Below are 57,671 nucleotides of genomic sequence, written 5' to 3' on the forward strand. Positions count from 1 at the left end.
ACCATCGCCAACCCGTCGGCCGGCAACTGGCCGCAGATGTCGGCCGCCGCAGCGGCCTCCGTCGCAGCCTTGGACTTTGCAGCATTCACGCCAGACGGACGCGGGGGCCGAGGATCGGCGTCTCCCATCGGGCACCTCCCAGAACGACACTTTGGGTTGTTGGTGATCGTTCGTTTTTTTAGAAGATTAGGCCAATTGAGCAGCAACGGCAACCGCGCGGCTTGATCCAGGACAAGGACTTGGGCCGGGCTGTCGTCCGATCATCCGCGCGGATCTGCTCACCGGCCTGTCCCGGGGGGCTGGCCCGCGCCCGCTCCGGATCGAAAAGGGAAAGATTTCGCATGCTCCGCCGCATCGCTCTTGTCGCCGTTCTCGCCTGCCTGGCACCGAGCGCCCGCGCGCTCGACGGAAATCCGGCCGCCGGGAAAAGCATCTTCCAGCGCATCTGCCAGAACTGCCACTCTGCCGAGATCGGCGTCAACAAGGTCGGCCCGAGCCTCTGGAACATCGTTGGACGGCAGCCAGCGGCTGTGCCGGACTACGCCTATTCGGAGAGCATGAAAAAGAACAATGCGCCCTGGACCGCGACGGCACTGGATGCCTATATCGCCGATCCTCGCGGGGACGTTCACGGCGTCAAGATGTATTTCAAAGGATTGGCGGACGCGAAGGAGCGGGCCGACGTCGTCGCCTATCTCTCGACTCTGAAATAGCGTAGCCGGGGAAGCTGGCGATTTTGCCGACGCTGCAGGCCGCGCCGTTGGAAAAGAGCCGTTCGCCGATTCCGACTGGCATCGTTGGCGCGCTGGCCCAGGGCATCATCGCTATGAGCGGGTTGGGTGTCGGGCCAGCGTTTCTGCAAGCGGTTTTGAGGCTGCGGGTACCAGGCATGTCACGATGAGCTTGGATCACCCTTCTTTCGAAGCGAAAGCTTCAGGGCGACGCCCCCAATTCTCGAATCCTCGATCCACAGTCGGCCATCATAGAGGCTGGTCAGGTCGCGGGCGATCGCCAGACCGAGCCCAGTGCCGGGCTTCGCGTCGTCAAGTCTCGTGCCCACGTCGAACACGCGCATTCGGTGTTCCACTGGAATGCCGGGCCCGTCGTCCTCAACCGTGATCAAGACGGTGCTGTCGAGATCCTCGATCGAAATCACGACGCGGTCACGTGCCCATTTTGCCGCATTGTCGAGCAGGTTGCCGATGAGTTCGGTCAGATCGTTGGTGTCGCAGGCAACGACGACGTCCGCTGCTCCTTCGACTTCGAACCGCCGGTCGTGCCCTGGGCTGAATCGCGAATAGGTATTGATGACGCTCCTCAAGACGTCTGCGACGACCGCAAACGCACCTGCATTCGCGATCGTGGAGGCCTTTGCGCGCGCCGTCTGGTAGTCGATGAGCAGCGCCATTCGCGAGCACTGCTCCGACAGAATCTGAGCGTGGATCTCCTGACCGGATGCTTTCAGCCGTGCTGCCTCCTCGTCGAGAATTGCCAGAGGTGTCTTCAGCGCGTGTGCAAAACTTCCTGCGAGTACGCGAGCGCGATCGACCATGTTGAGATTTGCCGCAATCATTCCGTTCAGCTCGGTGACGAGCGGCATGATTTCCTCCGGCAGGTCCTCAGGCAGCCTTGAGGTCTTGCCGCTACGCACGTCCACGATGGCGCGACTCATGCGCTGGAGCGGCCGCAGGCCGTAAGCGACCTGAGCGTAGGCGGTGCCAACCATGGCGAGGGCCATGATACCAAGCGTCGCTGTCAGCGTCAGATTGAGGTGCTGCATCTCGTCACTAATCAGTCGCTCGTCTGCACCGACACGGATTTCGACGGGTTGCCCGAGGCGAGACGGCTCGCTGATGTTTCGGACCATGCGCATCGGCCCGGTCGGTCCCTCCACACTAAGCGCCGTGGAGGAGGGCAGGGAACCCTCGCGACTCTGGTCGGGCGTGAATGAAAGGAAAAGGTCATCCTGCAACGACGGCGAGCGCGCGCTTTCGCCGTTCTGCAGGATGACCTGCCAATACATTCCGGAACGGGCAGGGGAGAAACGCGGATCGCTCAGATCGCGGGCGATGAACAGCCGCTGCGTGGCGTCGAGTTCCACGAGATCGGCGAGCTCGCGGGCGTGATCCAGCAGGTCATGATCGAAGTGGGCCTCGACGACACGGCGAATGACGATCGAGAGCCCGAGCCCGCTGGCGAACAAGACGATGGAAATCCAGATCGCGGCGACCGCGAGCATCCGGGCTCGGAAGTTGCGGCTGAACATTGCTCTACCCGAAGCGATATCCCATGCCTCTGACGGTGCGAATGCAGTCACGCCCCAGCTTTCTCCTGAGCCGGGCAATGTAGACTTCGACCGTATTGGAGTCGCGATGGTCGCTGCTCGGATAGATGTGCTCCAGCAGCTCGGTCTGCGACACGATATGATCGGCGCGGCGCATGAGGAGTTCGAGAACGCGCAACTCGAGTGCAGTCAGGTCGACGATCTCCCCGTCCTTCTTGACCAGGCCGGCCGCCGCGTTGAACTCGATCTGCCGGAGGCGGAGCACGGCGTCCGGTCTGCTGGAGACCCGACGGAGCAGCGATTTGACCCGCGCGACGAGCTCCTGCGCCTTGAAGGGCTTTTCGAGATAGTCGTCCGCGCCTGCGTTCAGGCCGTTGACACGCTCGACCCAGCCGCTGCGGGCGGACAGGATCAGCACCGGCAGCGTGTGCCCGGTATGACGCCAGCGTTGCAGCACGTCGAGGCCCGAAATGCACGGCAGTCCGAGGTCGAGCACCGCGGCATCATAGGGCTGGCTGTTGCCCAGCATCCAGCCCTGCTTGCCATCGGTGGCGAGATCCGCCTCGAAACCGGCATCGGCCAGGCTTTCCCTGATGCGCTCCGCGTAGATGGGCTCGTCCTCTATGAGCAGAATGCGCATTGCCATTCCTCCGGTTGCCGAACGGGTTCCGACGATGCGGACACGCTGATCGGGCCTCGAACGCTATGGATTGATCCCGAGCTCTCTGGCTGCGTCAGCGATGCGCGTGCGCTCCGGGACGTCCTCCGCAAAGACCGACAATGCGCGTTGCAGCGACTGTTTCGCCGCCTCGACATCGCCCAGTACCACCCGCGAGCGGATCAACTTGATCCAGCCTTCTGCATCGCGCGGTGATTGCTCGAGTCGGCTCGCAAGGCCATCCACCATGCCCCGGATCATGAGGTTGCGGTCCTGTGTGGACATGCTTTCCGCCTTGCGAATGTCCTCGGCGCGGGGGCCGCGCGGCTCCGCCGGCTCGGTCGCGGAGGTCTTGCCGGAGCGCAGGAGTTCCTGCATGCGCTCGGCGGACAGGTTCGGTCGGGCAGGCGATGGCGAGCCGTCATCCTCTCCGAGCTCGCGACGAAGCGCGCCGAGCCGCTGCTTGAGATCGGGCAGCCACGGCTCGTTCGGATCGGCCTCCGATACGATCGCCGTCCAGTCGGCCATCGCACCCCGTTTGTCTCCCTCCTGTTCTTTCACGACGCCGATGAAGAAGCGGGCGCGCGCGTCCTTGGGATCCAGTTTGAGTGCTTCGTCGAAGTCCGCGCGGGCTGCGGACGTGACGGTGCCGTCCGCGGCCCGCACCAGCGCTTCGCCGCGTGCGCTGCGGTATTCTGCCGAGCCTGGCCGCAGCTCCATTGCGCGCGCATAGGCCTGTGCCGCCTCTGCAAAGCGCTCGATGTTGAACAGCGACCAGCCCAGCAGCCGCCATCCGTCGGCATCCTTGGGATTCCGCTCCAGTCTGGTCTGGACACGCTGGATCATCTCTTCGACCGGCGGCAGTCCGCTGCTCTGCTGCGGTCGGTCGCGACCGTCCTGGCCGGTCATCTGCTCCAGCGAGGCAATGGCCTGGGTGCCGGCGTCGGATCGCGCCTCGCCAACCGACCTCGCCGTGGTGCTGCTGGCGGTCTGGCCCGGTCCGGCCGCGGGGACATCCGGATTTCCGACAACCGCATACAGACCGACGGAGCCGAACACCACCGTCAGCGTGACGACACTGAGCGCAAATTTTCGTTCGGAGCTGGTGAGGGAGGGCGCCGATGGCTGTTCGGCGGCGGCTGCGGCGAGAATGCGCCGCTTGATCTCGCTGGCCGCGTTCTCGCCATCCGACTTGTCGATCAGGCCGCGTGCGGTTTCGTTCTCGATCTCGCGGAGCTGGTCGTGGTGGACGGCAAGTCCCTGAGCCGAAGCCAACCGTCTCCGCTCGTAGCTGCGGATGAATGGCGTCGATATGAGCACGGCGGCCACGGAAATCATCGCCGTCAGGATCAGCCACAGCATCATGAAAGGCTCCGTCGATCGAGGATCGCCTCGATGGCTTCGAGTTCGTCGGCGCTGAGCGGAGCGACGTGCTCCGCCTCGGGCGCACTCGCATTGGCTGCCGCCCGGCGCACGTAGCGGCCGAAGCCGACGACGGCCGTGAGCAGGGCGAGCAGGGGACCGATCCACAGCGCGATGGTATTCCACTGCAAGGGAGGCTTGAGCAGGACGAAGTTGCCGTAGCGTGCGACCAGGAAGTCCACCGCCTGCCGGTCGCTGTCGCCGGCCTGCAGGCGATCGCGCAGCAGCACCCTCAGGTCATGCGCCAATGGAGCGTTCGAGTCGTCAATGCTCTGATTTTGACAAACGACGCAGCGCAGCTCCTGGCCCAGCGCGCGCGCGCGCGCCTCCAGTCCCTCGTCGCGCAACATTTCGTCGGGAAGCACCGCACGAGATGGTGACGATGTCGCCGTCAGCACGAGCGAGCTGACGAGCAGCGCTTCGGCCGCGCGCTTGATCCGCCGGCAGTTCATGACTCGCTCCTGAGTGCCTTCAGCAGAGGTTCGAAATCGTCACGCCATACATCTTCGGTCAGCGGGCCGGGATAGCGGAAGCGGATGCGGCCGGCCCGATCGATCACGAAGGTTTCGGGAACGCCGGTCACGCCAAGATCGATGCCGGCCCGGCCGGACTCATCGGAGCCGACACGGGCATAGGGACTGCCATGCTTGGCAAGCCAACGTTTGCCGTCGTTCCGATCGTCCTTCCAGTTCAGCCCATAGATCGGGATCGCGGAGCTCTCTGCGAGCTTGAGCAGCATGGGATGCTCGACGCGGCATCCGGGGCACCAGGATGCGAAAACGTTGAGCAGGACCACGTCGCCCTGCAGGTCGGTATTGGCAAGACCGCCGCTCTTGCCGTCGAGCGACGCGAGCTGGAAACGCGGCGTCGGCTTGTCGATCAGGGTCGAGGGCATTCGCTGCGGATCGTTGGTCAGGCTGAAAGCCAGTCCAGCGGCCAGTGCGGCGAAAGCCACGAGAGGTATGAGATAGGGGAGGCGCGGCATATCTCGTCCTATTCAGCAGGAACGGCAGTCGGTACGGCCCGCATCGCCCGTCGCGGAGCACCGACACGAAATCTCCGGTCGGCCAGCGAGATGAAGCCGCCGCAAGCCATCATCAGTGCGCCGATCCACACCAGCGGCACCAGAGGGTGATAGTAGCAGCGCACCGCCCACGCGCCCTTGTCGTCGGGATCACCGAGCGTCACGTAGACGTTCCAGATCAGGTTGGTTCGAATGCCGGCGGCGGTCGTCTGCTGCTGTCTGACGGGATAGAAGCGGCGCTCGCTGGAAAGCTGCGTGAACGGCTTGCCGTTCCGCGTGATGTCGAACGTGCCACGCTCGGCTTCGTAGTTGGGGCCTGGAAATTTTCCGATCGAGCGCAGCTTGATGTCGTAGCCCGCGAGCTGCAGGCTCTGGCCCGGCCGCAGCATCTGCACCTTCTCGCTGGCCCACGCGGTCATCCCGGTAATGCCTGCGACGGTGACGCCCATTCCCGCATGGGCCAGCACCAGGCCGTAGACCGCGAGCGGGGTGGTGCGCGCGAGGTTGAGCGAGGTCGCCAAGGGAGTCGTCATGCCGAGGCGGACGCGATGAGCCAGCACCATCAGCGAGCCGATCACGAGCCAGACGGCGATGCCGAAGAAGAACGCAACCAGGAAACGCTGTCCGAACGTCGCGATGAGGATCGCGACGGCAATGAATGCCGCAAGTCCCCCGGCCAGGCGGAGTCGTTGCAGGGCCGCAACGAGGAGATCGCGCTTCCATTTCAGAACCGGGCCGATCACCATGGCAAGCAGCAGCGGAACCATGATCGGAACGAACGTCAAGTTGTAGTAGGGAGGACCGACGGAGATCTTGTCGTTTCCGAGCATGTCGACGAGGAGCGGGTAGAACGTGCCGAGAAACACGGTGGCCGCGGCTGCCGTGAGCAGCACATTGTTGAGGACGAGGCCGCTCTCGCGGCTGACGGCTGCGAACAGCGCACCGTGCTTCAGGCTTGGGGCTCGGATCGCATACAGCGTCAACGCCCCGCCGGTCGCCACCAGGATGAGCGCCAGGATGAATGCGCCACGCGACGGGTCCTGTGCGAAGGCATGAACGCTGGTGAGCACGCCGGACCTCACCAGGAAAGTCCCGATCAGGCTCAATGAGAAGGTCACGATCCCCAGCAGGATCGTCCAGCTCTGGAGGGCGCTCCGACGTTCGACCACCAGGGCGGAATGCAGGAGCGCAGTCCCCGCAAGCCACGGCATGAAGGAGGCGTTCTCGACGGGGTCCCAGAACCACCAGCCGCCCCAGCCGAGCGTGTAGTACGCCCATGCGCTGCCCAGCGTGATTCCAATCGTGAGAAAGCACCAGGCCGCGAGCACCCACGGTCGGACCCAGCGGGCCCAGCTGGCATCGACCTTTCCCTCGATCAGCGCGGCGACCGAGAACGAGAACGCCATCGAGAAGCCGACGTAACCCAGATACAGAAACGGTGGATGAAAGGCGAGGCCAGGATCCTGCAAAATCGGATTCAGTCCGTTGCCTTCGAGGGGAGCATCGACCAGCCGCGCGAACGGATTCGACGTCGAGACGATGAACGCCAGAAAGCCGAGGCCGATCATGCCGTGCACGCCGAGAACGTTGCTCTGCAGCCGCTCCGGAAGGTTCGTTCCGAACAATGCAACTGCCGCGCCGAACAAGGAGAGGATCAGGACCCACAGCAGCATGGATCCCTCATGGTTTCCCCAGACTCCGGAGACCTTGTAGAGCAGCGGCTTCAGCGTGTGCGAATTCGCTGCGACGACCTGGACTGAAAAGTCGGAATGGACGAACAGCGACGTCAGGCATGCGAATGCGATCGCGACGAACAGAAACTGGGTCAAGGCAGCGTGACGAACGAAGCCGGCGATCATCGCGGATTGGCGGCGCAGCGCTGCGAACGGAACGATCGACTGCACCAGCGATACGAGGAGCGCGAGAATGAGCGCAAACGATCCGACCTCCGCTGTCATGTGGTATCTCCGACTGCAGCGGATATTCCTGCAGCTAACTATCAAGTGTCTGTGATGCGCCGACAATCAATGCGCCGAATGAGGCATCATTCGTACGGAATGATGATGATCCATCGACGTGCATCGTAGTGTAACTGCAACTCATTCGCACTCACGGCCGGAGAACGGTATCATCGGGGCGTCTTGGTACTTAGTGTTATATTCATTGAGATATAGCGTGCGAATCATCTGCCGCGCCGTCGAGCAGCGAACGCGACGTCGACCGCATGATAGGCAGGGTGGCGAAACGAAATCGTCCGCTATTCCAGAAGCTTGGCGATATCGCCGTGACCGCTGGCAGCGGCGATGTCGGTGGCACGTTCGCGGCGCTTGTTCCTCAACTGCTTTTCGGCACCGGCGGCGAGAAGGCTGTGCGCAATGCCGATATTCCCCTCATGGGCCGCCATCATCAGCGCGCTCATGCCCTGGCCGTTGCGCATGTTCGGGTCGGCCTTGCGCCTGAGAAGCTCACTGACGACATCCGCAAGCCCGGCGCGCGCAGCGAGGATGAGAGCGGTATTTCCGCCTCTTGTCGCGCGTTTCGGGTCGGCCCCATGGTCCAACAGAAGCAGCGAGGCCGCGGCGCTGCGGCCTTCGATGGCATTCAGCAACGGCGTCTTGTCGTCGGTGTCAGCGCGGTTGACGTCCGCACCTGCGCGGATCAGTTGTCCGATCGCGTGCGTATTGCCATTGCCGGCCGCGTGCCAGAGTGCGGTGCGGCCCTGCCCATCGGCGGCGTTGAGGTCGGATCTCTGAACGAGTTGCCGATCGAGCGGGCCATTTGGGCACGACGCGACCGCGATCATGAGTGGGGTCCGGCCGTCTGCCAACGCGGGCAGATTGCCGGAGGCGCCGTCGAGGAGCGCAGCGATAGCGGCGCCGTTGCAGCGGCTGAGCGCCATCAGTAGTGCGGTCGCGCCATCTGCACGCGCTGCAGACGGGTCGGCCGCCTTGGTCAGCAGCAGTCTGATGATGTCTCCATGATCCTTGTCCGCTGCCAGCATCAATGGCGTGTCGCCGCGCCGGTTGCCGGTGTTCGGATTGGCTCCCGAGGCGAGCAGGAGCTCCACCAGCCGAAGATGCCCGGCGGCCGCGGCGATCGCCAGAGGCGTATCGCCGTCCTCGTTGACCGCGTTGACGTCAGCCTTCGCAGCGATGAGCTGGCGCATCGGATCGAACTGGCCGCGCAGGGCGGCGTCGATGATAGCCGGATGGCCGTTTCGCATGGCGGCCTGCGCATCGAGCGTCGGGGGCGGCCTGCGCGCAGCTTCGCGCGCCGGCTCCCCGGCGCGCGGGCGCGCATTTCGGTTGACCATGTCGGCCAGCAACTGCTCGGCGGGCTGATAGCCGGCCGCCGCCGACTTGCGTAGCCAGTCCCGCGCCCGGTCGGGATCGGCCGGCGTTCCACGGCCCGCAAGCCACATCGCTGCGACATTATACTGCGCCTTGACATGTCCCTTCCTTGCGCTTGCCTCCATCCATTTGAACGCCAGCGTGTCGTCTGCTCTGGTGCCGAGACCGGCGCGGTAAAGTGATGCAAGTCGGTACTGCGCCTCCGGATTGCCGGCGCTGGCGGCGCGCTCGAGCAGCTTCAGTGCGTCCTCGGGATGTCCGGCGCGGATCGCGGCATCGGCCGCCTGGCTCGCGGATGCTTCGGAGCTCACGCCGGCCGGCGTTTCGCCGGCCGGGGCGACCGACGGCACGGTCGAGCCGACAAGACAGATCAGGGGGATGATGACGTAAGAGGACTTAAGCCGTGCCATATTTCGTCTCGACCTCGATACCCATGCTCTTCAGGAATGCGGTGGGCAGAATGCCGCCGACGCACACGATGACGGCATCGTTTCGGATCGTGCTCGTGCTGCCATTGGCATCGATCTCGACGTCGTCATCGCCGATCCGTTTGACTGACGAATTGTAGATGACGCGGAGCCGGCCCGATTGCGCGGCTGCTTCCGTCCGTTGACGGTTCTTCAGCTTGGCGCGACCGAACGACTCGCTGCGATGCGACAGGGTCACCGTCGTTCCAGGCTCATCGGCGATGGAGCATGCGGCTTCCAATGCAGCGTCGCCGCCGCCGACGACGAGCACGTGCTGGCCGCGATACTGCTCGGGGTCGACCAGTCGATAGACGACCTTGGTCTGCTCTTCGCCTGGAGCCTCCAGCTTGCGCGGCGTTCCGCGGCGCCCGATCGCCAGGAGCACGGCATGCGTTCTGTAGCTGCCGCGGTTCGTCCTGACGTCGAAGCCTTCTCCGACTCGCGTGACGGCCTCGACGCGTTCGCCGACGTTCACCTTGAGGCGGGATTTGCGCACGATGCTCATGAAGAAGGCGATCAACTGCTCCTTGCTGAGCTCTCTGAAGTTGAACTTGCCCGCGAGCGGCAGCGTGAAAGGTGCCGTCATCACCAGCTTGCCGCGGGGAAAGTGCGCGACGGTGCCGCCGAGCGAGTCCTGCTCGAGCGTGACGAAGCGCAGCCGATGCTGCAGGCAGGCGAGACTGGCGGAGAGACCGGCCGGACCGCAGCCGACGACCACCACGTCGAGCATATCGGACTTGCCGATGTTCTTGACCTTGCGGACGGAGTCGATCGCCTGGCGTCCCTGCTCGATGGCGTTGCGGACCAGCCCCATCCCGCCGAGCTCCCCGGCGATGAAAATGCCGGGCACGTTGGTCTGGAACGCTTCATCCACGTTCGGAATGTCGATGCCGCGCGTTTCGGTGCCGAACACCAGCGTGATGGCGTTCACGGGGCACACCGCCTTGCAGGCGCCGTGTCCGATGCAATGCGAAGGCTCGACCAGCGACGCCTTGCCGCCGATCAGGCCGAGAATGTCGCCCTCCGGACACGCCCTGACGCATGAGCCACAGCCGATGCACGAGGCAGGATCGATGATCGGATGGAGCGATGCCGGCTCGAGAAGACCGGCGTCCTTGGCGGCCGAGAGCTTCGCGACGCTCTTTATTTCCTTCCGCTTGCGCACGGCCATGTAAGTGGCCCAGACGCCGAGCATTGGCGCGGCGTAGACAATCAGGAGATCGATCGCCATGTCGTCTCTCTCTTTCTTACGAACTAACAGCGGAAGATAGAGAGTCGCCGACCGCGAACTCCGCGTGAAAAGGTCGGATGCGGTGCTAGATGCAAATTCCTCTCAAGAGATGCCGACATAGAAATTCCAGAATGATCTGACGTCTTGGAGACCAGGATTGGATCATTCGTTGAACAGATGCCGTCGGCGGAAATATGGCTCGCACTGATTTCGGACTAATGACGTCGGTGTCGGAAGACGGAGAGGGTTGTTGCAAGTGGTTATCACTAAGTTCTCTCTCGACTGAGATCCGGGGCTCCGCGAACGGGTCTGGCTTCCGCCGATCCGGCATTCGGGATTCACAGGAAACGTCGAGGTCATGAGCAGAGCAGCGGTCGCTCGCGCGAGCGGCAATCCTCTTCGAGGAACCATTCCGGTCGTCATCACGGTCATCGTCCTCGGAGCGATTGCCGTCGGGTGGCTGCAGAAGGAGGAGGAGTATATTACGCCGGGCTCCGGCACCGGATACTGGCTCGGGATCTACGGCAGCGTCGCCATGCTGTCGCTGCTGGCCTATTCGATGCGTAAGCGCTTCAAGTCGCTGCGCGGCATCGGCTCGGTGCCGTTCTGGTTCAGGACCCACATGCTGCTCGGGGTCATTGGTCCCGTGCTCATCCTATTCCATGCGAATTTCCAACTGGGGGCGCTCAACAGCAACGTGGCATTCTTCACCATGCTGATCGTGGCGATCAGCGGCGTGATCGGCCGTTACATCTATGGCAAGATCCATATGGGCCTCCATGGCGGGAGAGCGCGTGTCAAGGAGCTGCTCGCCGAGGCCGAGGCAATGCGAACGGAGCTCGGTGAGGAGATGCAGGCCGTCTCGTTCGTGTCGCGGGAGCTGGCTGCCTTCAGCAAGGGGCTCGACAACAAGGTGCCGCGAACTGCGTTGGGCAGCCTGCGGACCGGCGCGGTCATCGCAGCGCGGACGAGACGGCTGCGCGCCAATGTGGTTGCGGAAGCGCGCCGGCTCATTCGCGCCGAAGCCAAGCGCGCGCGATGGTCGTGGTCCGAGCGACGGCGTCGCGAGAAGCGAATCGAGGAGGTGGTGCGGCGTTACGCCGCCGCAGTGCGCAAGGCCGCTGAGCTGACGTTCTTCGAACGATTGTTTTCGCTGTGGCATGTGCTTCATCTGCCGCTGTTTTTTCTCATGCTGCTGGCGGGCGTCGTTCATGTCTGGGCCGTCCATCACTATTGACGGAGTTGCGTGATGCGGTGGCGTGTTGCGGTCGTTGTCGCCGTCCTGGCCGGCGTTGCCATGCTATCGGCCGGAGTTCGAGCACAGACGTTGCTGGAAAAGCTGGTCATGCCCGGCCCGCTGGCCGAGAAGCATGCCAAGCTCGAGAGCGAGTGCGGAAAGTGCCACGAAGCCTATACCCGGAAGGCACAGTCGGGCCTCTGCCTCGATTGCCACAAGGAGATTGCCGTCGATCGCAGGCAGCGTGAGCGCCTGCACGGACGCGACCAGGCGGCGCTGAGCCAGGAGTGCAGGCAGTGTCACACCGACCACAAGGGGCGTGGAACCGACATCGTCCAACTCGACAAGGAAACCTTCAACCACGACGTGACGAACTACCGGCTGGTCGATGCGCACAAGACCGTGCCTTGTGCGGGATGTCACGTCGCGAAGGTGAAGTTCCGCAACACGCCCTCGACCTGCTTCGAGTGTCACAAGGCGCTCGATCCGCATCGCGGCCGGCTTGGTGAACGCTGCGAGAACTGCCACACGGCGGTGAAATGGCGCGCGACCAAGGAGTTCGACCACACGAAGACCCGGTTTCCCCTCGTGGGCGCCCACAAGTCGGTCGCTTGTGCGACGTGCCACTCCGGCGAGCAATACAAGGATCTGCAGACGTCGTGCGGCTCATGCCACCGTCTTCAGGACGTCCATGGCGGCCGCTTCGGCGACAAGTGCGAGACGTGTCACGATCAGGAGAAATGGAAGACGGTCCGCTTCAATCACGACAAGACCCGCTTCCCGCTGCGAAATGCGCATGCCAAGGTGAAGTGTGAGAGCTGCCATACGGGTGATCTCTATCGGGACAAACTCGCGACGTCATGCGTGTCCTGTCACCGCAAGCAGGATCCGCATCAGGGCAAGCTCGGCGAACGCTGCGAGACGTGCCATAGCGATGCGGGCTGGCGGAAGAAGCTCACCTTCGATCACGAGATTACGCGTTTTCCGTTGATAGGTCTGCACAAGTCGGTGCCTTGCGAGGAGTGCCACCGGACGCCGACCTACAAGAATACGCCGATGGCCTGCGAAAGCTGCCACAAGGATTTCCACCAGGGGAAGCTTGGAGGGCGGTGCGCCAGCTGTCACAATCCGAATGGGTGGCGGCTTTGGCGTTTCGATCACGCGCGGCAGACACGATTCCCGCTGGTCGGTGTCCACCAGAAGATCACGTGCGAGGCCTGTCACAAGGCCAAGTCGCCGCCGGATCTGAAGTTGCCGATGGATTGCTTCAGCTGTCATCGCAGCTCGGACGTGCACAATGGCACCTTCGGTCAGACGTGCGAGCGCTGCCATGTCGCAACGGGATGGCGCAACGTTCAGATCAGGAACTGATTCGAACGGCTGCGTTGGCCGCACACGGCGTCTGAGATCGTGTCGAGCTGACATCGGCTCGCAGCGGCTATCAGTTCGCATGCAGATCAATGGCTTGCGTGATGAGCTTGCGGGACCATTGCGCGCGCGCGACGTCAGAAACCTTAACCTCCATTCAGCTTGAGTTCAGCTTGGCCCAGTTTTGGGCCAGCTTTGCGCGTCTCTGGAAGCCCTGTCGTAGGCGTAGCGAAGGCTGCGTGATCTGGCCGATGACTCCGTCGTCGCCCGATCGATGCAGCGCTCGATCAAGGGAGCACGGAGCGTTCCGAGTATTCGGTGGCTGGGGAAGACGTGCCGCCGGGCCGTAGGGGAAATCCGCAAGGGTGTCTTGGATTTGTCGGGGCGACCGCCGAGCAGCGGACGCTCAACGGTCTCGGCTGGATTGGGGTCGGCCGGTCTCCGTCGGATGTCCGGCTGGCGATCGAGTCGAGAGTGAAGAGCGGAGTTGGAGTTGAGCAGCTGCTACAGCAAGCTGGGGCTGGTGGCGCGAGCCTCGCACCGTATGGTGCAGTGGCTGCTCGCCTGTATGCTGCTCGCTCTCGTGTTGGCAGGGCATGCTGCCGCGCAGAGCTCATTCGACCATGCCTCGACAGGTTTTCCGCTGACCGGAAGCCATGTCGGGGTGGAGTGCTCGTCCTGTCACGTCGGCGGGCGGTTCAAGGGCACGCAGACGCAGTGCGCCAGTTGCCACAACGGCGCGCAGACGGCGGGCATGTCGGTCAACCACCCGATGTCCACGAGGCGATGTGAGAGCTGCCACCAGACCTCGACATGGAAGGACGTTCGGGCGATCGATCATACCCAGGCGAAGGCGTCATGTACGACCTGCCATAACGGCGTGATGGCACGAGGCAAGTCGAAGAATCACATCACGACGACGGCGCCATGCGATGTGTGCCACAGGTCGACGGCGAGCTTTCGCATCAGAATGAAGATGGACCACGCCGGCATTGTCGCCGGTTGCGCCAACTGCCACAACGGGACGACGGCGCGCGGCAAGTCCAGCAACCATCTCCAGACCAATCTGCCGTGCGAGTCCTGTCACACCAGCACGGCGAGCTTCGGCGGCGCGGCGTTCAAGCACGCGGCGACCGACACCAACTGCGCGACCTGCCACAACGGCAAGACGGCACAGGGCATGACCACGCCGCCGCACATCCCGACCGGGACGCTGCAGTGCTCGAACTGTCACAGCAACACCGCGGCGAGCTTCGCCACCTACACCATGAACCACGCCGCGGTGGCGACGGCGCGCTGCGACAGCTGTCACAACGGCAGCTACACCGGCCAGGGCACCAAGGGTGCCATGGGCACCGCGTCGTACCCGAACCACGTCGCCACCGGTGGCGCCGACTGCGTCAGCTGTCACAGCAAGGCGGCCAGCGGCGGATATGTGAGCTGGGGCGGCGCGGCGTTCAAGCATGCGGCGACCGACACCAACTGCGCGACCTGCCACAACGGCAAGACCGCGATGGGCATGACCACGCCGCCGCACATCCCGACCGGCACGCTGCAGTGCTCGAACTGTCACAGCAACACCGCGGCGAGCTTCGCCACCTACACCATGAACCACGCCGCGGTGGCGACGGCGCGCTGCGACAGCTGTCACAACGGCAGCTACACCGGCCAGGGCACCAAGGGCGCCATGGGCACCGCGTCGTACCCGAACCACGTCGCCACCGGTGGCGCCGACTGCGTCAGCTGTCACGCCAAGGCGGCCTCGGGCGGCTTCACCAGCTGGGGCGGCGCGGCGTTCAAGCACGCCGCGACCGACACCAACTGCGCGACCTGCCACAACGGCAAGACGGCACAGGGCATGACCACGCCGCCGCACATCCCGACCGGCACGCTGCAGTGCTCGAACTGCCACAGCAACACCGCGGCGAGCTTCGCCACCTACACCATGAACCACGCCGCGGTGGCGACGGCGCGCTGCGACAGCTGTCACAACGGCAGCTACACCGGCCAGGGCACCAAGGGCGCCATGGGCACCGCGTCGTACCCGAACCACGTCGCCACCGGCGGCGCCGACTGCGTCAGCTGTCACGCCAAGGCGGCCTCGGGCGGCTTCACCAGCTGGGGCGGCGCGGCGTTCAAGCATGCGGCGACCGACACCAACTGCGCGACCTGCCACAACGGCAAGACCGCGCAGGGCATGACGACGCCGCCGCACATCCCGACCGGGACGCTGCAGTGCTCGAACTGTCACAGCAACACCGCGGCGAGCTTCGCGACCTACACCATGAACCACGCCGCGGTGGCGACCGCGCGCTGCGACAGCTGTCACAACGGCTCCTTCACCGGCCAGGGCACCAAGGGCGCCATGGGCACCGCGTCGTATCCGAACCACGTCGCCACCGGTGGCGCCGACTGCGTCAGCTGTCACAGCAAGGCGGCCAGCGGCGGATATGTGAGCTGGGGCGGCGCGGCGTTCACCCACTCTGCGGCCAACACCAATTGCTCCGCCTGCCACAATGGTTCGAGCGCGAAAGGCCTGACCACCCCGCCGCATATTCCGGTGACGGGCGTGCAGTGCTCGAACTGCCACAGCAACACGGCGGCGAGCTTCGCGACCTACACGATGAGCCATGCTGCCGTGCATGCCACGCGCTGCGACAGCTGTCACAACGGCTCGTATCGCAGCCAGGGCCGCAGAGGTGCGCAGGGGCCGGATCACAGCGCCAAGACGCAGGATTGCGGATGCTGCCACGTGCGCGCCGCCGCCAACTTCTCCACCTGGGACGACGACCCGCAGAAGCCGGCAGCAGGCTGCTCCACGACGGCGCGGTCGGTGGTTCCGGCTCAGGCCCCGGCCGTCAAGGCGGTGACGCCGGCCTCGACCGCCAACCGGACGATGACGGCAGCAACGAATCCCGATGCAGCACCCGGTACGAGCGCCGCACCGGCTGCATCTCAGGCCGCTGCTGCGGCCGGCGCTGCCGCCAAGCCCGCTGCGCCATCCAGTTCGACGCTCCTGTTCAGCAGCAAGCCGCTGGCGAACACGGCTGCGACGTCGACGGCCCCGACAGCGGGGTCCGAAGCAGGGGCCTCCGCCAGTTCGTCCGGTTCCTCCAAGCCCGACAGTTCGGTCAAAGCTGGCGGCGCGACGACGTCCGTGCCGCAACCGTTGAGCACGCCGTCCCGAATGACATCCGCGACATCACCACTCTCGCCGAACGATCCCCGCGGCAGGCTCTTGCCGACCGATACTGGTAGCGACTCGCCGGAAGCGAAGAATGCCGGTCGGCTTCCGTCGCTGCTGCCGACGTTCAATCCAAGGGCAGGGCTTGCCGGATCGAGCACCACGGAGGCCGGCTCCAGATTCAATCACATGACGGCGCAAGGGCCATGCGCATCCTGCCATAACGGAATGACCGCGCCTGGCAAGCCGCCGAAGCACGTCGCAACCGCTGCGCCATGTGAGACCTGTCACAAGAGCACGACGACGTTCAGCGGCGCCCGGTTCAGCCACACCGGCACGACGGCGGCCTGCGCGAGCTGCCACAACGGCATGGCCGCGACGGGCAAGCCGCAGAAGCACGTCACGACGAATGCGCCGTGCGAGACCTGCCACAAGAGCACGACGACGTTCAGCGGCGCCCGGTTCAGCCACACCGGCACGACGGCGGCCTGCGCGAGCTGCCACAACGGCATGGCCGCGACGGGCAAGCCGCAGAAGCACGTCACGACGAATGCGCCGTGCGAGACCTGCCACAAGAGCACGACGACGTTCAGCGGCGCCCGGTTCAGCCACACCGGCACGACGGCGGCCTGCGCGAGCTGCCACAACGGCATGGCCGCGACCGGCAAGCCGCAGAAGCACGTCGCGACCAGCGCGCCGTGCGAGACCTGCCACAAGAGCACGACGACGTTCAGCGGCGCCCGGTTCAGCCACACCGGCACGATGGCGGCCTGTGCGAGCTGTCACAACGGCATGGCCGCGACCGGCAAGCCGCAGAAGCACGTGGTCACCAGCGCGCCATGCGAGAGCTGCCACAAGAACACCGTGTCGTTCTCGGGCGCGCGGATGGATCACACCAGCCTGACTGCGCCGTGCGCCAGTTGTCACAACGGCTCCAATGCTACCGGCAAGTCGCCGAAGCACTTCGTGACCAACGTCCCCTGCGAGAGCTGCCACCGGACGATGAGCTGGAGCTCGGTCAATTACCGGCATATGTCGGCAAGCTATCCGAACCATAGCGCCGCCATTGGCTGCACCGCCTGCCACAGCGGCAATTCGCAAGCCGTCGTGTTCAAGTTCGCGGCCTACAAGCCCGACTGCGCCGCCTGCCACGCCAGTGATTTCCGCCCGCAGCAGCACGCCAAGCTCGTGAAGCCGGCGCCGATGGACTACACCGTCGCCGAGCTCAAGGACTGCACCGGCGCATGCCATATCTATGCTGACAAATCGCAGACCACCATCATCACCCGCCGCCAGCGGCAGCACCGGGTCAATGGAGGCGGCTGGTGATGCGCGGCTGCTTCGGACAAGCAGCGGCGGCGAGGTCGGCGGGATGGCTGATCAGTCTGCTGGCCGGCTTGCTCGCAATCCTGCTCGACGGAGCCTTTGGCGTTGCACCGGCCCAGCCGGTCATCGATCAGTTCGTCGCCAATGCAACTGCCACGACGATCGGAAACTGCAGCCTTCTGCGGGTCAACTTTCACGTTCGTGTCCGCTACACCGGGCATTTCCCGCTCGACCAGGGCAGCCAGCTCAGCGTCTCGCTGCAATTGGTCGATCGGGACGCAATCATGGCGCGCCGCCTGGTCAGGCGCGAAGGCGTGCGTGTCGACAACGCCCAGGGCTCCGGCATCCAGGACGTCTATCTGACGCTCGATCAGAACAGAGGACCAATCCTCGTCGTCCAGTTTGCCGGCGAGTTCACCTATCAGATCGTCCAATCCGGCAGCTTCGAGCAGGTGGCGATCGTGGTGGCCCGAAAGGGCCCGGTGTCGGCGTGCAAGGTGAAAGCCCTGGTGCCGAGCGTAGCCGCTCCGGATGCGCCGAAACCGGTTGCGATCCCCGGCGCGGCGGCGTCGGTCCGCAACGACAATCGCACGATGCAGCAGGCGTCCGCGGCGGACATCCGGTTTGCGGAGGCCTCGATGGACGAGGCTCGCGCGTCGATCAAGAAAGGCAATTTCAGCGCCGCGATCGATCTCCTGCGAAAGGTGCTGAAACTCCCCGAGAACGGCTCGAGCGCCGAGGCGCAGGAGCTGCTCGGCGTGGCGCGGCAGAAGGCCGGCCAGACCGCTGCCGCGCAGGCGGAGTATGAAGACTATCTGCGCCGCTATCCGAGCGGCGAGGGCGCCGAGCGGGTGAGGCAGCGGCTCGCTGCGCTTCTCACCGCGACCGGCAGCGCACCGGCGCGGCCGCGCGACATGTCTTCTGTCACGCCCGAGGGCGGAGACATGGGGACAGGCATGCCGACCAAGGCGGCAGGGCCGAACGGCGACACCCGCTGGTCGATGTCGGGCAGCCTCTCGACCACCTTCATCACGAACGACACGACCAGCGCCGTCAAGGACAGGGCGATTGCGCCGAACCCGAATGCGGATCCCGACGCGCACCGGGTGCATCAGAACACGCTGCTGACCAATTTCGACTTTCTCGGCACCGCCGACAACGATCGCATCAGGACCAAGTTCAGGCTGGCCTTCACCCATGAGCGCCAGTTCGATACCGGAAACGACAAATACGGCGTCTCGACCGCCCAGGTTGACTACACGCTGAAGGAGGCCGACGTGACGCTGCGCGTCGGACGGCAGTCCCGCAACACCGGCGGCGTGATCGGCCGCTTCGACGGCGCGGTGCTGAGCTGGCAGAAGAGCCCCGGGCTGCGCCTGAACGTGCTCGCAGGCTCGCCGAACTGGAGCCGTTTCGACGCACCGTTCAAGGATGGCAAGACGCTCTATGGCGCGAGCATCGACTTCGGCAAGATCCTGGGCGGCCTCGAGACTACGGTCTATCTGATCACGCAATACGACCGCAACATCGTCGACCGCCAGGCCATCGGCGCCGAATTCCGCTATTTCGACACCAACAAGTCGCTGCTCGGCCTGATCGACTACGACACGCATTTCCGTGCGCTCAATGCGGCCGTGTTCTCCGGAACCTATACGTTCGAGGACAAGTCGGTCGTCAACGCCTCGTTCGATTATCGAAGGGTGCCATTTCTCTCGACCTGGAATGCGCTGCAGGGGCAGCCGTTCCTCACGCTCTACGACATGATGAAGTTCAATACGGCCGGCGAGATCAGGCAGCTCGCGATCGACCGCACGCCGACGTTCCAGTCGGCGATGGTGAGCTATTCGCGGCCCCTGAACGAGACCTGGCAGGTCGCGGCCGATGCCACGGTGACCAATCTGACCGGCACGCTGCCCTCCGGAGGCGTCGACGGCACGCCGGCGAGCGGCCTCGAATATTATCTGTCGGCTCAACTGACCGGGAACGGCATCATCAAGCCGGGCGATCTGTTCATGGGCGCGCTGCGGTACGCGAGCCTGGCGGATTCGAAGTTCTACGTGCTCGATCTCGCCACGCGCTATCCGATCACGCCCGATCTCGCCATCAGCCCGCGGCTGCGGGCGGGGTACAGGTCCGGGACGAAGACCGACTTGAAGGAGTACACGATTCTGCCGTCGCTGCTGGTCAGCTATCTCTGGTCGAAGGAGATCAGCCTGGAAACGGAGATCGGCTACCGGTTCGTCGACAGCACGCTGGCCAACGTTAAGACGACGACCAAGGACTTGTTCGCGACGGTCACGTTGCGGCGCGATTTCAACGCCGACGGTGTCACGAAGTGCAACGCCTCGATTGTCAGTTGCGCCTGGGCCAGGCCTGCGGCGCTGCAGGGCGGCCAGGGGGCGGGCTCGGGCGATATGCCGCTGCGGTCGCGCGCGTCGATCCTGCCGTCCTACATGCTGGAGACCGGAGTGCGCTACTGGTTCAGCTCCGGGCAGAATCGATACCGCTATTTCGCCGATCAGGCTGCGACGCTTCAGGTCTCCCGGCTCGCCTATGGCGGCATGACCGGGCACAGCGGCGAGATGTTCTTCAGGGTCGATGCGCTCGACGGCCCGTTCACCAACATGTTTCTGAAGGGCTATTTCGGAGCGGGCAAGATCAGCTCGGGCACGCTCGTCGACGAGGACTTTGCGCCCTTCGTCAATCCGTCGTCCAAGACCGTCAGCAGCGTGGGCGGGCGGCTGCAATACGCAAATCTCGATGTCGGTTTCAACCTGCTGGAGACGGACCGCTTCCGGCTCGGCGCCTTCGTCGGCTATCAATATTGGACAGAAACGGTCGACGCGCGGGGCTGCACCCAGGTGGGTGGCAATCCGACGATCTGCAGTCCGGCTCTTGGGGCAGGCGTGAAGGTGGTGACCGAGCAGGATCGCTGGCATAGCGGACGGGCCGGTGTCTCACTCGACACGCGGCTGTCGGACCGGCTGAGCTGGCAGGCAGAGGCCGCCTATGTCTGGACTTCGCAGAATGCGATCGACACGCACTATTTCACCTTCGGGCGCGATCCCGCCTCGGGACAAGGATCCGGATTCCAGGCCGAGACCGTGCTGAACTACCAGTTGACCGACAATTTCCGCATCGGCATCGGTGGGCGCTGGTGGCATCTCAGCACCAATGCGGTCGATTCGTTCAATCAGGTGCTGCGATATACGACGGAGCGTTATGGCGTGTTTCTCCAGGGCTCCTACCAGTTCAATCGGGCAAGATAGTCTGCTGGAGTCGTCCAATCATGAACTACCAGATGCGGCCGTTCGGCCTTCTCCCTGAATATGACGCGATGTTCCGCGGTGCATTGGATCGACTGCATCAGGAACGACGCTACCGTGTCTTTGCGGACCTCGAACGCCTGGCGGGGCGCTATCCGTATGCGATCTGGCATTCGGAGGAAGGCAAGCGTGAGGTCGTGATCTGGTGCTCCAACGACTATCTGGGCATGAGCCAGCACCCGAATGTCATAGGAGCCATGATCGATGCCGCAGCGCGCATGGGCACAGGCGCGGGCGGCACCCGTAACATCGCGGGAACGAACCATCCGCTCGTCGCCCTCGAGCAGGAGCTGGCTGATCTCCACGGCAAGGAAGCCGCGCTGGTGTTTACCTCCGGCTACGTCTCCAACGAGGCGGGGATATCGACGATCGCCAAGCTGCTGCCTGGGTGTTTGCTGCTTTCCGACGAGCTGAACCACAACTCCATGATCGAGGGGGTTCGCAAGGCCGGTGCTGAGAAGCAGATCTGGCAGCACAATGATCCTGAGCATCTCGAACGGCTGCTGCGGGCGGCAGATCCCGAAAGGCCCAAGCTCATCGTGTGCGAGAGCCTGTACTCGATGGACGGGGATGTCGCGCCTCTGCATCGAATTTGTGACTTGGCCGAGCGCTACGGCGCTCTGACCTATGTCGACGAGGTGCACGCGGTCGGGATGTATGGCCCGCGCGGCGGCGGCATAGCTGAGCGCGACGGGGTCATGGAAAGGATCGACATTGTTGAGGGCACGCTGGCAAAGGCCTATGGCTGTCTCGGCGGCTATCTTGCGGCTGGGGCGAACCTGATCGATGCGGTGCGCTCCTACGCCCCCGGTTTCATCTTCACGACGGCATTGCCGCCTCCGGTCTGCGCAGCCGCGACCGCTGCAATCCGGCATCTGAAAACCTCGACAGCGGAGCGCGTCCGGCATCAGGATCGCGCAGCGCGGTTGAAGTCCGTCCTGACGGCAGCAGGCCTGCCCGTGATGCCGAGCGAGAGCCATATCGTGCCGGTGCATGTCGGCGATCCCGAGAAGTGCAGGGCGGCTTCGGACCTGCTGATGTCGGAGCATGGCATCTACATCCAGCCGATCAATTACCCCACTGTCCGGCGAGGACTGGAACGCCTGCGTCTTACCCCAACGCCCTATCACGACGACGCGCTCATGGACCAACTGGTCCATGCGATGATGAAGGTGTGGGACAGACTCCATCTCTGTTACCGCCGGGAGAGCGGCCTCACGCGTGGACATGAAGCGCCATAGCGCTGCCGGCGAAAGATTGGATCAGAAATCGGCGTCCGGCCGGTGTGCGGAAAGGCGGTCGTGCTTCAGCCACTGAACGAACGCACGTGTTCTCCCGCTCCGAGCGCACCATCCAACCTCTCCCTCCTTTCCAGTCCGTTTCCGATCTGTGTGCGGATGGCCGTGTCCAGCGACGAGCCCGAGCTGTCCGACGGCCCATGTCAGGCATCCGGCCGGATCAGCGCCAGGCCCGAGTCCGGATCGTGAAACTTGCGCAGATGCGCCGGCGTTTCGCTGATGATGATCTCGAGGGTCGGGCGGATGGCCCGACCTCATATAGGCGTAACCACCGAAGAAGTCCTCACCCTTGTCCTGCACGCCGATTTGATCGTGCCCGCGATGGTTGCGCTGAATTTGACTTCCACGAAGTGGTCATCGGATCGTTGTCTTCCGAGCTCTTATGCTAGGGAATGCAGCCAGAATCGGAGCGGCCCTCACCACAGCCGGAGATAGAATTGCGGCTGTCAGCCTGAATGAGAATCAACTACTTTAACGACGCAACCTGGACCATATGCAGCAATGAACCGTCGCGAGCGCCGAGCTTCACCCGCTAAAGTGAAGCTCCAACCTGTCAAGCCCGATGGTGCCGCGCTCTTCTATGACGCTGCTTTGCGCGATGTCGCCGATGGCCGACATGCGGATGCCGAACGGTGTTGCCATATGGCGCTTGCGATCGACGGAGGGCATGCGCCGACCCTCAACTTGCTGGGCATCCTTGCCCTGCAGGGGCAGCAGTATGAAGCTGCATTGCAGTGGGTATCCCGCGCGCTCCAGCAGGATGTTCAGCCGCAGTACTTCCTGAGTCTTGGCACGGTGCTGCAGGTCTTGGGACGCTCGGATGAGGTGCTGAAGGTCGTCGACAAGGCGACGGCGCTCGGTCTCGAAAGCGCCGATCTGTGGATGCTGAGGGGGAATGCCCTCGTCAACCTGCAGCAGCTCGCCGACGCCGTGTCGAGCTTCCAACGTGTGCTGGAGCTGAATTCCAGGCATTGGGATGCCGCCAACCAGTGCGGCATCACGCTTCAACGGCTGGGGCGGATCGACGACGCGCTTACCTATCTCGATCTGAGCGACGTCTTGCGGCCCAACCATGTCCCGACACTCTTGATGCGTGGCGCGCTTCTGAACGGCTTGAAGCGCTTCGACGAGGCCCTGACGATCTGCCAGCGAGCTCACGCCATCGAACCGGAAAACTCCGACATCTGCGTCAAGACCGGCATCGTGTTGCGGACGATGTGCCGAGACGAGGACGCGTTGGAATGGTTCGAGCGAGCCCTGGCTCTGCAGCCGGGTTCAAGGGATGCGCTGCACGACAAGGCCTCCGTGCTGACGAAGCTCCGTCGGTTCGACGAGGCGTTCGATATCTACAGGCAGTTGAAGGGGGCCGATCCGAGAGACGCGCTGGCCGATCTTGGAACGGCTCATTTGAACCTGTTGTTGGGAAATCTCGACGCGGGCTGGTCTGGCCGGGAGGCCCGTTGGAGCCTGCCGAGCTCTTATCCGCGCTTCCGGCGACCCATGTGGCTCGGCCAGGATGGCATCGCGGGACAAACCATCGTCATCGCCGCCGATGAAGGACTGGGCGATACGATCCAGTTTGTCCGCTACGTGCCGATGGTCGCAGCGTTGGGCGCGCGCGTCATCCTTGCCGTTCAAAAGCCGTTGCTTCCACTGTTGTCGAACATGCCAGGCATTTCGCAATGTATTCCGGTCTCGGAGGCCGCCGACCTTGCGGGGGTGGATGTCCATTGTCCGATCATGAGCCTGCCGTTTGCCTTTCGGACGACACTGGCCACGATTCCAGCGCCGGCGTCCTATTTGCCGGCGCCTGATCCGGATCGGATCCAACTCTGGCAGGAGCGCCTTGGCACGCCCGAGAAATTGCGCGTCGGCCTGGTCTGGTCAGGCAACCCCAATCATCTCGACGACCACAATCGCTCCATCCCGTTGCGCACGTTGTCCCGCCTGCTCGGCGCGGATGCGGCGTTTGTCAGCCTGCAGAAGGAGCCCAAGGCCGAAGACAAGGCCGTGCTCCAGGAGACGAGCGGGATCGTGGACCTGACGGGTCAACTTGCCGATTTCGCCGATACCGCCGCGCTGATCTCATGTCTGGATCTCGTGATCACGGTCGATACCAGTGTCGCTCATCTCGCCGGCGCGCTTGGCTGTCCGACCTGGACGCTTCTGTCGTACACGCCGGACTATCGCTGGCTGCTCGATCGGGACGACAGCGTCTGGTATCCGCGCATGCGCCTGTTCCGTCAGCGCGAAAGGCGCGATTGGGGCGAAGTCATCGATCAGGTCGGAGATGCGCTTCACGAACTGGTTGGGGCGAGGGCGCCGTCCCCGCCGGTCTCGAGCGATGAGATCGCGTGATCCGTCGCCGCTTCAATTCGACGGCTGGCGGCTTGCCGTCAGCTGCTGCCGGTAGCGTTCGGCGTCCCAGTTGAGCAGCAACTGCTCGTGCTGAGACGAGAGATAGCCGATATCGGCCGATAACGGCAGGCGGCTGGTCACGAGCGCGAGGCAGCTCAGCATGGCCTCGGCGCCCGGGCTGGCGTCGCTGCGGATGATGGCGCCGAGACCCGGCGCGAGGGCCGCGACGGGCGCGGGCAGGCGGCTCGCGTCCGCCCGTGCGAGCAGCGTGGCGAGGCCGCCGGCGCTCTCGATCGTCGGCAGGCCCGGGCCGAGAAACACGACGTGGTCCGGATACAACGAGCCGCCGGTCGCGATGGCGCGGCTGAACGGATCGGTGGCGATGCCGTGGCTACCGGCATCGTGCGGCAGGCGATAGGCGGTGCCGGCGCACAGACGGCGCAAGGCCGCGGCGTCGGCAGCGGGCGCCGGGCGCACCGGCAGCGCCAGCCTGCGCTCGACGTCATGGACCAACGCCTCGGCCTGATCGCAGCTTTCGGCGCCGACGACGAGGCCGTGATTGCCGAGGATCAGCACGTCGATGCGGTCGCGCGCGACGATGGCGCTTACCGCGCGCGCCAGCGGCAGTCCGGGATGAAAGTAGTCGAGATGGCGCCAGGCGAGCCCGTCCAGCCGCGCCGCAAATTCATCGCGCGCATCGCGCCGCACCGCCCAGGCGATGGTGTTGACGGCATGCACGTGCAGCACGACCCGGTGCGGCAGCAGCGCATGCAGCGCGGTCTCGATCGAGGCGCGCAGGGGGCCGGGAGCGGCCAGCGGAATGCGCTCGTCATCAGCGGCGAGCGCATCGCGCGCCGCAGGCAGGAGAACAGGCACGAAGATGTCCTTCGCGTCGGCGTCGGCAAGCCAGGTGCCGGACGCCTTCACCCACAGCACATCATCCTGCTTGAGCGAGGAGTTGCCGCCGGCGCCTTGCACCAGCTCGATGTTGCGGCCGACCCGCGCCGACATCCGGCGCAAATCATCAAGCTCGGCAGGCTCGCGCATTTCGCGTCTCCTTCTCACCATACCAGGTGCTGCATCGTCCAATTCGGCATGCGGCCGGGCGAAGCTGCGAGCTTGCGCGTTGCCACAGCGAGGTCGGGCGCACCGGCCAGCGTCGTGCGATGCACGCCATCGCCGAGCAGCAGGCTCTGCAGGCCTGCAGCGCGGGCGCCGGCGACGTCATGGTCGAGTGAGTCGCCGATCATCAGCACGCGGTGCGGGTCCGGATCGCCGAGCTGCTCCAGCGCCGCCGCGAAGATCGGCGCATGCGGCTTGCCGACGAAGCTCACCGGGCCGCCGAGCCACTCATAGGCGCGCGCCAGCGTGCCGGGCGCCGGCACGAGGCCAGCCGCGCCGAACATCATCAGGTCGGGATTGGCGCAGATCATCGGCACGCCCCGCGCCGCCGCGCCGGTGAATCGATCGCGCCAGAGGTCGGGCTCGGCGAGGTCGTCATCGAGGCCGCCGAGCAGGATGAAGTCGGCGTCACGCATATCCGTCACGAGGACGAGGTCGAGCCCGTCGATCAGCGAGCAATCGCCGCCCCGGGTGATCAGGAAGCAGGCATTGCCACAATCGGTGAAGGGTTCGCGGGTGCGGTCGCGCAGGCCGGTCCATGTCACCTCGCCCGAGGTGAGAATGCCGTCATAGGTCGAGCGCGGCAGGCCGAGCCGGGCGAGGCGCTCGGCATTGGCGCTCGCGCGCTTGCCGGAGTTCGACAGCACCAGGATATGCTTGCCGGCCTCGCGCAGCCGCAGGACGCAGTCGTGCGCAGCCGGAAGCACCGTCCTGCCGTCATGCAACGTGCCCCATTGGTCGAGCAGGACGTGATCGAACCTGTCGGCGATGGCAGACAGGCCGCTGATCTCGCACGCCGCCGCCGTCATCGTGGCGGTCCCTGCAGCGCCAGCAGCGCGGTGCCGTAGCTCGCTTCGGTCTGCGCGGCGACGCTGACGGGCACGCCGACGATGCGCCGGCGGATATCGGTCCAGGCATCATTTCGGGCGCCGCCGCCGATGCTGATCACCCGCCGTAGCGCCGGCGCGCCGAGCGCGTGAAGACGCTGATAGGCCAGCGCTTCCACGCCAGCAATTCCTTCGAGCAGCGCCTGGAAGAAGCGATGATCCTCGACCGGACGTGGCTGGATCCGCGGCGCCAGCGCGGGATCCGCGATCGGAAAACGTTCGCCGGGTTTGGGCAGCGGATAGTAGTCGAGCCCGGTCGGCTCGTCGGGGCGGAGCAACGGTGCCATGCGGTCCATGTCGGCGGCGGTGAAATGCGCAAGCAGTGCGGCGCCACCGGAGTTCGATGCGCCGCCGGCGAGCCATTTGTCGCCGAGGCGATGCGAGTACACGCCCTGATCGGCGGCGAAGATCGGCTGCGTCGCGATCAGCTTCACCACCAGCGTGGTGCCGAGCGAGGTCACCGCATCGCCCGGCGCATCGGCGCCGGTGGCGATGAAGGCGGCGACGCCGTCGGTGGTGCCGGCGACGATGCGCGCCGACGGCGACAGACCGAGCGCGCGCGCGGTCGACGGATCGATATCGGCGAATGGCGTGCCCGGCACGAGAACGCTCGGCAGGACGTCGCGAGGAACGCCGAGCTGATCCATCCAGCGCGGCCATTCGCGCCTGACGGGGTCATAGCCAAGCTTCAGGGCGTTGTTCTCATCGCTGACGCCATGATGGCCGGCGAGGCGTCCGGCGATCCAGTCGGCCTGGTGCACGGCTTGTCGCGCGCCGCTCGTGGAGGCGAGCAGATGCAGCAGCTTGGCGAGCGGGCTGCTCGTGCCATGCGCACCGCTCTCGGGCGGCGCGATTGCGGCGATGCGCCTGGCCTCGTCGACGGCGCGGGCATCATTGTACATCAGGCCGAGCGAGCGGGGCCGCCCGTCGGCGTCGATCAGCAGCAAGGTGCCGGAGGTGCCGTCGACCGCGATGCGCGCGACGGCGCCGAGATCGACGATCCTGCCGAGCTTGTCGAGCGCCGCGACCGTCGCCTGCCACCACAGCTCGGGATCCTGGTCGATGGCGTTGCCGTCCTGACGCGGCGCGACCAGCGGAACGGCGGCTGCGCCCTTGATCTCGCCGCTGATATCGACGGCGCAGGCGCGCACACCGCTCGTGCCCACGTCGATGCCGACAAACAACTCCGTCATGCGACCTCATCCCGTTGTGCGCCGGCGAGCATGGCTGTGCTCGCCCGGCGCGTCATCCCTGACGCGCTGCAGCACGTTTGGGGGATTGACGGCCGGACCGGCGTCTGCAATTTTTTGCAAGGTGTGAAGAATTTTGCAAGCAGGCATTCAGGCGTGACGACAGCTTCCGACAGGACGCCCATGGTGGACGGCGAGGCCTCGCTCGCGACGCGCGCCGCCTGGCTGTATTTCGCGGCCGGGCTGACGCAGTCGGAGGTCGCCGACCGCCTCAACATCCAGAGCACCAAGGCGCATCGCCTGATCGCGCGGGCCAGCCGCGAGGGTATGATCCGTGTCTTCGTCGAGGGTCCCGTCGCCGAATGCGTCGCACTCGAGAACGCGCTGGCCGAACGCTACGGGCTCGACTTCTGCCGTGTTGCGCCGGATCTCGGCGAGGGCGATCTGCCACTGAAGGCCCTCGCGCTGGAGGGTGCGAGCTTCCTGCGCCAGGTGCTGGAGCGCGGCGACGACAAGATCATCGGCGTCGGCCACGGTCGCACGCTTGCGGCGGTGGTGGCGCAACTGCCGCAGACGCCGGCGCGCGACGTGCAGTTCGTGTCGCTGCTCGGCGGCCTGACGCGCAAATTCGCCGCCAACCCGTTCGATGTGATCCATCGCCTGGCCGAGCGCACCGGCGCCGAAGCCTATCTGCTGCCGGTGCCGGTGTTCGCCAACTCCGTCGCCGATCGCCGCGTGCTGATGCAGCAGTTCGGCATATCGGACGTGTTCGCGCTGGCGCAGCGGGCGTCGCTGCTGTTCGTCGGCATCGGCCAGATCCATGCCGACGGCTTCCTGGTGTCGAGCGGCATGATCAAGCCGGATGAGGTCGTCGAGCTGAAGCGCGCCGGCGCCTGCGCCGATCTGCTCGGGCATTTCTTCAACGCCCAGGGCGAGCTGCTCGATCTCGATCTTTCGGCGCGCGCCACCTCGATGGCCGCTGCCGATCTGAAGAAGCACCGCATCGTCGCCATCGGCGGCGGCGAGGCAAAGATCACGGCCCTGCGCGCGGTGCTGCGCAGCGGCTTCCTGAACGGTCTCATCATCGATGAGGTAACCGCTCAGGCATTGGCGACCGACAAGCCGGAGAAAACATCCGGCAACTCCAAGAACAAGAGTCGGAAGGGCAGGTAACGCGAACACGTCTCTACAAAAAACAAAGGGAGGGTTGAATGTACGATCGTGAGAAGAATCTCTTTGCGGCCTATGCCGGCAAGCGCATCAGCCGGCGTGATCTGCTCGACGGCGCTGCCAAGCTCGGCATCGCCGGTGTCGCCGCCAATGCCGCCTTTGCCTCGGCGATGTCGAGGGCGATGGCCGCTGACTTCAACTGGAAGGCCCATAGCGGCAAGACCGTCAAGCTGCTCTTGAACAAGCATCCTTACGTCGATGCGATGATCGGCGACATCGAGGCGTTCAAGAGCCTCACCGGCATGAACGTCACCTACGACATCTTCCCGGAGGACGTCTATTTCGACAAGGTGACGGCGGCGCTGTCGTCGAAGTCCGATCAGTACGACGCCTTCATGACCGGCGCCTACATGACCTGGACCTACGGTCCGGCCGGCTGGATCGAGGACCTCAACGCCTACATCAAGGATTCGGCCAAGACCAATCCGGCGTTCGCCTGGGACGATGTGCTGCCGGGCCTGCGCTCCTCCACCGCCTGGGACGGCGTCGCCGGCTCCGAGCTCGGCTCCGGCAAGGCCAAGCAATGGTGCATCCCGTGGGGCTACGAGCTCAACAACATCACCTATAACCGCAAGATCTTCGACAAGGTCGGCGTCAAGCCGCCCACCAATCTCGACGACATGCTGGAGGTCGCGGCCAAGATCACCAAGGACGCTGGCGGCCCCTATGGCGTCGGCGTGCGCGGTTCGCGCTCGTGGGCGACCATCCATCCGGGCTTCCTCTCGGCCTACGCCAATTTCGGCCAGAAGGATTTCGTGATGGAAGGCGGCAAGCTGAAGGCCGCGATGAACACCAAGGCCTCCAAGGACTTCCACGAGAAATGGGTCAGGATGATCCAGGGGTCGGGTCCGAAGAACTGGTCGACCTACACCTGGTATCAGGTCGGCACGGACCTCGGCGCCGGCGCCTCCGGCATGATCTTCGACGCCGACATTCTCGGCTACTTCATGAACGGCGGCGAGAACAAGGAGCGCGGCAATCTCGGCTATGCGCCGTTCGCGGCCAATCCGGCCGCGAAGGCGCCGACGCCGAACGTCTGGATCTGGTCGCTGGCGATGTCGAGCTTCTCCAAGCAGAAGGATGCGGCCTGGACCTTCATGCAGTGGGCGGCCTCCGTCGAGCACGGTCTGTTCGGTGCCCGCAAGATGGATTTCGTCAATCCGGTCCGCGCCTCCGTGTGGAAGGACGGCGAATTCCGCGACCGCATCGCCAAGTCCTATCCTGGCTATCTCGAGCAGCATGACCTCTCGGCGCCCGGTGCGAAGATCTACTTCACGGCGCAGCCGCTGTTCTTCGACCTCACGACGGAGTGGGCGGCCTCGCTGCAGAAGATGGTGGCCAAGGAGATCAGCGTCGATGAGGGCCTCGACAAGCTTGCCGAGAGCATCAACCGTCAGCTGAAGCAGGCCGGCCTCGGCTGAGGCCGCGCCCCATCTCCCATGACCGCCTGCCGGCCCGGACGCTCCCCACAGCGTCCGGGTCGGCCCGCCCCATCCCGCGCTGATGTGATCACGCCTGTCATGAGCATGGCCCAACTTGTCGAGACCAAGGCGACGCCGCGCCGCACGAAACGCTGGCGCGGCCGGCTGCTGCCGTATTTGCTGAGCCTGCCGGCGCTGCTGGTCTGCATCGCCATCCTGGTGCCGTTCGTGACCGCTGCGGTCTATTCATTGCAGCGCTACCGGCTCAATCTGCCGTATCTGCGCGGCTTCATCGGCATCGACAACTATATCGACTTCCTGTCCGATCCGGCGTTCTGGAACACGCTGCGCATCTCGCTGGTCTATACCGCGGTGACCGTCATCGCCGAGCTGCTGCTCGGCCTTGGCATCGCGCTGCTGCTGCGACGTCCCACGCGCTTCCACAACGCCGTCTCGATCATGCTGCTGCTGCCGCTGATGACGGCGCCGGCGATCGCCGCGCTGATGTGGAAGCTGATGACCAATCCGAGCTTCGGCATCCTGTCCTATCTGGTCGGGCTGCTCGGCGTGCACGACTTCAAATGGGCATCCGATCCGTCGACCGCGCTGTTCACCGTCGTCCTGGTCGACGTCTGGGTCTACACGCCCTTCATCATGATCCTGCTCCTGGCTGGCCTGCGCTCGCTGCCGCGGCAGCCGTTCGAGGCGGCGGCGCTCGACGGCGTGCCGGCGAGCTTCGTCTTCTTCCGCATCACCCTGCCGATGCTCGCGCCCTACATCATCACCGCCTCGCTGTTCCGGCTGCTCGATTCGATCCAGCAGTTCGACATCGTCTATGCGATGACGCAAGGCGGCCCCGGCGACCGGCTGATGGTATTCCAGGTCCAGGCCTATCTCGAGTTCTTCCAGTACACCAATGTCGGACGCTCGGCGGCGCTGCTGATGATCCTGTGGCTGATCACCAACATCCTGTCCAACATCTTCATCAAGAACTGGCTGCGGCTGCGCGCACGCGCCCACGGTCACGCCTGAGGGAGAGACATCATGGATCACTCCAGTCTGGCAGGGCGCATCTTCCGCGGCATCGCGCTGGCGTTGGTGCTTCTGTTCTTCATGTTTCCGATCGTCTGGATCCTCCTGATGTCGTTCCAGACCAATGAGCAGATCCTGCGCATCCCGCCGCGCATCCTGTTCGAGCCGACGTTCGCCAATTACGAGGCGCTGATCTCGGGCCAGCTCAAGACCGCCGCCGGCAATCTGCAGCTCACCTTCATGCGCAACCTGATGAACAGCTTCGTGCTGTCGAGCGCGTCGGTGATCCTGGCGCTGCTGCTCGGCGTCCCCGCGGCCTATGCGTTCGCGCGCTTCAAGTTCCGGCTCGGCGAGACCATCGCCTTCACGCTGCTGTCGTTCCGCTTCGCGCCGCCGCTCCTGGTGCTGCTGCCGCTGTCGCTGTACTACCAGCAGCTTGGCCTCAACGACACCTATTTTGGCATCGTCTGGGTCTACCAACTGATCGCGCTGCCGCTGATCCTGTGGATCGTGCGCGGCTATTTCGAGGACATCAGTCCCGACATCGAGCACGCCTACCGGCTCGCGGGGCATTCCTGGCGCGAGGCGTTCACCCGCATTGCCGTGCCGCTGGCCGGGCCCGGCATCGCCGCGGCGGGCCTGCTGTCCTTCATCTTCTGCTGGAACAACTTCGTCTTTGCGCTGATCCTGGCCTCGGCCGACAAGCAGCCGGTAACGGTCGGCGCATTGGCCTTCGTGACGGCGTCCGGTATCCAATACGGCCAGATCGCCGCCGCGATCGTGCTGTCGGTCACCCCGACATTGCTGCTCGCGCTCTATGCGCAGCGCTATCTGGTCGAAGGTCTCTCGCTCGGTGCAGTGAAGGGTTGAGGATACATGGCGCGTCTCGAACTCCAATCGGTCGACAAGAGCTTCGGCGCCGCAAGCTGCGCCAAGGGCGTGTCGCTGACGGTCGAGCCCGGCGAGATCGTCGCGGTGTTCGGCCCGTCCGGCAGCGGCAAGACCGTGCTGCTGCGGATGATTGCCGGCATGTTCGAGCCTGACGGCGGCGACATCCTGGTCGGCGGCCGCTCGATCGTCGACGCGCCGCCGGAGCAGCGCGGCATCGGCATGGCGTTCCAGAATTTTGCCCTGTTTCCGCACATGAGCGCGCGCGACAACATCGCCAGCGGGCTGCGCGCGACGGGGGCGGCCGACATTGCGGCCAAGGTTGCGGCAATGAGCCGGCTGTTGAAGATCGAGCACGTGCTCGGCCACAAGCCTCGTGAACTGTCCAACGGCCAGAAGCAGCGCACCGCGCTGGCGCGCGCGCTGATCGGCAATCCCGGGGTGCTGTTGCTCGACGATCCCTTGCGCAACGTCGATGCCAAGCTGCGCTATGAGATGCGGTTGGAGCTGCCGAGCCTGCTGCGCAGGAGCTCTGCGGCGGTGCTTTACGTGACGCAGGACTATCGTGAGGCGATGGCGATCGCCGATCGCATTGCCGTGCTGATCAATGGCCGCCTGGTGCAGGTGGCGCGTCCGGAGGAGATCTATGCGCGGCCGGCGTCGGTCGCCGTGGCCCGGCTGTTCGGCGATCCCAGCATCAATCTTTCCGAGGTCACGCCGGTGGCGGAGCAGGGGCGGCTGACCGCATCTGTTGCCGGGACGCTGATCCGGCTCGATGCGGACGGCGTGCCGTCCAATATGCGTGAGCGTTGCTGGCTTGGCGTCCGGCCCGACGATGTCGTGGTGACGCGTGATGGCGGCGAGGGTGTGATCCCGGCGCGGATCGTCGCGGTCACGCCGATCCACGAGCGCGCCGTGGTGCTGCTGCGCTTCGCCGACGGATCGGAGTGGCTGGCGGCGCAGGCGCCCGAGCCGCTGGAGGCGCATGCCGACGAGGACGTGTTCGTACGGTTCGCGCCGGAAGCGGCGCTGCTGTTCGACCACGCCACGGGCGAGCGCATCGGCCTGGCGCCGCGGCGGCAGGCGGCGTGAGGATCGGGGATGGGCATGCTCGAAATCCGCAACGTCGACAAGGTCTATCACAGCCGGGGCAAGCCGCCGGTTCATGCCGTGCGCGCGCTCGATATGGAGGTGAAGGCCGGCGAGATCGTCGCGCTGCTCGGCTCTTCCGGCTGCGGCAAGACCTCGACGCTGCGCATGATCGCCGGCTTCGAGAGCGTGAGTTCGGGGTCGATCGCGCTGGCGCAGCGGACGATCCATGATCTGGCGCCGGCGAAGCGCAAGGTGGCGATGGCGTTCGAAGGCTATTCGTTGTACCCGCCGCTCACGGTGCGTGAGAACATTGCGTTCGCGCTGAAGGCGCGGCAATTGTCGCGCGCCGAGATTGCGCAACGCGTTGTCAGCATTGCCCGCCTGGTGGAGATAGAGGACATTCTCGATCATCATCCCCACGCGCTTTCCGGCGGACAGCAGCAGCGGGTGTCGCTGGCCCGAGCGCTGGTGCGTGATGCCGACCTCTATCTGCTCGACGAGCCGATGGGTCAACTGGAGCCGCAGCTGCGTGCCGTGCTGCGCGGCCGCATCAAGGGTCTGCTCGCCGAGCGCGGCATGACGGCGATCTTCGTCACCCATGACCAGACCGAGGCGAGCGCACTTGCCGATCGCATCGCCGTCATGGAAGACGGCGTGCTTCAGCAGTTCGCCAGCGAGCGGGAGCTGAAGAACCGCCCGGCCAATCTGTTCGTCGCGAGCTTCATTGGCGAGCCGCCGATGAACCTGATGGAGGCTGTGGTGACGCAGGAGGAAGGCGGGTTCCGCCTGTCTGTGGGCTCCGATGTTGCCTTTCACATTCCCGGGCAGACGTTGGACGCGGCGGGACAGCAGACGCTGGTGCGGGCCGATCGGATCAAGGTCGGCATCCGGCCGCAGCGGATCGCGATCGGCAGCGGCGAGGCGAGGCTGCGCGTGGTCTCCAACCAGTGGCTCGGCGATCAGTCGCATATTGCGGGCGAGTGCGCCGGTCATCTGCTGGTTGGCGTGACATCCAGCAAGGTCGCGGCGCGACCGGGCGACGTCGTGCCCTGCGCGCTGGAGTCACGCCATCTCCATATTTTCGGCGCCGACGGCGTTTGCGTCCGCCACGCGGAGGCGCGCTGAACATGACCTCGGCTGCGATCCGCGACGTGATCATCGGTATCGACGCCGGGACCTCGGTGATCAAGGCGGTGGCGTTTGCGCGGGATGGACGCCAGCTCGGGGATTTCGCGATTCCCAACAGCTACGCGACGTTGCCGGGCGGCCGCGTCGAGCAGGACATGGCGCGGACCTGGACCGACACCGTCGCGGCCTTGCGCGGCCTGGGCGGCACGCTGCCGGATCTGTCCCGTCGCGTCGCCGCGATCGCCGTGACCGGGCAGGGCGACGGCACCTGGCTGATCGATGCGGACGGCCATCCCGTCGCGCCCGCGCTGCTGTGGCTCGACTCGCGCGCGGCAGGGTTCGTCGAAGCCTTCCGCGGCGGCGAGCGCAATGCCGCGCACTATCAGCGCACCGGATCGGGGCTCAACGCTTGCCAGCAGGGGGCGCAACTGGCCTGGCTGCAGGCGCATGACGCAGAGATGCTGGGACGCGCGGGTACGGCGTTCCATTGCAAGGACTGGCTCTACTTCAAGCTGACCGGTGAGCGGGCCACGGACCCGTCCGAGGCGACGTTCTCCTGCGGCGACTTTCGCAAGCGCGGCTTCGACGGCGAGGCGGCGCGTCTCATCGGCATCGCTGGTTCCGCGCGCCTGTTTCCAGATGTCGTCGATGGTGTCACGACGACGCATGGCTTGACCGCGGCGGCCGCGGCGGAGACGGGCTTGCCCGAGGGCGTGCCGGTGTCGCTCGGCTATGTCGACGTGATCTGCAATGCGCTCGGTGGTGGGCTATATGATCCCACACCCGACGTCGGCTGCACGATCATCGGCTCGACCGGCATGCACATGCGGCTGGCGAACAGCGCCGACGCGGTCAAGCTGAATGCCGAGGCGACCGGCTATACGATGCCGTTCCCGGTGCCGGACCACTATGCCCAGATGCAGTCGACCATGGCTGCGACCTTGAACATCGACTGGTTGCTCGATGTCGCGCGAGGCGTGCTCGCCATGGAAGGCATCGCCCGGTCGCGCAATGATCTGATCCGGCGGCTGGACGAGCGCGTGCTCGCGGCGAAGGCGGGCGAGCTGCTCTATCATCCCTTCATCTCGGATGCTGGCGAGCGCGGACCATTCGTGTCCCACGAGGCGTCTGCGCAACTGGTCGGCCTGCGCACCCGTCACGGCTACTGGGATCTGATGCGCGCCGTGATGGAGGGACTGGCCTTCGCCGCACGCGACTGCTACGCGGCGATGGGACCGCTGCCGACGGAAATTCGCCTGACCGGAGGCGCGGCACGCAGCCGCGCGCTCGGCGCGATTCTTGGCGCGGCACTCGGCAGCACGATTCGAGTCTGCCGTCGCGAGGAAGCCGGCGCGTCGGGGGCGGCGATGATCGCCACGGTCGCGACCGGGCTCTACCCGGACATGATGATCTGCGCGGAGGAATGGGTGAGACCGTATCTGGATGAGCCGCAGGCGCCGGATGCGGCGCTGGCGGAGCGCTATGCGCAGCTGTTTCCGGCCTATGTCGAGGCCCGCCTCGCGGCGCGGCCGGTGTGGAAGCAGCTTGCGGCCCAGCGTGCAGGAGCCAATCATGTCTAGCTCCATCGCCATCATCGGCGACCGCTTCATGCTGCCCTCGGTGTTCGCCGAGCGCATCACCGCCATCTGCGGCGACGGCGTCGACATCCGCATGCTCGAACAGCCCTGGCCGGACGAGCCGATGGAGCATGGCTATGCCGGCTCCAAGCTCGATGGTCTCAAGGAGTTCATGGGCGATCCGGATGAGCTCGCCGAATTCATCGGCGAAGCGCCGCTGCTGGTGACGCATCTCGCGCCGATCTCGCGCGCGATGCTGCAGCGGCTGCCAAGGCTCAAGTTCATCGCGGTGTCGCGCGGCGGTCCGGTCAATGTCGACATGCAGGCGGCGCGCGATCATGGCGTGCTGGTCGTCAACACGCCCGGACGAAATGCCAGCGCGGTGGCGGAGTTCACCATCGGCGCGATGCTCGCGGAGACCCGTCTGATCAGGAGCGGTCACGAGTCGATGCGGGGCGGGGAGTGGCGCGGCGATCTTTATCGCGCCGACAGGACCGGACGCGAGCTCGGGGAGATGACCGTCGGCATCGTCGGCTATGGCGCGATCGGCACGCGCGTCGTGAAGCTGCTCAAGGCGTTCGGCTGCAGGATCCTTGTGACCGACCCTTACGTCCAGCTCAGCGCACAGGACCGCAACGACGGTGTCGAGCACGTCGCGCTTGCCGATCTTCTGGCGCGCGCCGACGTCATCAGCCTGCATGCCCGCGTGACGCCGGAGACCACCGGCTTCATCGATCGCGAGGCGCTGGCGAAGATCAAGCCGGGGGCGATCCTGATCAACACCGCGCGCGGTCCGCTGGTCGACTACAAGGCGCTGTTCGAGGTGCTCAGCTCGGGACGGTTGGCCGGCGCGATGCTCGACACCTTTGCGGTCGAGCCGGTGCCGCCGGACTGGCCGCTGTTGCAGCTCCCGAATGTCACGCTGACGCCGCACATCGCCGGCGCATCCGTGCGCACCGTCACCTTTGCCGCCGACCAGGCGGCCGAAGAGGTTCGCCGCTATCTGGCCGGCGAGCCGCCGCTCAATCCCTGCTGACGACGAAAGGTTTTCGACATGAATCGCGAGGAACGGCTGATCCGCGAGAACATCATCGCCAAATGCCGATGGATGAATGCGTCGGGGCTGAACCAGGGCACTTCGGGCAACATTTCCGCCCGCTACAAGGACCGCATGCTGATCACGCCCTCGGCGACGCCCTATGACTCGATGAAGCCGGAGATGATCGCCTCGATGCCGCTCGAGGGTGAATACGGTTCCTGGGAGGGGCCGTTGAAGCCCTCGACGGAATGGCGCTTTCATCTCGACATCATGCGCGGCCGTCCGGATGTCGGCGGCGTCGTTCACACGCATTCCACCTATGCCACCGTGCTCGCCATCGCGCGCAAGCCGATCCCGGCCTGCCACTACATGATGGCGGCGTTCGGCGGCACCGACATCCGCTGCGCCGGCTATGCGCGGTTCGGCACGGCCGAATTGTCCGAGCTTGCGCTGGAGGCGCTGGAAGGCCGCAACGGCTGCCTGCTGGCCAATCACGGCATGATCGCGGTCGGCGCCAATCTCGACAAGGCGATGTGGCTTGCGGTCGAGCTCGAGACCATCGCGAAGCAGTACTACCTGTCGCTCGCCCTCGGCCAGCCGCACATACTGGGTGACGCCGAGATCGCCGAGACAGCGCAGGGCTTTTCGACCTATGGTCTGCAGGAGCCGAAGGCGAAAGCGGCAAAGCCGGCCAAGGCTGCGACGAAGGCGCGTGCCGCTGCGCGCAGCAAGCCAGAGAAGAAGCGCAGCAGCAAGCGATGAATGCGACGGTCTCACGCAGCGGAACCGATCACGGTCTGTTGGACCTCGCCGTGATCGGCGGCGGCATCAATGGCGCTGGTATCGCCCGAGATGCCGCCGGCCGCGGCCTGAAGGTGCTGCTGTGCGAGAAGGACGATTTTGCGCAAGGCACCTCGTCGCGATCGGGCAAGCTGATCCATGGCGGCTTGCGCTATCTGGAGTACTACGAATTCCGCCTGGTGCGCGAAGCGCTGATCGAGCGCGAGGTGCTGTTGGCCTCGGCGCCTCACATCATCTGGCCGATGCGCTTCGTGCTGCCGCACTCGCCGGAGCAGCGTCCCGCCTGGCTGGTGCGCACAGGGCTGTTCCTCTACGACCATCTCGGCGGCCGCAAGCAGCTGCCGGCGAGCCGCAACGTCGATCTCGCGCACGAGCCGGAGGGCGCGCCGCTGCGCCCCGAGTTCCGGCGCGGCTTCGAATATTCGGACTGCTGGGTCGACGATGCCCGGCTGGTGATCCTCAATCTCGTCGATGCCGCGCAAAAGGGAGCCATCATCCTGCCGCGCACCCGCGCCGTGAGTGCACGGCGTGAGGGCGATGCCTGGCGTCTGGAGATGCGCTCCGAAGACGGCGAGGTTCAGATCGTCCGAACGAAGGCGCTGGTGAATGCCGCTGGTCCCTGGGTGCAGGACGTGGTGCAGGGTGTCGCCGGGCTCAACTCCGCGCACAATGTGCGGCTCGTGAAGGGCAGCCATCTCGTGGTGCCAAAATTCTGGAGCGGATCGCAGGCCTATCTGCTGCAGAACACCGACCGCCGCGTGATCTTCGTCAATCCCTATGAAACCGATCTGGCGCTGATCGGGACCACCGACATCGTGCATGACGGCCGCGCAGACGACGTCGCTGTCGATGGTGCCGAGATCGACTATCTGCTCGCCGTGCTCAAGCGCTATTTCCGGGCCGCGCCGGGCAAGGGGGATATCATTCACGCCTTCTCCGGGGTGCGGCCGCTCTACGATGACAACGCCGACAATCCGTCGGCGGTGACGCGCGACTACGTGTTCGAGATGCATGGTGCGCCCGGACAGCCGCCGTTGCTGTCGATCTTCGGCGGCAAGATCACGACGTTTCGCCGGCTCGCCGAGCAGGCAATGGAACGTCTCGCGCCGTGGTTTCCGCAGATGGCGCCGGCATGGACGGCGGGCGCGCGTCTTCCGGGCGGCGATTTCGGCGTGCCGTTCGATCAGTTCCTCGCCGATCTCGCAGGCGCCTATCCGGGATTGCCGCGCGATGTAGTGGCGCACTATGCGCGGCTCTACGGCACCCGTGCGCGCGATCTGCTCGGAGCGTCCCGCAACGTCGGCGATCTCGGCCGCCATTTCGGTGCCTCGTTCTATGAGCGCGAGCTCGTTTTCCTGCGCGAGCAGGAGTGGGCCGTCACGGCCGCCGACGTCCTCGACCGGCGCACCAAGCATGGCCTGCATCTGAGCCGCGCCGAGCGCGAGGCGTTCGAGCACCAGCTTTGATCGCGTCTTGACGCCTCGAGCCCCTCCGCGACCGCCGCAGCACTTGGCGGGTGCCGATGACACGCCCCGGCAAACCGTGCTATCGAGCGCCCGCGATATGGATCGCGACGCGCCCGGAGACGCGGAATTCGGCACAATCCGGACCTTCGCCGATGCCCCCTGCGCCGATCGATTCACAATCAAACCGCCCGACGACCTCCTGAATTCGACGCCATGCCGGACCAGATCAAAGCGAGAGCCGACCATCGGCGCGGTCCGCGGCAGGAAGGCATCGTCGACGCCTGGACGAGGTTCGCGTCCGGCTCCTGGATGGACCGGCGCTGGACTCCGTGGATCATCGTGCTGAGTGGCCTCGTGCTGGCGCTGCTGTGTGATGCCTTCGTGGCCCACATGCTTTCCGTCAACTATCGGGAGACCTATCGGACCACCGAGGCCGCCAACGGAGATCTCGCCCGTGCGCTCGAAGAATACATGTTGCGCAACATCCAGGGCGTCGACGTGCTCTTGAACACGACGATCGACAGTCTCAAGCAGGACCCATCGCTGCTCACCGCCGGCAATCCGGCCCTGATCGACGAGTTGAAGCGCAGGGTGGTGCCGTACCCCGCCGCGGGCGGCATCGTCGTGCTGGATGCGGACGGCAATCTGCTCGGCGACAGCGCCGGCAACGGAGTTCCCGGCCGTGAGAACAATTTCGCCGATCGGGCCTATTACAAGGTCCAGCGCGATGACCCCGACCGCGGTCTCTTCATCGACGTGCCGGTGGCCTCGCGCGTGGACAGGGGTCGGTTCATCGCGGTCAGCCGCGCCTTGATGATGCCGGACGGACGATTTGCCGGCGTGATCGTCGTGGCGGTGGACTACGAGAATCTGCGGCAGTTCTTCCTGTCGCTGAACGTGGGGCAGCGCGGAACGGTGACGCTCTATCGCGACGACGGCACGATCCTGCTGCGCTCGCCGCATGCCGACGATTTCGCCGGCCGCAACGTCGGGTCCAATCGCCTGTTTAGCCTCTATCTCCCGCAGGCGCCTCACGGCAGCTTCGAGGGCAGCGGCATGACGGACGGGACGTCGCGGAGCATCAGCTATCGGCGCGTCGCCGGCCTGCCGCTGGTGGTGACCGTGGCGCGCGACCCGGTCGAGTATCTGGCCGGCTGGAAGAACAATGCGCTGTACTACAGCGCCATCGCCGCCGGCCTCAATCTGCTGATCGCCGGATTCGGCCTCGTCCTGGCGCGGCAATGGCGGCTGCGCGCGGCCTCCGAGCAGGCGCTGCGCGACAGTTTCGAGCAGCATCTGCTGGTCACGGAGAACGTGCCCGCGCTGATCGTCCAGGTCGGCGCCGATGGTGACATCCGCTATGCCAACCGCGTCGCGCGCGAATGGTATGCGCAGCCGTCCAGCGGGGTCGGTCGCAGCCGGCGGATCGACGACTACATCGACCCCGCGCGGCGAGACGAGGTGAGGCCGAAGATCGAGGCCGCGCTGGCCGGCCGAACCGCGGGCGGTGAGGAGAAGATCGCGTTTCCCGACGGCCGTGAACGCTGGTGCGAGACCATTCGCGTGCCGGATCGCAGCCAGGATGGCACGGTGCGCGGCTATTTCGTGCTGTCGGTCGACATCACCGAGCGCAAGCGCATCGAGGACGAACTGCGTCAGGCGCAGAAGATGGAGGCCATCGGCCAGTTGGCGGGAGGCATCGCGCACGACTCCAACAACATGCTGGCGGCGACGCTCGGCAATCTCGATCTGCTGCTCGACGCGCTCACGCCCGGCGAAAGCTCCCGTCGCAGCATGGTCGAGCGGGCGATCGAGGCGGCGGAGCGGGTCGCCGATCTCAACCGCCGGCTGCTCGCCTTCGCCCGCAAGCAGGCGCTGCAGCCGCAGGTCACCGACGTGAACCAGCTCGTCAACGGCATGACGACCATCCTGCAGCGGACGCTCGGCGAGAACATCGAGATCGAATTGGCGCAGGACCCGATGCTGTGGCACTGCCTGATCGATCCGACGCAATTGCAGAACGCGCTGCTCAATTTGGCGCTCAATGCGCGGGACGCGATGGACGGCGGCGGGCGCCTGACGATCGCGACGACGAATGCCGTGCTCGACCAGCCGCTCGACGACGGCGACGAGCGCATCATGCCCGGCGACTACGTGACGATCGCGGTGTCGGACCTGGGGGCCGGCATGCCGCCCGAGATCGCGCGCCGCGCCTTCGAGCCGTTTTTCACCACCAAGGAATTCGGCAAGGGCAGCGGCCTCGGCCTCAGCATGGTCTATGGCTTTGCGCGGCAATCGGGCGGCACGGTGCTGATCGACAGCCGGGTGGCGGAAGGCACCTGCGTCACGCTGTATCTGCCGAGCGCGGGGCCGGGCGCCACGGGCCGCGCGCGCGCCGGCGCGGCGCGGCTGGCGCGGCCGCAGACCGGCGAGCGGATCCTGGTGGTCGAGGACAATCCGCTGGTCGGCGCGATGGCATCGACCATGCTGACGTCGATGGGCTACAGCCCGGTCGTCGTCACCCATGCGGCAGCCGCGATCGCCGCGCTGGACCGGCCGGACCCGTTCGCGCTGCTGCTGACCGACATTCTGCTGCCGGATGCCATGACCGGCATCGACCTGGCGCGCGAGGTGCGCCGCCGATGGCCGGAGCTGCCGATCGTCTTCATGTCCGGCTTCGCCGACCCCTCGCTGGTGCCGGAAGATTTCCGCGCGACGAGCAGGCTGCTCGCCAAGCCGTTCCGGCTCGGCCAATTGTCGGAGGCGATCGTCTCGGCCCTGGCCGGCAGGAAGGCGACGTGAGCCCTCAGCGATCATGCGGTGAGCGATCCCGTGTTCGCCCCGATCGACAGCGCCGTCCGGGCAAGTCCTTTCCGCCTCGCGGCGCGCAGGGCGCCCGAGCTGTGCCGGTCGTTTCGCCCTCTCGACGACGAGGGCGCGGGGAATGCCGGGTGCTGGCCGCACCCATGGCCCGCCTGCGAACAAGAATGCAGGCGGCAGGAACCACAGGTTCAGCCGAGCCATCCCGGCATTCCCCGCGCGATGGTTTTCCGGCTTATACGTCCTCTCCCCGGGGACCGGCTGTCTTGCCCCCGTCACCCGCGCAACGCGAAAGCATTGTCGCGAGCTTGGCCTCAGCATCGGGAGGCCAGGACCCTACGATTTCGCCGGCGCAACGGCTTCGTTCGTCCGCATGACCTTCGTCATGCTGCGAACCGCTGCGCCCACCGCATCCCACCCCGCGTGCCGTGACGATCGCGATACGCCCCTCGTGCCGGGGCGGGACGGCTGCACTCAATCATGATTTCTGAAAATGAGAAAGCGGAATATTTTCGCCGGACGGACTGGACAGGTGTGATGTGCTTGAGGCGTCTCGTGAAATGAGAATCTCCGCGCATCGACCTTGGCCCATGATTGGGGGCCCAGGGCGTGGGGAGGCAAGGGCCGAGTCGCCCGTCGGGTCGGGACTTGGGCTTGAGACAGTCGTCCATCGGATGATTGCAGCGCTTCGGAGGTCGAGTCCGTCGGTATATCGAGAGACGAGACGGGCGCGTTCTACGTGCGGGTCGATGTCGAGCCGGGCGCTGACAAGGCGCGCATCAGTCGCTTGTGGAAAGAGATCGGCGCACCGGTTGTGGTGCGAACGGTTTCTGGCAGGCTCGTGAGCCACTCGCGATCGTTTGGACCCAATGACAGGTCCCGCGAACGAGCCGGTGCCGACCGGCTTAGTAGCTGTGGTCTTTCGCACCTCCGCTGCTCGGTGGGAGTGGAGAAGCATCAGCCGTCTGTCGTGAGCTTGCGGAAGTCGCTCTGCTGCTGAGGGCACTTTCAGTTGTGGGCCCCAGCGAGTGCGCTGGGTTACGCCGGAGGCTTCACCTCACTCCACCGCATCCTTCTTCGCAATCCGGTGCAGCTGCTCGAACAGATCGGCCTGCTCACTGGTGCAGAGACACACGCCCTGCGCGGAGTCGGCATCGCCGGCGTTGAGGTAGGCGTGGCCCATGGTGCTGTCGAGATACATGCCGTCGCCTTCGTGCAGGATCTCCGGCGCGTAGAACTCGGTGTGGACGGCGATGGTGCCGCGGGTGACCAGGAAGTATTCCTCGCCGCTGTGGCGGAGCAGGGGGCCGAACTCGTCGAGCGTGCGGGCGCGCACCTCGGCGATCATCGGCACCATGCGCTTTCCGATCAGGTCGGTGCATTGATAGGTGTAGGTGTAGAACCTGGTGTTGACGATCTGGCCCTGGCCGGCGCGGCTGACGCTGCGGCGGGCGGTCACCGGGCGACCCGCCTCGGGGCGCGGCGTCGTCGGGCTGAATAGCTCGGCGATGTCCATCTGCAGGCCCGAGGTGAGCTGCAGCAGCTTGTCATAGGTCAGCGACATCAGGCCGTTCTCGACCTTGGACAAGGTCGACAGCGCCATGCCGGTCTTTTCGGCGACCTGCTTCAGGGTCAGGCCGCGCGCCTGCCGGGCCGCCTTCAGGCACTGGCCGAGCTGGGAGTGGGGGCCTTCGGTCGACGCGCTGATGGCGGTGTCTGTCAAAGCGATCTCCGGAAAATCCATTAGCGGATCAGGCGTGTCGAGAGCCGAGCAGCCCGGACAATCTCGGCCCATAGAGCAGGAAATTCAATCGGGTGCTCCAATGTCCGAAGGTCATGCGTGGACAGCGGTGGAACAATGCGTTTTCGGGTCGTGCATTCGATTTCCTATATGCTAAATAGTTTTCCGAAACGGAAAAGAGAAGCCCCGTGGAATCGATTTGCGACAAGACCGCCGTCGAGCTGGTCAAGCTGCTGAAAACAAAGGCGATCTCGCCGGTCGCGCTGCTCGACTCGTGCCTGGAGCGGATTGCGGCGGTGAACCCGGCCGTCAACGCGGTGGTGACCCTGGACGAGCCGGCCGCCCGCGCTACAGCCAAGGTCGCCGAGGCCGAGATCGTGAGGGGCGAGGACCGGGGGGCGCTGCACGGCCTGCCGGTGCTGATCAAGGATACCCAGGACACCGCCGGGATGCGCTCCACCTATGGCAGCCCGATCCTGGCCGACAACGTCCCGGCCGTCGACCAGGCCTCGGTGGGCCGGCTGCGCGCCGCCGGCGCAATCATCTTCGGCAAGACCAACACGCCGGAATGGGCGGCGGGCGGCAACACCCGCAATCCCGTGTTCGGCGCCACCGGCAACCCGTTCGATCCCGCGCGCTCGGCCGCCGGCTCCTCCGGCGGCTCGGCGGTCGCGCTCGCCTGCGGCATGGCCCCGCTCGCCTCGGGGTCAGACACTGGCGGCAGCTTGCGCAATCCGGCCGGCTTTTCCGGCATCGTCGGCATGCGCCCCTCCTACGGCCTCGTCGCCAGCGAGAAGCGCGCCCATGGCTGGTCGTGCCTGTCGACCGACGGGCCGATGGCGCGCGATGTCGCCGACACCGCGCTGATGCTGTCGGTGATGGCGAGCGACGATGCGCGCGATCCGCTCGCCTACACCCTGCCGGGCGAGGCCGTGCGCGGCGCGCCATCGCGCTGGGCCGTGCCGCCGGCGGTCGAACTCAACAAGCTCAGGCTCGCCTTCACCGAGGATTTCGGCTTTGCGCCGACCGAACAACTGATCCGCCGCGCCTTCCGCGCGCGGGTGTCGCGCATCGCGCCGCTGTTTGCCGACGCGCAGGAAGGCGCACCGGATTGCAGCGGCGCCGACGAGACCTTTGCGGTGCTGCGCGCCTCGCTGTTCCTCACCCAGCACGGCAAGAATTTTCGCGAGCGGCCCGACATGCTCGGGCCGAACGTGCGCGCCAATGTCGAGGAGGGGCTCGGCTACAGCCTCGAGGATTTTTCGCGTGCGAGCGCCAACCAGACCCGCATCTATCGCGCCTATCAGGGCTTCTTCGCACGCCACGACGTGCTGATCAGCCCGACCATCACCTTGAGCCCGCGGCCGTGGGCGGAGCTGTATCCGGCGGAGATCGACGGCGTGCCGACGCGGTCGTACTTCCACTGGTTGGCGCTCGCCTACGCGGTGACCCTCGCCGGACATCCCGCGCTGAGCCTGCCGCTCGGCCTCGACGACAACGGCCTGCCGTTCGGCCTGCAGATCGTCGGTCCCCGCGGCGGCGACGCGCTGGTGCTCGGCGTTGCCGCGGCGCTGGAGGCCGCGTTCGCCGACGATGCCGAGCTGCGCCGTCCCCGGCCCGATCTCGAAAGGCTCGCGTCGCTGCCGCCGCTGGCGCAGACGCCCGGCTTCTTGGCGTGGGATTGAGGCGGCACTCATGATCACTACATCTTGGAGCGACTAACGATGTCCGACGCCCCCTCATGGCCGTTCTCGCTGGTGCGCCGCGCCGGCGGCCTGGTGTTCCTGTCCGGCGAGATTCCGGTCGCCGATGACGGCAGCATCCCCGAGGGCATCGCGGCGCAGACCGACCTCGTCTTCAAGCACATCGCGGAAACGCTGGCCGGCGAGGGGCTGACGCTCGACGATATCGTGTCCTGCATGGTGCACCTCGCCGACAAGGCGGATTTCGCCGCCTACAACGAGGCCTATCGCAGGCACTTCAAGGACCCGATGCCGGTCCGCACCACGGTGCAGGCGCAGATGATCGCGGATGTGAAGATCGAGGTCACCGTCGTCGCGGCGGCGCGGACCTAAGCAGGAGTGATGATGATGCAAAGCGCGATCGTTCTCGGTGGCGGCATGGTCGGCGTCGGCACGGCGCTGCACCTGCAGAGCCGTGGCTGGTCAGTGGCGCTGGTCGACCGCAGGGAGCCTGGACGCGAGACCAGCTACGGCAATGCCGGCATCATCCAGAGCGAGGCCGTCAGGCCCTACGCGATGCCCTATGATATCGCCGGCGTGCTCGACATCGCGCTCGCGCGCACCAACGACGTGCACTACAGCCTCGCGGCGCTGCCCTATCACGTGCGGCCGCTGCTGCAATACTGGTGGAATTCGTTCCCGGCGCGCCACGAGGTGCTGACGCGCACCTATGCGCAACTGATCGCGCGCGCCGCGCCCGAGCACGAGCCGCTGATCCTCGCGGCCGGGGCCGGCAACCTCGTGCGCCGCGACGGCTTTCGCGTGCTGCACCGGACGCAGGCGCAGTTCGACAAGGAGGCGAGGGAGGCCGAAGCCGTCGGCAAGGCGTTCGGCGTCAAGTTCAAGCTGCTCAGCGCCCAGCAGCTCAAGCAGGCCGAGCCCGCGCTGATCGACAGCGGCATCGGCGGCCTGCACTGGCAGGAGCCGTGGACCGTGTCGGATCCCGGCAGCCTGGTCGCCTCCTATGCCGAGCTGTTCACGCGCCGCGGCGGCAAGCTGCTGCGCGGCGATGCGACCACGCTGGCGCAGGCGGGCAGCGGCTGGGCCGTCACCACCGCGGAGGGACGCATCGAGGCCGAGGCCGTGGTGGTCGCGCTCGGGCCGTGGTCGCCGGAGTTCCTGACGCGGTTCGGCTACGACATCCCGATGGTGCGCAAGCGCGGCTATCACCGTCACTACACCGGCGGCGCGCCGCTCGATTTGCCGCTGCGCGATGCGGCGCGCGGCTATCTGATGAACCCGATGGCGCTCGGCGTGCGCATCACGACCGGTGCCGAGCTGTCATCCCCGAATGCGAAATCGACCCCGGTTCAGCTCGGCAAGGCCGAGGCTGCCGCGCGCCAGCTCATCGATCTCGGCAAGCCGGTCGAGCCCGAGCCGTGGATCGGCACGCGGCCGTGCATGCCCGACATGCTGCCGGTCGTCGGCCAGGCGGCGCGTCACAAGGGCATGTGGCTGCATTTCGGCCACGGCCACCAGGGCTTCACGCTGGGGCCTGCGACGGGACGCATCCTCGCCGAGCTGATGAGCGGCGAAGCGCCGAGCGTCGACGTCGCCGCCTGCGCGCCGGCGCGTTTCGGCGCATAGCTGCGAGCGCCGTTGCAGCCCTGCAATTGCAGGCTGCAGCGGCGCCCGCCGGGCAGTCCCTTGTTTACCAAGCGTGGCTGTTCTGGGCCGTTCTGGCGCTGCAAAATTTCCACTTCACGAATTCGCAAGCCCGCTCTCCTAGGGTGACGCCGGTTGGACCAGGACGCGGGGGCGAAACGCGTTTCGTGAGTTCTGTCGTCGGCCAGTGATCCGAACATCATGTGGGGGAGCAGATGAACTTCACGGGCCTCATGTACCGCTTCATCTCGAATTTCGTATTTCTCGCGGCCGTCTATCTCAGCCTGAACTACGTCGAGAAGTACCAGAACCGCGCCGTCCTGGCGCTGGTGGTGCTGATCTATGCCGGCATGCGCGCCGTCACGGTGGTGCGCACCTTCCACTTCTTCGGACGGATCGAGAAGATGGAGTCGGACGTTCGCCGTCTGGCCGGCATGCTGGGCGACGGGCCGGTGGGGCAGGTGGTCTCTAGGCAGGTGGTGTCCGACGTCGGATCGCTGCGCAAGGACGGCGAGAAGAAGTCCTACATGGACCTGTTCTTCCTGGCGGCCACCGTCATCCTCTGCGTCAGCAAGCTGGTCTCGAACTGATCGCGCGCGGCGCAGGCGAATTGTCCCGCGTCCTCACCTGCAACATCTGCGAATGTTCAGCGCCGCCTGAGGCTGGCGAGGCGCACCGGGCGCGGCGCCGGCTTGGCGGCCACAGCCTTCGGGGCCGGACTCTCGAGCCGGGCCAGCTGGCGCCGCTGCGCCGACAGCGGCGCGACAGGCGGCCATGCGAACAGATCGGACGCCGGCGCTGCCAAGGCCGGCGCCGCAAGCCCCCGCGCGAGCGGCGGACGCGGCCATGCCGGCTTCTGCGCGACACGCGCGACGGCCGCCGGCACGTTGAGAATCCCGAAATCGTCCAGCCTGGCGCGGGCCCCCGTATCGGCGCCAGCGAGATCGACGGGCGCGATCTTGGGCCAATGCGCCACCGGGGTCTCGTCCGACGGGCGGTGCACCAGCCAGTCCTCGGGCTCGGTCGGCGTCGCCGGCCGGTCCGGTGTCGCCGCCACGACGTGGACGATGCGGTAGTTCTTGGCCCTGAGCTCGGCGAGGATCTTCGGCAGCGCCGTGGCGGTGCGCGCATGGATGTCGTGCAGCAGCAGGATGCCCTTGCCGCGCGCCTCCAGCCGCTTCATCGCGAGCTCATAGACCTTGGCGCCGGAGATGTTGCGCCAGTCGTCGGCGAGGAAATCGGCGCTCCAGACCTGCAGGCCGAGCGAGGCGGCGTAGCTCTCCACGGCGTCGCCGCGCAGCAGGCCGGGCACGCGGAAGAATGGCGACAGCGCCGACGGATCGGTGAGCGCCGCGGTCGTCCAGGCGATCCCCTGGTCGACCTCGGGCTTGACCTGGTCGAGCGTCATCTTGTTGAAGCTCAGCGGATGGTTCTGGCTGTGGGTGCCGATGGTGTGGCCGGCGGCCGCAAGCTTCCTCACGCCCTCGGGATCGGCCTTGGCCTGGCGGCCGATGGTGAAGAACGTCGCCTTGACGCATTGATCGGCAAGGATCTGCAGCACCTGATTGCTGTATTTCGGCAGCGGGCCGTCGTCGAAGGTGATGACGACCTCGTGATCTTTCAGCGGCAGCGTCTCCTTGTACTGCATCGCGCCGATGCGCGGATGCTCGCGCGGATCGACCACCAGGACGCGCGACGTGCCGAGCGCGTTGGGATGTCCGGGGCAATCGGCTGCCGATGCCGCCGATGATCCGACACTGGAGGCGAAGCAGGCGACGGTGCCCAACAGCACTGCGAGCCATGTTGGCCGTCCGACGCAAGCCCACCGACGATCACGCATCACGCTGCTCACATTCCCTTCACCGTCCCGACGCCTTCGGCCAGGGTCTTCGACGCTCGATGATGTGTCGCAGCCGCGCGGAAGGCGCAAGCGACCGCCAAGACATAGCAGGGATGTTCGGCTGTCGCGAGATGACATCGTTCCGGGTTCCGGTTTGCGCGCGGCTGTTGCCGGATTGCAAGCGGCAGAAATCGCCGCGATCACGGCCGTCGAGCGTAGACAGCGGCCCTGAACGACGGATTAACCACCTTCGTGCGGCGGCGTCGGCGCAGGTGAAGGGCGCTCGCTACGCTGCTCGTGATGCACATCCGCCGGCTGCTTCGGAACCACATGGACCACGCGATAGCCGTGGTTCTTCAGGTAGCGCAGGAACGCGGGCAACATGGCGACCGTGCGCGGCTGCGGATCGTGCAGCAGGATGATGCCCTTGCGCGCCTGGCTCAGCCGGGCGGTCAGCAGCTTCAGCGTCTGCTGCGGTGACATCGGGTTCCAGTCGCTGGCCCAGAGATCGGCCCCGAACACGACGATGCCGCGCGACTGCAGCAGGTCGAGCGTCGCCGGTGTCGATTCGAAATAGGGGAAGCGGAAGAATGGCGTCGACGGCGTGGTCGTCTCCGCGCCGTTGAGCGCCTTCTCGTCGGCGGCGATGCCGCGATCGATCTCATCGACGGCCTGTTCCGGCGTGATGTGCGCGAGATTCGCATGCGTGAAGCTGTGATGGCCTATGGTGTGGCCTTCGGCCGCGATCTTCCGCACCCACGCGGCGCGGCGCGACGCAGGCTCGCCGACCAGGAAGAAGGTCGCGCGCACGCATTCCCTGGCGAGCGCGGCCAGCACCTTGTCGGTCATCGGCGGCGACGGGCCGTCGTCGAAGGTCAGAACCACTTCGCCGTCATGCAGCGGCAGCGTGTCCGGGAAGCTCTTCAGTCCGACGCGCGGATGTGTCGCGGCGTCGACGGTGAGAATGCGCGACGTGCCGAGCGTACCTTCGCGCGGGCATGCGGCAGGCGCGGCCGCGGTGACGTCAGCCGCGAGCAGCGCCGCCACGACGCCGGCCGCGTTTACCCATCCTGTCATCGATCGCCAAGGCCGCATCTTTTCCCGTTGCGCTCGCTGTTGCCGATTATGTAATGCGTGAAAGCACAAATCAGACCATTTGCTCTGAAATCAAGCGCGTGAGGCACGTCATGAACGAGACATCGGACGTTGCCCATGCTGATGCAACTCTACGCGATCGCGCGCCGATGCGCACGGAATCCGGCGAGATTCGCGCCGAATTCATCGCGGCCATCACGGCGGCCATCGCCGCCGAGGACGAGGCGTTCCTGCGCGCCGAGGTCGCCGAGCTGCACGAGGCCGACCTCGGCGACCTGATCGCGGCGCTCGCACCGGACGACCGTGTCCGGCTGGTCGAGCTGACCGGCACCGATTTCGACTTCTCCGCGCTGAACGAGGTCGACGACGCGGTCCGCGAGGAGATCCTCGAGGAGCTCGAGCCCGCGACCGTCGCGGAGGGCGTGCGGGAGCTCGAATCCGATGACGCCGTCGAGCTGTTGGAAAGCCTCGACGAGGAGGACAAGGAGGAGATCCTCGAACGCCTGCCGCCGTCCGAGCGCGACGCGCTCGCGCGCAGCCTCGACTATCCCGAGGGCTCGGCCGGCCGCCGCATGCAGAGGGAGTTCATCGCGGTTCCGCTGGGTTGGACGGTCGGCGAGGCCATCGACTACATGCGCGAGACGCGGGATCTGCCCGAGCGGTTCTACGAGATCTATGCGGTCGACGACGCTCGGCATTGGCAGGGTGCGGTGTCGCTCGATACGCTGCTGCGCGCCCGCCGTCCGGTTCCGCTGGCCGATCTGATCGACGAGGACCGCCGTCGCGTCACCGTCACCGACGATCTGGCCGAGGTGGCGCGGCTGTTCGGCAAGTACAATCTGGTCGCGGCCCCCGTGGTCGATGCCGAGAACCGGCTGGCCGGCGTCATCACCATCGACGACGTGGTCGATGTCATCGAGGAGGAGGCCGACGAGGATTTCAAGGCGCTCGGCGGCGTGTCGGGCGACGAGGAACTGTCCGACAGCGTCTGGACCATCGCCAAGGGCCGCTTCAACTGGCTGCTGATCAATCTCGCCACCGCGTTCCTGGCGTCATCGGTGCTCGGCCTGTTCGAGGACCAGTTGCAGCAGATGGTGGCGCTCGCCGTGCTCGCGCCGATCGTCGCCAGTCAGGGCGGCAATGCCGCGACCCAGACCATGACGGTGGCGGTGCGCGCGCTGGCGACGCGGGAGCTCGGGGCGAACAATGCGATGCGGGTGGTGATGCGCGAGGGGCTGGTCGGGCTCGTCAATGGCCTGGCCTTTGCGCTCGTCACTGGCATCGCCGCCGTGGCGTGGTTCAAGATGCCCGGGCTCGGCATCGTCATCGGGCTTGCAATGATCTCGAATCTCGTCGCGGGTGCGCTGGGCGGCATTCTGATCCCGATGGTGCTCGAACGGGTCCGCGCCGACCCCGCCGTCGCCTCCGGAACCTTCGTCACGACGGTGACCGATGTGGTCGGTTTCTTCTCGTTTCTCGGCATCGCCACGCTCTGGTTCGGCCTGAAATAACCCCGGCGCCTGAACGACTTATATCGTTAATCCGGCCTTAACGTGGTTCGGCGAGACTGTTGCTCGACACGGAGTCGGACGATGCAACGCTTGCGGCTGAAGGCAGATGGACGGATCGTGGAGCTGCGCGACGGGGAGGAGATTCCGCTGGCGCCCGCGGCTCCGCTCGAAGTGCGCGATCTCAGGCGGCGGGTGCATCTGACCCAACAGGAATTCGCCGCCAAGCTCGGTGTGCCCGTCGAGACCATCCGCAATTGGGAGCAGGGCAAGCGCATGCCGCGCGGCCCGGCGCGCGCGCTGCTCACCGTCATCGCGCACGCGCCCGAGACGGTGTTCGCGGCTTTAGCCAAGACTTAAGCCCACCACGGGTCGTGCGTTGGCAACGCCCAGCGTGTGCCTACATAATGTTGCACGCGCGCTGGAGTGTACGGCCATGCTGATGATCGAGGCCAATGGTGCCAGGATTCCCGCCTTGGGTCTCGGAACCTGGGAGCTGCGTGGCCGCACCTGCAGCCGCATCGTCGAGCAGGCGCTCACTCTCGGCTACCGGCACATCGACACCGCGCAGGTCTATGAGAACGAGCACGAGGTCGGCGAGGGCCTGCGTGCGTCCCGCGTCCGGCGCAACGAGGTGTTCCTGACGACCAAGGTATGGACCACGCATTTTGCGCCGCACGATCTCGAGCGCTCGGCCAAGGAGAGCCTGGTCCGGCTGCGCGTCTCCGAGGTCGACCTGTTGCTGCTGCACTGGCCCAATCCGCACGTGCCGCTGACCGAGACGCTCGGCGCGCTGGCCCATGCCAAGACGCTCGGGCTCGCACGCCATATCGGCGTGTCCAATTTCACGGTCGGTCTGCTCGACGAGGCGGTGGCGGCATCGCCGGAGCCGCTGGTGTGCAATCAGGTCGAGTATCATCCCTATCTCGATCAGACCAAGGTCCGCGAGGCCTGCGCGCGCCATGGCATCGCGCTCGTCGCCTATAGCCCGATCGCCAAGGGCAGGATCAAGAACGATCCGACCTTGACGCGGATCGGCCGCGCCCATGGCAAGAGCCCGGCGCAGATCTGCCTGCGTTGGCTGGTGCAGCAGAACGTCGTGCCGATCCCGCGGACCTCCAAGGTCGAACGGCTGTCCGAGAACCTCGACGTGTTCGATTTCGAGCTCTCGGAGCAGGACATGGCCGACATCTTCGCGATGGGCAGCCCCGAAGGACGGATGACCAACTTCGCCTTTGCGCCGAAATGGGATTGAGGGCGGCGCCCGCGCATTTGTGCTACAGCCTGACATGACAGGGAGCGGCCGGCGGGCCGCACGACGGCGGCTGCCGCATTCCCTGCCGATGATCAGAGCGATGGCGCACCGCGCGCCTTCGCTCATGCGCGGGCGTAGTGAAGCAGCATGGAACGTTGGCAGTTCATCCGTTGGGGCATCGCCGCGTCCGTGCTCGCGCATCTCCTGATCGCCGGTGGGGTCGTGGTCTCGACCTCGGTCCGGCCTTACGAGCTGCCCAAGAGCGACGAGATCGAGGTCAACATCGTCGACGCTGACGAGCCGCAGAAGACGCCCGAGCCGGTCGCCACGCCATCGCCATCCCCGACGCCGGATCTGGTGCTGCCGCAGCCGGACCCGAGCGCCTTGCCCGCGGCCGCCGCACCGCCACCGCCCAGTCCCCCGCAGGACGCCAGGGAGACCCCCAATCCTCCGATGCAGCCTGCGCCGGCGGCGAAACAGCCAGTGCAGGCTGCATCGCCCAAGGCGGTGAAGACGGCCGCAAAGGCGGAGAGCAAATCCGCCGTCAAGCCGGCGCCGCCACCCGCGCCGACCTATGTGCCTCCCGAACCGGATCTCACGGTGAAGTATGGGGTCATGCTCGGTCTCCCCGAGCCGCTGTCACCGTTGCCGCGTCCCGGCGGCCCGGAGGACGGCAAGGACGCCGGACCGACCGCGACGACGAACCTCGCCGCCAATCTGGAAGCGGCCCTGCGGCAGAAGGTCAGGAGCTGCGCGCGGCTGCCGGCGTCGCTGTCGCTGTCGGACAACGTGCTCATCAGGCTGCGCTTCGGCATGACACCGGATGGACGGCTGGCGACGGAGCCGGAGGTGATAGAGGTCGTCGCAGCCTCCAAGGCGATCCAGCTCAAGGAGAGCGCGGTCCAGGCGTTGAATGCCTGCCAGCCCTACGCGATGTTGCCTCCCGATCGCTACAACGAGTGGAAGGTGATCGAGATGTCGTTCACGCCGCAGGATTTCGCCCGCTGATCTGCCCTGCGGCCGGCGACGGCACGGGGGCGGGCGCGTGGTCTGGGGCGTAGCGCTTGTGTGTCGACGCAACGGCCGATCATCCTGTATGCGTCGCCCATAGCATGAGCGTCGACGGCGCGGCTGCGCGGGCCGTCCACGCCCAACACGGAGACGGTGCGACATGACGCTGAAGCTGGTGATCGGCAACAAGAACTATTCCTCATGGTCGATGCGGCCGTGGCTGGCGCTGCGCGGCTGCGACATCGCCTTCGATGAGATCGTGATCCCGCTCTACACCGCCGATCCCGCCGACAAGGCGCGCATCCTTGAGCATTCCCCGGCCGGCAAGGTGCCGATCCTGATCGATGGCGCGATCAGCGTGTGGGATTCGCTCGCGATCATCGAATATCTCGCCGAGCGCTTCCCGCAGGCGGGGCTGTGGCCCGCCGATGCCGCTGCGCGCGCCCATGCCCGATCCGTCTGCGCGGAGATGCACTCCGGCTTTCCGGCCTTGCGCAACGAATGCCCGATGAACCTGCACCGGCCGGTGCGGCCGGTGGAGCTGTCTGCCGATGCCAGGGCCAACATCGCCCGGATCGAGGACATCTGGCGCGACTGCCGTGCCCGCTACGGCCATGGCGGGCCGTTCCTGTTCGGCCGCTTCGGCGCCGCCGACGCCATGTTCGCGCCGGTGGTCACGCGCTTCCACAGTTTCGCCATTCCGGTCGCCGCCGAAACCCGCGCCTACATGGACATGATGATGGCGATGCCGGCCTTCGCGGCCTGGGTGAAGGACGGCCTGGCGGAGGACTGGGTCATCGAGCGGGTCGAGAACATCTGAGCGGTCTCGTCCGTTCGCGATTTGGTCCGTGGTGGACGAGCGAACCCCGACCCGCTCGTCCAAGAATACCGTTTGCGGGCCCATCCCGTTGAAGACTCTCGCAATCTCCGCGTTTGCCATGTCGTGAGGTCGCTGGTCAGGGCGGGCGGCGGCGTGATATAAGCGCGATATTTATAAAGACACGCCGGCCCGGGCAGCGGGACCAGGGGCTCTTGCCGGCATGCGAGCAGGAGAGGGCGTTGAAACACAAGTTCCCCATTGGGGCGACCGTCTATTTCACCGCGAGCAACGTCTCGCGTCCGGCCGCCACAGGCACCTACGAGATCATCCGCCAGCTTCCGACGGAAGACGACGACTGCCAGTATCGGATCAAAAGCTCGACGGAAGCCTTCGAGCGGGTTGCCAGAGAGAGCCAATTGGCCTTGTCTTGAAGATGACGTGCCGCGTCGGCGGACGCGGCCGCCGGAGACATGGCCGAAGCGAGAGGGGGAGTTGCCACGCGTTCGGGAGCCGTGGCGCGAGGCGATGACGATTGCTGCGCGATCCCTTTGGGGATAGCGGGTAGCTCCACACCATCCGGCGCCCGCAGGCGTATGGAATCGTCTTATTGTCTTGGTGGGGCCGCAATCGATCGGGTGATCATTTGAATTTGATGATCGTTTCACGGCCGTCCCATGTAGGGACGCCATCGGGGCCGTTTTCGCTGGCCCGCGTCAGGAACAAGCGCGCATGAACTCGACCTGGCCTTCCTCGTTGGATCAGCTCTTGAACTCACCGGCGTTCCCGATGTGGCTCACCGTTGCCGCGGCGGGTTTCTTTGCACTGGTCGTGCTGATGACGCTGCTCAGGGCCGAGAAATCGGTCGCCAACGGCGCGCTGACGGTGATCACGCTGCTGGCGGTCGGGATTGCGGTGGCGTCGATGATGCGGAGCCAGGATGCGACCCCGCGTGGCGCCAATGGCGATCCTGCGGTGACCGCCTCCGTCGGCCTCTCGGTACCCGCCCTGGCCTGCGTGGATGATCTCGCCGGCGATCTGGTGCTCGCGAATTGCGAGAAGAGCCTGTTCGGATCGGCCGAGATGACCGCCGCGGCCGTCAGTTATGCGGCGGGCATGCTCAGCCGGCTGTCCCAGGTGGGCGACGTCGCCAGCGCCAACAAGGTGATGACCGCGGAGCTGCTGGCGCTGCGCCGCGCCGTCGAGCGCGATCGTTATGGCCTGATGGCCTATGTGCTGCTGACACGCGACCGCTGTACGCCTAGCGATTGCGTGATGTTCCGTGCCGTGGGTGATCGCCAGCAACTGATGAACAACATGGAAGGGCGGACCTATGAGGGGCTGGTGACGCGCTACGCCTCGCAGTGGAATGCGGCGCCGGGCCAACCGGCCGCTGGAACCTTTGCGGGATTGGCGCCTCCAGGGCTGGCGCCGTCGGCGCCGAACGGCAAGCCGACGACCGCCGAATTTCCCAGCTCGGCGAACACCCCGCCGGTCAGCATCATGAATCCCGAGCCGACGGCCGCGACGCGCTCGGTCGCCCCGGCAGCCGCCGCGCCGAAACCGCCGACGCAGCTTGCGCCGCCCGCAGCCCCACCGACCGTGGCTGCCAGCCACGCCCAGGCGCCGCCGGCGGCCAAGAAGGCCGCGCCGAAGCCGAAGCCGGCCGCTGCGGCGCCTCAAGCGGCGCCTGAGGCCGCCGAGCCGGCCGCCAACAACGAATAGATCCCGCTGGTCGAACCGCCATCATGCCTCTGCACCTGATCAAGCTCGCCGTCGGCTGCGAGTCCGTGAAAGAGCTGAAGGAGTGGATCGCCGAGCGCATGCTCGCGGCCAAGAAGAAGGGCCTGCCGCAGCAGCACGTCCATGTCACGCGGATGACGCCGAAACGGGTCGAGGACATCCTCGCCGGCGGCTCGCTGTATTGGGTGATTCGCGGTGAGGTCGCCGCGCGCGAGAAGATCGTCGGCATCGAGCCGTTCCGCGACGGCGACGGCATCGGGCGGTGCCGCATCATCATGCAGCCGAAGGTGATCGCGGTGTCGCCGCGGCCGATGCGTCCGTTCCAGGGCTGGCGCTATCTGACCGCCGAGGATGCGCCGGCCGATCTCGGAAAGTCCGGTGCGGCGGGCGTCGAAGCCATGCCCGAGCCGCTGCGCCGCGAGCTGCGCGATCTCGGCCTGCTGTAGGACTTCGATGAGCCGGTGGTGTTGCGCGTGAGCATCTCACGCGCGGCGGCCTCTGCCTTGCGGGCGAGGGCGCGCTCACGGTGTTGGCGGACGGCTGGTCTCCCGGCGGCTCACGCGGCGATATTGTCGATCAGTCGCGTGGTTCCGATCTTGGCCGCGACCAGGATGCGTTTCGGTCCTGACTCGTTCGGGGCGATGGGCGCCAGCGTCTCCGCGTGGCGGACCTCGAGATAGTCCAAGGCAAAGCCGGCTTCGGTGATCGCGGCGGCGCCATCCCCAATGGCCGCCTGCATGTCGTCGCCGGCGCGCAGCCGGGCCGCCAGCTCCTTCAGGACACGGTGCAGCGTCGGCGCCGCCCGCCGCTCGTCTGCCGTGAGGTAGACATTGCGCGACGACATCGCGAGACCGTCGCGTTCGCGCACCGTACGGGATCCGACGACACGGACGCCGAGATCGAGGTCGCGCGCCATCTGGGCGACGACGCGGAGCTGCTGATAGTCCTTCTCGCCGAAGATCGCGACGTCCGGCCGGCATTGCGTGAACAGCTTGGCGACCACGGTCGCGACCCCGCCGAAGAAATGCGGACGGAAGCGATCCTCCAGCCCGGCCAATGCCGCGCCCTCCGGCACGATCCGCGTCGCG

General features: G+C 66.0%; 46 protein-coding genes (2 of these 46 only partly in view). 30 read left to right on the top strand and 16 right to left on the bottom strand.

The features are described from left to right. Window positions 1-128, bottom strand: partial view of an FIST N-terminal domain-containing protein gene (locus QX041_RS09160; RefSeq protein ID WP_316165071.1) — the start only. 1,045 nt of this gene lie to the left of the window's left edge; 128 of the gene's 1,173 nt are visible here — the first part of the coding sequence; it begins with the start codon at window positions 126-128; the stop codon falls past the left edge of the window. A gap of 213 nt (window positions 129-341) precedes the next feature. Between QX041_RS09160 and QX041_RS09165 the strand changes: the two genes are divergently transcribed. Further along, entirely contained in the window at window positions 342-713 is a 372-nt protein-coding gene (locus tag QX041_RS09165) for a c-type cytochrome (protein ID WP_315717730.1), read from the top strand. A 179-nt stretch (window positions 714-892) separates the two neighbouring features. Here the strand turns inward: QX041_RS09165 and QX041_RS09170 are convergent, their stop codons facing one another. From QX041_RS09170 to QX041_RS09205, 8 genes are all read right to left on the bottom strand, one after another. Next, window positions 893-2,266: a HAMP domain-containing sensor histidine kinase gene (locus QX041_RS09170; RefSeq protein WP_316165072.1), complete on the bottom strand. Its 1,374-nt coding sequence runs from the start codon at window positions 2,264-2,266 to the stop codon at window positions 893-895. A 4-nt stretch (window positions 2,267-2,270) separates the two neighbouring features. Further along, on the bottom strand, window positions 2,271-2,924 hold the full coding sequence (locus QX041_RS09175; protein WP_315717732.1) for a response regulator transcription factor: 654 nt from the start codon (window positions 2,922-2,924) through the stop codon (window positions 2,271-2,273). A gap of 63 nt (window positions 2,925-2,987) precedes the next feature. After that, on the bottom strand, window positions 2,988-4,307 hold the full coding sequence (gene ccmI / locus QX041_RS09180) for a c-type cytochrome biogenesis protein CcmI (RefSeq protein WP_316165074.1): 1,320 nt from the start codon (window positions 4,305-4,307) through the stop codon (window positions 2,988-2,990). Continuing rightward, entirely contained in the window at window positions 4,304-4,816 is a 513-nt protein-coding gene (locus tag QX041_RS09185; RefSeq protein WP_315754750.1) for a cytochrome c-type biogenesis protein, read from the bottom strand. Before QX041_RS09185 ends, ccmI begins: the two co-directional genes overlap by 4 nt. Beyond that, window positions 4,813-5,349: a DsbE family thiol:disulfide interchange protein gene (locus QX041_RS09190; RefSeq protein WP_315754748.1), complete on the bottom strand. Its 537-nt coding sequence runs from the start codon at window positions 5,347-5,349 to the stop codon at window positions 4,813-4,815. Before QX041_RS09190 ends, QX041_RS09185 begins: the two co-directional genes overlap by 4 nt. A gap of 8 nt (window positions 5,350-5,357) precedes the next feature. Next, a complete protein-coding gene (locus QX041_RS09195; protein WP_315754745.1) occupies window positions 5,358-7,346 on the bottom strand; it encodes a heme lyase CcmF/NrfE family subunit in 1,989 nt (662 codons plus the stop codon). A gap of 299 nt (window positions 7,347-7,645) precedes the next feature. Beyond that, window positions 7,646-9,148: an ankyrin repeat domain-containing protein gene (locus QX041_RS09200; RefSeq protein WP_316165076.1), complete on the bottom strand. Its 1,503-nt coding sequence runs from the start codon at window positions 9,146-9,148 to the stop codon at window positions 7,646-7,648. Beyond that, window positions 9,135-10,436, bottom strand: a complete 1,302-nt coding sequence (locus QX041_RS09205) for an NAD(P)-binding domain-containing protein (protein ID WP_316165077.1) — start codon at window positions 10,434-10,436, stop codon at window positions 9,135-9,137. The genes QX041_RS09200 and QX041_RS09205 overlap by 14 nt, the downstream gene beginning before the upstream one ends. A 358-nt stretch (window positions 10,437-10,794) precedes the next feature. Here QX041_RS09205 and QX041_RS09210 point away from each other — a divergent pair, with 358 nt between their 5' ends. The 6 genes from QX041_RS09210 to QX041_RS09235 all read left to right on the top strand — a co-directional run bounded on the left by QX041_RS09210 (window position 10,795) and on the right by QX041_RS09235 (window position 24,533). Next, a complete protein-coding gene (locus QX041_RS09210) occupies window positions 10,795-11,673 on the top strand; it encodes a pyridine nucleotide-disulfide oxidoreductase (RefSeq protein ID WP_316165079.1) in 879 nt (292 codons plus the stop codon). A gap of 12 nt (window positions 11,674-11,685) precedes the next feature. Then, a complete protein-coding gene (locus tag QX041_RS09215; RefSeq protein WP_316165080.1) occupies window positions 11,686-13,044 on the top strand; it encodes a cytochrome c3 family protein in 1,359 nt (452 codons plus the stop codon). Window positions 13,045-13,534: 490 nt separating this feature from the next. Then, window positions 13,535-17,554, top strand: a complete 4,020-nt coding sequence (locus tag QX041_RS09220) for a hypothetical protein (protein ID WP_316165082.1) — start codon at window positions 13,535-13,537, stop codon at window positions 17,552-17,554. Continuing rightward, window positions 17,554-20,820 (top strand): hypothetical protein, encoded by a 3,267-nt coding sequence (locus QX041_RS09225; RefSeq protein ID WP_315718397.1) that lies wholly within the window; start codon window positions 17,554-17,556, stop codon window positions 20,818-20,820. The genes QX041_RS09220 and QX041_RS09225 overlap by 1 nt, the downstream gene beginning before the upstream one ends. A 20-nt stretch (window positions 20,821-20,840) precedes the next feature. Continuing rightward, window positions 20,841-22,118 carry a 5-aminolevulinate synthase gene (gene hemA, locus QX041_RS09230; RefSeq protein WP_316165084.1) on the top strand — a complete coding sequence of 426 codons (1,278 nt, stop codon included), beginning with the start codon at window positions 20,841-20,843 and terminating at the stop codon, window positions 22,116-22,118. Window positions 22,119-22,676: 558 nt separating this feature from the next. Continuing rightward, entirely contained in the window at window positions 22,677-24,533 is a 1,857-nt protein-coding gene (locus tag QX041_RS09235; RefSeq protein ID WP_316165085.1) for a tetratricopeptide repeat-containing glycosyltransferase family protein, read from the top strand. A 12-nt stretch (window positions 24,534-24,545) separates the two neighbouring features. On the opposite strand, the gene QX041_RS09240 is transcribed toward QX041_RS09235, so the two are convergent. The 3 genes from QX041_RS09240 to QX041_RS09250 are packed head-to-tail and all read right to left on the bottom strand — an operon-like array spanning window position 24,546 to window position 27,735. Beyond that, window positions 24,546-25,580: a class II aldolase/adducin family protein gene (locus QX041_RS09240; protein ID WP_316165086.1), complete on the bottom strand. Its 1,035-nt coding sequence runs from the start codon at window positions 25,578-25,580 to the stop codon at window positions 24,546-24,548. Between the two features lie 14 nt (window positions 25,581-25,594). Then, window positions 25,595-26,464 (bottom strand): TIGR01459 family HAD-type hydrolase, encoded by an 870-nt coding sequence (locus QX041_RS09245; RefSeq protein ID WP_316165088.1) that lies wholly within the window; start codon window positions 26,462-26,464, stop codon window positions 25,595-25,597. Next, window positions 26,461-27,735, bottom strand: coding sequence for an FGGY-family carbohydrate kinase (locus tag QX041_RS09250; RefSeq protein ID WP_316165089.1), 1,275 nt, complete (start codon window positions 27,733-27,735; stop codon window positions 26,461-26,463). Before QX041_RS09250 ends, QX041_RS09245 begins: the two co-directional genes overlap by 4 nt. 180 nt (window positions 27,736-27,915) lie before the next feature. Here QX041_RS09250 and QX041_RS09255 point away from each other — a divergent pair, with 180 nt between their 5' ends. The 11 genes from QX041_RS09255 to QX041_RS09305 all read left to right on the top strand — a co-directional run bounded on the left by QX041_RS09255 (window position 27,916) and on the right by QX041_RS09305 (window position 42,208). Next, the gene (locus tag QX041_RS09255; protein WP_315718398.1) at window positions 27,916-28,905 is read left to right on the top strand and encodes a sugar-binding transcriptional regulator; all 990 of its coding nucleotides are present in this window, start codon (window positions 27,916-27,918) and stop codon (window positions 28,903-28,905) included. Window positions 28,906-28,943: 38 nt separating this feature from the next. After that, the gene (locus QX041_RS09260; protein WP_316165090.1) at window positions 28,944-30,383 is read left to right on the top strand and encodes an extracellular solute-binding protein; all 1,440 of its coding nucleotides are present in this window, start codon (window positions 28,944-28,946) and stop codon (window positions 30,381-30,383) included. 105 nt (window positions 30,384-30,488) lie between these two features. Then, window positions 30,489-31,415 (top strand): sugar ABC transporter permease, encoded by a 927-nt coding sequence (locus tag QX041_RS09265; protein ID WP_315753025.1) that lies wholly within the window; start codon window positions 30,489-30,491, stop codon window positions 31,413-31,415. A 12-nt stretch (window positions 31,416-31,427) separates the two neighbouring features. Then, a complete protein-coding gene (locus QX041_RS09270) occupies window positions 31,428-32,285 on the top strand; it encodes a carbohydrate ABC transporter permease (RefSeq protein WP_315718345.1) in 858 nt (285 codons plus the stop codon). Between the two features lie 6 nt (window positions 32,286-32,291). Next, complete coding sequence (locus QX041_RS09275; RefSeq protein ID WP_316165091.1) at window positions 32,292-33,395, top strand: ABC transporter ATP-binding protein; 1,104 nt, start codon at window positions 32,292-32,294, stop codon at window positions 33,393-33,395. Window positions 33,396-33,410: 15 nt separating this feature from the next. After that, window positions 33,411-34,520: an ABC transporter ATP-binding protein gene (locus tag QX041_RS09280; RefSeq protein WP_315718400.1), complete on the top strand. Its 1,110-nt coding sequence runs from the start codon at window positions 33,411-33,413 to the stop codon at window positions 34,518-34,520. Between the two features lie 2 nt (window positions 34,521-34,522). Continuing rightward, entirely contained in the window at window positions 34,523-36,103 is a 1,581-nt protein-coding gene (locus QX041_RS09285; protein WP_316165092.1) for an FGGY-family carbohydrate kinase, read from the top strand. Further along, window positions 36,096-37,136 (top strand): 2-hydroxyacid dehydrogenase, encoded by a 1,041-nt coding sequence (locus QX041_RS09290; protein ID WP_315718348.1) that lies wholly within the window; start codon window positions 36,096-36,098, stop codon window positions 37,134-37,136. Before QX041_RS09285 ends, QX041_RS09290 begins: the two co-directional genes overlap by 8 nt. Window positions 37,137-37,154: 18 nt before the next feature. Beyond that, window positions 37,155-37,901 carry a class II aldolase/adducin family protein gene (locus QX041_RS09295; protein WP_315827284.1) on the top strand — a complete coding sequence of 249 codons (747 nt, stop codon included), beginning with the start codon at window positions 37,155-37,157 and terminating at the stop codon, window positions 37,899-37,901. After that, window positions 37,898-39,406: a glycerol-3-phosphate dehydrogenase gene (locus tag QX041_RS09300; RefSeq protein WP_315827283.1), complete on the top strand. Its 1,509-nt coding sequence runs from the start codon at window positions 37,898-37,900 to the stop codon at window positions 39,404-39,406. Before QX041_RS09295 ends, QX041_RS09300 begins: the two co-directional genes overlap by 4 nt. A 213-nt stretch (window positions 39,407-39,619) precedes the next feature. After that, the gene (locus QX041_RS09305) at window positions 39,620-42,208 is read left to right on the top strand and encodes an ATP-binding protein (RefSeq protein WP_316165094.1); all 2,589 of its coding nucleotides are present in this window, start codon (window positions 39,620-39,622) and stop codon (window positions 42,206-42,208) included. 1,075 nt (window positions 42,209-43,283) lie between these two features. Here the strand turns inward: QX041_RS09305 and QX041_RS09310 are convergent. Next, window positions 43,284-43,949 carry an XRE family transcriptional regulator gene (locus QX041_RS09310; RefSeq protein WP_315827281.1) on the bottom strand — a complete coding sequence of 222 codons (666 nt, stop codon included), beginning with the start codon at window positions 43,947-43,949 and terminating at the stop codon, window positions 43,284-43,286. Window positions 43,950-44,155: 206 nt separating this feature from the next. Here QX041_RS09310 and QX041_RS09315 point away from each other — a divergent pair, with 206 nt between their 5' ends. The 4 genes from QX041_RS09315 to QX041_RS09330 all read left to right on the top strand — a co-directional run bounded on the left by QX041_RS09315 (window position 44,156) and on the right by QX041_RS09330 (window position 47,904). Next, window positions 44,156-45,652 (top strand): amidase, encoded by a 1,497-nt coding sequence (locus tag QX041_RS09315; protein WP_315827280.1) that lies wholly within the window; start codon window positions 44,156-44,158, stop codon window positions 45,650-45,652. 39 nt (window positions 45,653-45,691) lie between these two features. Continuing rightward, window positions 45,692-46,042, top strand: a complete 351-nt coding sequence (locus QX041_RS09320) for a RidA family protein (RefSeq protein ID WP_315753009.1) — start codon at window positions 45,692-45,694, stop codon at window positions 46,040-46,042. A gap of 15 nt (window positions 46,043-46,057) precedes the next feature. Then, complete coding sequence (locus QX041_RS09325) at window positions 46,058-47,296, top strand: FAD-binding oxidoreductase (RefSeq protein ID WP_315827301.1); 1,239 nt, start codon at window positions 46,058-46,060, stop codon at window positions 47,294-47,296. Between the two features lie 233 nt (window positions 47,297-47,529). Beyond that, window positions 47,530-47,904: a hypothetical protein gene (locus QX041_RS09330; protein ID WP_316165095.1), complete on the top strand. Its 375-nt coding sequence runs from the start codon at window positions 47,530-47,532 to the stop codon at window positions 47,902-47,904. A gap of 56 nt (window positions 47,905-47,960) precedes the next feature. On the opposite strand, the gene QX041_RS09335 is transcribed toward QX041_RS09330, so the two are convergent. Further along, window positions 47,961-49,154 (bottom strand): polysaccharide deacetylase family protein, encoded by a 1,194-nt coding sequence (locus tag QX041_RS09335; RefSeq protein ID WP_316165096.1) that lies wholly within the window; start codon window positions 49,152-49,154, stop codon window positions 47,961-47,963. A 240-nt stretch (window positions 49,155-49,394) separates the two neighbouring features. Next, window positions 49,395-50,231 carry a polysaccharide deacetylase family protein gene (locus tag QX041_RS09340; protein ID WP_315718358.1) on the bottom strand — a complete coding sequence of 279 codons (837 nt, stop codon included), beginning with the start codon at window positions 50,229-50,231 and terminating at the stop codon, window positions 49,395-49,397. 110 nt (window positions 50,232-50,341) lie between these two features. Here QX041_RS09340 and mgtE point away from each other — a divergent pair, with 110 nt between their 5' ends. The 8 genes from mgtE (at window position 50,342) to QX041_RS09380 (ending at window position 57,029) form a co-directional block, all read left to right on the top strand. Beyond that, a complete protein-coding gene (gene mgtE / locus QX041_RS09345; protein WP_315718359.1) occupies window positions 50,342-51,760 on the top strand; it encodes a magnesium transporter in 1,419 nt (472 codons plus the stop codon). Window positions 51,761-51,841: 81 nt separating this feature from the next. Beyond that, entirely contained in the window at window positions 51,842-52,117 is a 276-nt protein-coding gene (locus QX041_RS09350) for a helix-turn-helix domain-containing protein (protein WP_315718360.1), read from the top strand. 76 nt (window positions 52,118-52,193) lie between these two features. Continuing rightward, window positions 52,194-53,012: an aldo/keto reductase gene (locus QX041_RS09355; RefSeq protein WP_316165098.1), complete on the top strand. Its 819-nt coding sequence runs from the start codon at window positions 52,194-52,196 to the stop codon at window positions 53,010-53,012. 147 nt (window positions 53,013-53,159) lie between these two features. Beyond that, entirely contained in the window at window positions 53,160-54,020 is an 861-nt protein-coding gene (locus QX041_RS09360) for a hypothetical protein (protein WP_316165100.1), read from the top strand. A gap of 163 nt (window positions 54,021-54,183) precedes the next feature. Next, the gene (locus QX041_RS09365; RefSeq protein ID WP_316165102.1) at window positions 54,184-54,843 is read left to right on the top strand and encodes a glutathione S-transferase family protein; all 660 of its coding nucleotides are present in this window, start codon (window positions 54,184-54,186) and stop codon (window positions 54,841-54,843) included. A 239-nt stretch (window positions 54,844-55,082) separates the two neighbouring features. Then, window positions 55,083-55,274 carry a hypothetical protein gene (locus QX041_RS09370; protein ID WP_315718364.1) on the top strand — a complete coding sequence of 64 codons (192 nt, stop codon included), beginning with the start codon at window positions 55,083-55,085 and terminating at the stop codon, window positions 55,272-55,274. A gap of 298 nt (window positions 55,275-55,572) precedes the next feature. Next, complete coding sequence (locus QX041_RS09375; protein ID WP_316165103.1) at window positions 55,573-56,565, top strand: hypothetical protein; 993 nt, start codon at window positions 55,573-55,575, stop codon at window positions 56,563-56,565. Between the two features lie 23 nt (window positions 56,566-56,588). Next, complete coding sequence (locus QX041_RS09380) at window positions 56,589-57,029, top strand: DUF1489 domain-containing protein (protein ID WP_315718366.1); 441 nt, start codon at window positions 56,589-56,591, stop codon at window positions 57,027-57,029. Window positions 57,030-57,139: 110 nt separating this feature from the next. Here QX041_RS09380 and panC read toward each other — a convergent pair whose 3' ends face one another. Beyond that, window positions 57,140-57,671: the 3' portion of a pantoate--beta-alanine ligase gene (gene panC / locus QX041_RS09385; RefSeq protein ID WP_315753003.1), read on the bottom strand. It continues 320 nt past the right edge of the window; 532 of the gene's 852 nt are visible here — the last part of the coding sequence; its start codon lies beyond the right edge, outside the window; its stop codon occupies window positions 57,140-57,142.

Origin of the sequence: Bradyrhizobium sp. SZCCHNRI2009 (assembly GCF_032485115.1) — a bacterium.
GTDB lineage: Bacteria > Pseudomonadota > Alphaproteobacteria > Rhizobiales > Xanthobacteraceae > Bradyrhizobium.

Coding starts and splice junctions, on each gene's coding strand:
- QX041_RS09210 (WP_316165079.1), top strand. CDS start 10,795: ATGAGCAGAGCAGCGGTCGCTCGCGCGAGCGGCAATCCTCTTCGAGGA.
- QX041_RS09215 (WP_316165080.1), top strand. CDS start 11,686: ATGCGGTGGCGTGTTGCGGTCGTTGTCGCCGTCCTGGCCGGCGTTGCC.
- QX041_RS09300 (WP_315827283.1), top strand. CDS start 37,898: ATGAATGCGACGGTCTCACGCAGCGGAACCGATCACGGTCTGTTGGAC.
- QX041_RS09235 (WP_316165085.1), top strand. CDS start 22,677: ATGAACCGTCGCGAGCGCCGAGCTTCACCCGCTAAAGTGAAGCTCCAA.
- QX041_RS09200 (WP_316165076.1), bottom strand. CDS start 9,148: ATGGCACGGCTTAAGTCCTCTTACGTCATCATCCCCCTGATCTGTCTT.
- QX041_RS09225 (WP_315718397.1), top strand. CDS start 17,554: ATGCGCGGCTGCTTCGGACAAGCAGCGGCGGCGAGGTCGGCGGGATGG.
- QX041_RS09285 (WP_316165092.1), top strand. CDS start 34,523: ATGACCTCGGCTGCGATCCGCGACGTGATCATCGGTATCGACGCCGGG.
- QX041_RS09250 (WP_316165089.1), bottom strand. CDS start 27,735: ATGACGGAGTTGTTTGTCGGCATCGACGTGGGCACGAGCGGTGTGCGC.
- QX041_RS09270 (WP_315718345.1), top strand. CDS start 31,428: ATGGATCACTCCAGTCTGGCAGGGCGCATCTTCCGCGGCATCGCGCTG.
- QX041_RS09185 (WP_315754750.1), bottom strand. CDS start 4,816: ATGAACTGCCGGCGGATCAAGCGCGCGGCCGAAGCGCTGCTCGTCAGC.
- QX041_RS09175 (WP_315717732.1), bottom strand. CDS start 2,924: ATGCGCATTCTGCTCATAGAGGACGAGCCCATCTACGCGGAGCGCATC.
- QX041_RS09255 (WP_315718398.1), top strand. CDS start 27,916: ATGGTGGACGGCGAGGCCTCGCTCGCGACGCGCGCCGCCTGGCTGTAT.
- QX041_RS09335 (WP_316165096.1), bottom strand. CDS start 49,154: ATGCGTGATCGTCGGTGGGCTTGCGTCGGACGGCCAACATGGCTCGCA.
- QX041_RS09340 (WP_315718358.1), bottom strand. CDS start 50,231: ATGACAGGATGGGTAAACGCGGCCGGCGTCGTGGCGGCGCTGCTCGCG.
- QX041_RS09290 (WP_315718348.1), top strand. CDS start 36,096: ATGTCTAGCTCCATCGCCATCATCGGCGACCGCTTCATGCTGCCCTCG.
- QX041_RS09320 (WP_315753009.1), top strand. CDS start 45,692: ATGTCCGACGCCCCCTCATGGCCGTTCTCGCTGGTGCGCCGCGCCGGC.
- QX041_RS09375 (WP_316165103.1), top strand. CDS start 55,573: ATGAACTCGACCTGGCCTTCCTCGTTGGATCAGCTCTTGAACTCACCG.
- QX041_RS09355 (WP_316165098.1), top strand. CDS start 52,194: ATGCTGATGATCGAGGCCAATGGTGCCAGGATTCCCGCCTTGGGTCTC.
- QX041_RS09260 (WP_316165090.1), top strand. CDS start 28,944: ATGTACGATCGTGAGAAGAATCTCTTTGCGGCCTATGCCGGCAAGCGC.
- QX041_RS09360 (WP_316165100.1), top strand. CDS start 53,160: ATGGAACGTTGGCAGTTCATCCGTTGGGGCATCGCCGCGTCCGTGCTC.
- ccmI (WP_316165074.1), bottom strand. CDS start 4,307: ATGATGCTGTGGCTGATCCTGACGGCGATGATTTCCGTGGCCGCCGTG.
- QX041_RS09190 (WP_315754748.1), bottom strand. CDS start 5,349: ATGCCGCGCCTCCCCTATCTCATACCTCTCGTGGCTTTCGCCGCACTG.
- QX041_RS09295 (WP_315827284.1), top strand. CDS start 37,155: ATGAATCGCGAGGAACGGCTGATCCGCGAGAACATCATCGCCAAATGC.
- QX041_RS09380 (WP_315718366.1), top strand. CDS start 56,589: ATGCCTCTGCACCTGATCAAGCTCGCCGTCGGCTGCGAGTCCGTGAAA.
- hemA (WP_316165084.1), top strand. CDS start 20,841: ATGAACTACCAGATGCGGCCGTTCGGCCTTCTCCCTGAATATGACGCG.
- QX041_RS09240 (WP_316165086.1), bottom strand. CDS start 25,580: ATGCGCGAGCCTGCCGAGCTTGATGATTTGCGCCGGATGTCGGCGCGG.
- QX041_RS09165 (WP_315717730.1), top strand. CDS start 342: ATGCTCCGCCGCATCGCTCTTGTCGCCGTTCTCGCCTGCCTGGCACCG.
- QX041_RS09280 (WP_315718400.1), top strand. CDS start 33,411: ATGCTCGAAATCCGCAACGTCGACAAGGTCTATCACAGCCGGGGCAAG.
- QX041_RS09350 (WP_315718360.1), top strand. CDS start 51,842: ATGCAACGCTTGCGGCTGAAGGCAGATGGACGGATCGTGGAGCTGCGC.
- mgtE (WP_315718359.1), top strand. CDS start 50,342: ATGAACGAGACATCGGACGTTGCCCATGCTGATGCAACTCTACGCGAT.
- QX041_RS09325 (WP_315827301.1), top strand. CDS start 46,058: ATGCAAAGCGCGATCGTTCTCGGTGGCGGCATGGTCGGCGTCGGCACG.
- QX041_RS09330 (WP_316165095.1), top strand. CDS start 47,530: ATGAACTTCACGGGCCTCATGTACCGCTTCATCTCGAATTTCGTATTT.
- QX041_RS09205 (WP_316165077.1), bottom strand. CDS start 10,436: ATGGCGATCGATCTCCTGATTGTCTACGCCGCGCCAATGCTCGGCGTC.
- QX041_RS09365 (WP_316165102.1), top strand. CDS start 54,184: ATGACGCTGAAGCTGGTGATCGGCAACAAGAACTATTCCTCATGGTCG.
- QX041_RS09275 (WP_316165091.1), top strand. CDS start 32,292: ATGGCGCGTCTCGAACTCCAATCGGTCGACAAGAGCTTCGGCGCCGCA.
- QX041_RS09170 (WP_316165072.1), bottom strand. CDS start 2,266: ATGTTCAGCCGCAACTTCCGAGCCCGGATGCTCGCGGTCGCCGCGATC.
- QX041_RS09305 (WP_316165094.1), top strand. CDS start 39,620: ATGCCGGACCAGATCAAAGCGAGAGCCGACCATCGGCGCGGTCCGCGG.
- QX041_RS09245 (WP_316165088.1), bottom strand. CDS start 26,464: ATGACGGCGGCGGCGTGCGAGATCAGCGGCCTGTCTGCCATCGCCGAC.
- QX041_RS09265 (WP_315753025.1), top strand. CDS start 30,489: ATGGCCCAACTTGTCGAGACCAAGGCGACGCCGCGCCGCACGAAACGC.
- QX041_RS09195 (WP_315754745.1), bottom strand. CDS start 7,346: ATGACAGCGGAGGTCGGATCGTTTGCGCTCATTCTCGCGCTCCTCGTA.